At 38.3% G+C, this 57,671-nt stretch carries 40 protein-coding genes and 1 pseudogene (1 of these 41 running past the window's edge); 29 read left to right on the top strand and 12 right to left on the bottom strand.

The window, feature by feature from the left end:
- A protein-coding gene (locus tag IE080_RS08700; protein WP_189580787.1) for an AI-2E family transporter crosses the window boundary here: on the bottom strand, window positions 1-324 show its 5' portion. The gene continues 753 nt to the left of window position 1, outside the view; 324 of the gene's 1,077 nt are visible here — the first part of the coding sequence; the start codon lies at window positions 322-324; its stop codon lies off the left edge, out of view.
- A gap of 114 nt (window positions 325-438) precedes the next feature.
- Between IE080_RS08700 and IE080_RS08695 the strand changes: the two genes are divergently transcribed.
- Both IE080_RS08695 and IE080_RS08690 read left to right on the top strand, forming a co-directional pair.
- Complete coding sequence (locus tag IE080_RS08695; protein ID WP_189580784.1) at window positions 439-1,431, top strand: cation diffusion facilitator family transporter; 993 nt, start codon at window positions 439-441, stop codon at window positions 1,429-1,431.
- A gap of 366 nt (window positions 1,432-1,797) precedes the next feature.
- Window positions 1,798-3,246 (top strand): amidohydrolase, encoded by a 1,449-nt coding sequence (locus tag IE080_RS08690; RefSeq protein WP_189580781.1) that lies wholly within the window; start codon window positions 1,798-1,800, stop codon window positions 3,244-3,246.
- Between the two features lie 98 nt (window positions 3,247-3,344).
- Here IE080_RS08690 and IE080_RS08685 read toward each other — a convergent pair whose 3' ends face one another.
- The 3 genes from IE080_RS08685 to IE080_RS08675 all read right to left on the bottom strand — a co-directional run bounded on the left by IE080_RS08685 (window position 3,345) and on the right by IE080_RS08675 (window position 8,094).
- Complete coding sequence (locus tag IE080_RS08685; protein WP_189580779.1) at window positions 3,345-5,372, bottom strand: M3 family metallopeptidase; 2,028 nt, start codon at window positions 5,370-5,372, stop codon at window positions 3,345-3,347.
- Window positions 5,373-5,496: 124 nt separating this feature from the next.
- On the bottom strand, window positions 5,497-7,368 hold the full coding sequence (locus IE080_RS08680; protein ID WP_229800561.1) for a CocE/NonD family hydrolase: 1,872 nt from the start codon (window positions 7,366-7,368) through the stop codon (window positions 5,497-5,499).
- 84 nt (window positions 7,369-7,452) lie between these two features.
- Entirely contained in the window at window positions 7,453-8,094 is a 642-nt protein-coding gene (locus IE080_RS08675; protein ID WP_189580774.1) for a sulfate ABC transporter permease, read from the bottom strand.
- A gap of 82 nt (window positions 8,095-8,176) precedes the next feature.
- Between IE080_RS08675 and IE080_RS08670 the strand changes: the two genes are divergently transcribed.
- The 5 genes from IE080_RS08670 (at window position 8,177) to IE080_RS08650 (ending at window position 13,548) form a co-directional block, all read left to right on the top strand.
- Window positions 8,177-9,370 carry a tetratricopeptide repeat protein gene (locus IE080_RS08670; RefSeq protein WP_189580771.1) on the top strand — a complete coding sequence of 398 codons (1,194 nt, stop codon included), beginning with the start codon at window positions 8,177-8,179 and terminating at the stop codon, window positions 9,368-9,370.
- A 210-nt stretch (window positions 9,371-9,580) separates the two neighbouring features.
- Complete coding sequence (locus IE080_RS08665; protein ID WP_189580768.1) at window positions 9,581-10,063, top strand: Lrp/AsnC family transcriptional regulator; 483 nt, start codon at window positions 9,581-9,583, stop codon at window positions 10,061-10,063.
- A gap of 53 nt (window positions 10,064-10,116) precedes the next feature.
- Complete coding sequence (locus IE080_RS08660; protein WP_189580766.1) at window positions 10,117-10,656, top strand: NUDIX domain-containing protein; 540 nt, start codon at window positions 10,117-10,119, stop codon at window positions 10,654-10,656.
- 17 nt (window positions 10,657-10,673) lie between these two features.
- Window positions 10,674-12,035, top strand: coding sequence for an MATE family efflux transporter (locus tag IE080_RS08655; RefSeq protein WP_189580765.1), 1,362 nt, complete (start codon window positions 10,674-10,676; stop codon window positions 12,033-12,035).
- A 157-nt stretch (window positions 12,036-12,192) separates the two neighbouring features.
- The gene (locus IE080_RS08650; protein ID WP_189580763.1) at window positions 12,193-13,548 is read left to right on the top strand and encodes a M24 family metallopeptidase; all 1,356 of its coding nucleotides are present in this window, start codon (window positions 12,193-12,195) and stop codon (window positions 13,546-13,548) included.
- 67 nt (window positions 13,549-13,615) lie between these two features.
- Here the strand turns inward: IE080_RS08650 and IE080_RS08645 are convergent, their stop codons facing one another.
- The 3 genes from IE080_RS08645 to IE080_RS08635 all read right to left on the bottom strand — a co-directional run bounded on the left by IE080_RS08645 (window position 13,616) and on the right by IE080_RS08635 (window position 16,553).
- The gene (locus IE080_RS08645; protein WP_189580761.1) at window positions 13,616-14,788 is read right to left on the bottom strand and encodes an MFS transporter; all 1,173 of its coding nucleotides are present in this window, start codon (window positions 14,786-14,788) and stop codon (window positions 13,616-13,618) included.
- 94 nt (window positions 14,789-14,882) lie between these two features.
- Window positions 14,883-15,990 (bottom strand): peptide chain release factor 2 gene (prfB, locus tag IE080_RS08640; protein ID WP_189580760.1). Its coding sequence is split into 2 segments (ribosomal slippage): window positions 14,883-15,929 and window positions 15,931-15,990, totalling 1,107 coding nucleotides; the frame shifts between segments, so codons are not numbered across the junction.
- Between the two features lie 62 nt (window positions 15,991-16,052).
- Window positions 16,053-16,553 (bottom strand): hypothetical protein, encoded by a 501-nt coding sequence (locus IE080_RS08635; protein ID WP_189580758.1) that lies wholly within the window; start codon window positions 16,551-16,553, stop codon window positions 16,053-16,055.
- Between the two features lie 942 nt (window positions 16,554-17,495).
- Here IE080_RS08635 and IE080_RS08630 point away from each other — a divergent pair.
- Window positions 17,496-17,696, top strand: a complete 201-nt coding sequence (locus IE080_RS08630; protein WP_189580756.1) for a hypothetical protein — start codon at window positions 17,496-17,498, stop codon at window positions 17,694-17,696.
- A 946-nt stretch (window positions 17,697-18,642) separates the two neighbouring features.
- On the opposite strand, the gene IE080_RS08625 is transcribed toward IE080_RS08630, so the two are convergent.
- On the bottom strand, window positions 18,643-20,052 hold the full coding sequence (locus IE080_RS08625; RefSeq protein WP_189580753.1) for a Gfo/Idh/MocA family protein: 1,410 nt from the start codon (window positions 20,050-20,052) through the stop codon (window positions 18,643-18,645).
- Between the two features lie 1,591 nt (window positions 20,053-21,643).
- Window positions 21,644-22,174 (bottom strand): hypothetical protein, encoded by a 531-nt coding sequence (locus IE080_RS08620; protein ID WP_189580750.1) that lies wholly within the window; start codon window positions 22,172-22,174, stop codon window positions 21,644-21,646.
- A gap of 1,282 nt (window positions 22,175-23,456) precedes the next feature.
- On the opposite strand from IE080_RS08620, the gene IE080_RS08615 reads away from it, so the two are divergent.
- The 21 genes and pseudogenes from IE080_RS08615 to IE080_RS08520 all read left to right on the top strand — a co-directional run bounded on the left by IE080_RS08615 (window position 23,457) and on the right by IE080_RS08520 (window position 54,706).
- The gene (locus IE080_RS08615; protein WP_189580747.1) at window positions 23,457-24,320 is read left to right on the top strand and encodes a DUF4846 domain-containing protein; all 864 of its coding nucleotides are present in this window, start codon (window positions 23,457-23,459) and stop codon (window positions 24,318-24,320) included.
- A gap of 180 nt (window positions 24,321-24,500) precedes the next feature.
- Complete coding sequence (locus tag IE080_RS08610) at window positions 24,501-27,581, top strand: virulence factor SrfB (protein WP_189580745.1); 3,081 nt, start codon at window positions 24,501-24,503, stop codon at window positions 27,579-27,581.
- 12 nt (window positions 27,582-27,593) lie between these two features.
- Window positions 27,594-30,434, top strand: a complete 2,841-nt coding sequence (locus IE080_RS08605; protein WP_189580743.1) for a virulence factor SrfC family protein — start codon at window positions 27,594-27,596, stop codon at window positions 30,432-30,434.
- Window positions 30,434-33,136, top strand: coding sequence for a S8 family peptidase (locus IE080_RS19675; RefSeq protein WP_189580741.1), 2,703 nt, complete (start codon window positions 30,434-30,436; stop codon window positions 33,134-33,136). Before IE080_RS08605 ends, IE080_RS19675 begins: the two co-directional genes overlap by 1 nt.
- Window positions 33,137-33,158: 22 nt before the next feature.
- The gene (locus IE080_RS08595) at window positions 33,159-34,091 is read left to right on the top strand and encodes a hypothetical protein (protein ID WP_189580739.1); all 933 of its coding nucleotides are present in this window, start codon (window positions 33,159-33,161) and stop codon (window positions 34,089-34,091) included.
- A 26-nt stretch (window positions 34,092-34,117) separates the two neighbouring features.
- On the top strand, window positions 34,118-35,437 hold the full coding sequence (locus IE080_RS08590) for a hypothetical protein (protein ID WP_189580737.1): 1,320 nt from the start codon (window positions 34,118-34,120) through the stop codon (window positions 35,435-35,437).
- Between the two features lie 5 nt (window positions 35,438-35,442).
- Complete coding sequence (locus IE080_RS08585) at window positions 35,443-38,034, top strand: hypothetical protein (RefSeq protein WP_189580735.1); 2,592 nt, start codon at window positions 35,443-35,445, stop codon at window positions 38,032-38,034.
- Complete coding sequence (locus tag IE080_RS08580; RefSeq protein ID WP_189580734.1) at window positions 38,031-38,948, top strand: hypothetical protein; 918 nt, start codon at window positions 38,031-38,033, stop codon at window positions 38,946-38,948. The genes IE080_RS08585 and IE080_RS08580 overlap by 4 nt, the downstream gene beginning before the upstream one ends.
- A 15-nt stretch (window positions 38,949-38,963) precedes the next feature.
- Entirely contained in the window at window positions 38,964-39,902 is a 939-nt protein-coding gene (locus IE080_RS08575; protein WP_189580731.1) for a rhoptry family protein, read from the top strand.
- 10 nt (window positions 39,903-39,912) lie between these two features.
- Window positions 39,913-41,394, top strand: a complete 1,482-nt coding sequence (locus tag IE080_RS08570) for a BACON domain-containing protein (protein ID WP_189580728.1) — start codon at window positions 39,913-39,915, stop codon at window positions 41,392-41,394.
- 39 nt (window positions 41,395-41,433) lie between these two features.
- Window positions 41,434-41,592 (top strand): annotated as a pseudogene (locus IE080_RS19730) (DUF6804 family protein); the annotation flags it as partial.
- Between the two features lie 372 nt (window positions 41,593-41,964).
- The gene (locus IE080_RS08565) at window positions 41,965-44,034 is read left to right on the top strand and encodes a type I restriction-modification system subunit M (RefSeq protein WP_189580725.1); all 2,070 of its coding nucleotides are present in this window, start codon (window positions 41,965-41,967) and stop codon (window positions 44,032-44,034) included.
- 129 nt (window positions 44,035-44,163) lie between these two features.
- Window positions 44,164-44,451 carry a GxxExxY protein gene (locus IE080_RS08560; RefSeq protein ID WP_308428159.1) on the top strand — a complete coding sequence of 96 codons (288 nt, stop codon included), beginning with the start codon at window positions 44,164-44,166 and terminating at the stop codon, window positions 44,449-44,451.
- 169 nt (window positions 44,452-44,620) lie between these two features.
- On the top strand, window positions 44,621-45,796 hold the full coding sequence (locus tag IE080_RS08555; RefSeq protein WP_189580722.1) for a restriction endonuclease subunit S: 1,176 nt from the start codon (window positions 44,621-44,623) through the stop codon (window positions 45,794-45,796).
- Between the two features lie 3 nt (window positions 45,797-45,799).
- Window positions 45,800-47,695 carry a DUF262 domain-containing protein gene (locus tag IE080_RS08550; protein ID WP_189580718.1) on the top strand — a complete coding sequence of 632 codons (1,896 nt, stop codon included), beginning with the start codon at window positions 45,800-45,802 and terminating at the stop codon, window positions 47,693-47,695.
- Entirely contained in the window at window positions 47,688-49,808 is a 2,121-nt protein-coding gene (locus IE080_RS08545; protein ID WP_189580715.1) for a DUF262 domain-containing protein, read from the top strand. Before IE080_RS08550 ends, IE080_RS08545 begins: the two co-directional genes overlap by 8 nt.
- Window positions 49,805-50,008, top strand: coding sequence for a hypothetical protein (locus tag IE080_RS08540; RefSeq protein ID WP_189580712.1), 204 nt, complete (start codon window positions 49,805-49,807; stop codon window positions 50,006-50,008). The genes IE080_RS08545 and IE080_RS08540 overlap by 4 nt, the downstream gene beginning before the upstream one ends.
- 84 nt (window positions 50,009-50,092) lie before the next feature.
- A complete protein-coding gene (locus IE080_RS08535) occupies window positions 50,093-50,611 on the top strand; it encodes a hypothetical protein (RefSeq protein WP_189580709.1) in 519 nt (172 codons plus the stop codon).
- Between the two features lie 12 nt (window positions 50,612-50,623).
- On the top strand, window positions 50,624-51,031 hold the full coding sequence (locus IE080_RS08530; protein ID WP_189580706.1) for a helix-turn-helix domain-containing protein: 408 nt from the start codon (window positions 50,624-50,626) through the stop codon (window positions 51,029-51,031).
- Window positions 51,021-51,485, top strand: a complete 465-nt coding sequence (locus tag IE080_RS08525; RefSeq protein WP_189580703.1) for a hypothetical protein — start codon at window positions 51,021-51,023, stop codon at window positions 51,483-51,485. The genes IE080_RS08530 and IE080_RS08525 overlap by 11 nt, the downstream gene beginning before the upstream one ends.
- Window positions 51,482-54,706: a type I restriction endonuclease subunit R gene (locus IE080_RS08520; protein ID WP_189580700.1), complete on the top strand. Its 3,225-nt coding sequence runs from the start codon at window positions 51,482-51,484 to the stop codon at window positions 54,704-54,706. Before IE080_RS08525 ends, IE080_RS08520 begins: the two co-directional genes overlap by 4 nt.
- A gap of 366 nt (window positions 54,707-55,072) precedes the next feature.
- On the opposite strand, the gene IE080_RS08515 is transcribed toward IE080_RS08520, so the two are convergent.
- The 3 genes from IE080_RS08515 to istA form a co-directional block, all read right to left on the bottom strand.
- Window positions 55,073-55,282 (bottom strand): hypothetical protein, encoded by a 210-nt coding sequence (locus tag IE080_RS08515; RefSeq protein WP_189580697.1) that lies wholly within the window; start codon window positions 55,280-55,282, stop codon window positions 55,073-55,075.
- Between the two features lie 115 nt (window positions 55,283-55,397).
- Window positions 55,398-56,099: an IS21-like element helper ATPase IstB gene (gene istB / locus IE080_RS08510; protein WP_262893054.1), complete on the bottom strand. Its 702-nt coding sequence runs from the start codon at window positions 56,097-56,099 to the stop codon at window positions 55,398-55,400.
- Window positions 56,100-56,173: 74 nt separating this feature from the next.
- The coding region (gene istA, locus IE080_RS08505; RefSeq protein WP_189580691.1) for an IS21 family transposase at window positions 56,174-57,671 on the bottom strand (1,498 nt) is incomplete at its 5' end.

The raw sequence follows: 57,671 nt of genomic DNA, 5'->3' as shown, positions 1-57,671 counted from the left end.
GTTATCAAGGTAGGAATTTAGTTTTTCACCTACATTTTCCAAGTCCTTACTAAAGCTTACCACTTGCATAACCGAAAACACCAAGAGAGTCAAGATGACTATAAGCCCACCCAGGACAGATAGAATTGTGCTGCTAGTCCTTCCTAGCCCCCACTTTTCCAAACGGTCACTAACAGGTGTGAGGATAATTGACAGTAAGCCAGCTAAAAAAAGTGGTATAAGTATGCTTTTCCCGATCACAAGGATAAAAACAATAGAGATTATCAATAACAAGATGGCTAAGCTCTTGAATAAAGTTGGTAATTTATCTTGTTCTACGTCCATGTCATTTTTTTTACAAAGTAATCAATACAGGCTTTAAGTTCTGCCAAATTCAATAGAATAGTTTGGGTACTATTAAAAAAATACTTCTATTTGTACCTCATTTAATTTAGTAAGGTGGAAGAAACACGTTCTCGTTGGGTTAAGATTTCATTGATAGTCAGTGTGTTGTTGCTAGTGGTTAAGTTTTATGCGTACTTGATTACTGGGTCAACAGCAATATTGACGGATGCATTGGAAAGTATCGTGAATGTAGTTGCTGCAGGCTTTGCATCTTATTCGATTTACCTGAGTTCTAGGCCCAAAGATGATAACCACCCCTATGGACATGGGAAGATTGAGTTTTTCAGTGCTGGTTTAGAAGGAGCACTTATAATTATAGCTGGTTTATTTATTATTTATCAATCAGTTTACAATCTGTTTTTTCCCCAAGAGTTAGATAATCTATTGGAGGGTATTTTGCTTATTGCTGGTAGTGGGGTTGTTAATGGGGCTTTAGGGTATACACTGAGAAAAAAAGGGGAAGAAACGAATAGTATTACCTTAATAGCAAATGGGAAGCATTTGTTGACAGATACATTTACATCTTTGCTGCTTGTTTTTGGGGTAGTTATATTGTTTGTCACTAAAATTCAGGCACTGGATTCCATTATTGCTATTGGGTTTTCTGCATATATCGTATATTCTGGTTATGGTTTGGTGAGAAAGTCAGTTGCAGGACTGATGGATGAAGCCGATCCTGAAGCCTTGGAAGCCACTGTTAAAGTGATTAACCAACATCGGAAAGATACTTGGATAGACGTACACAATATGCGTGTACAGCAGTATGGAGGAGATCGCCACATTGACCTTCATCTTACCTTACCGTATTATCTTGATTTAAAACAAGTCCATGACGAAGTGGAGGAGTTAGAAAATGTGTTGGAATTAGACTGGCCTGGAGTCGTTGAGGTTTTTGTACATGCAGACCCATGCATTCCAGAAAAGTGCTGTCATTATTGCCAAATAAAGAATTGTAGTGTTCGAAAATTTGAGATGAATACAAAAATCGACTGGACTTCTATCAATATGTCCAAAAATCAAAAGCACTATCATGATCAGGTAAAATAAGCTTTTAATTACTTTGCCCGAATTAAATTTTTAAATTACTTGATTTTAAGGATATTAGTTTTTATATTCAAAGAAAAAAATCTATGAACGAGGACAGACAATTCAGAATACTGTTGGCGATATCGTCAGCAGTATGGTTGATCCTTGTTGGGTTTCTCATTGTGATCTAACAGGATCCCAAGAGTGCAAAAGTTGTTTGATAAAAACAACTCTAGCTTTTCAAATGGATTAAGGATTTAAAAAAGAGATATGTTTTAACATATCTTTTTTTTGTGTCCGTATTTTTTTGTGGGTATCATCTTGGATACGGTATAATCTTCTGTTAATTTTGATTGATGTCCTATTGATGAAATATAAATTGTCCCAATGAAAAAATCTTTACTAAGTGTATGTGCAATCTTGCTCTCAGGGCTATTGTATGCACAAGAAGTCAATCATGATGCTTTTATTGTAAAAACGCTTGATGCCAAGACCGATCAGTTTTCTAAAGTGGCCCGTGAAATCTGGGAAAATCCAGAATTGGGGTATTTAGAGTTTACGAGCTCCAAACTCCTGATAGATGAACTGAAGGCTGCAGGCTTTGCTGTGGAGACAGGTGTAGCGGGAATGCCTACCTCTTTTGTTGCTACGTATGATAGAGGTGGACCTGTATTAGGTTTTCTGGCAGAGTATGATGCCTTGCCAGGACTGTCTCAAGATGCAGTTCCCTTTCGCTCTGTTTTGGTAGAGGGAGGGAATGGTCACGGTTGTGGTCATAATTTGTTTGGCACAGCTGTAGTAGCTTCAGGGGTTGCCTTGAAAGAATGGATTGATGCCAACAATATCAAAGCAACCATCAAAATCTTCGGAACACCTGCCGAAGAAGGAGGCGCAGGAAAAGTCTATATGGTGCGTGAAGGCTTATTCAAAAATGTAGATGCTGTCATCAACTGGCATCCAAGTGATAGGAATGCTGCCAATGCCTCTACTTGTACAGCCGTGATGCAAGGTTATTTCAAGTTTCATGGACAAACTGCTCATGCTGCTGGCGCTCCACAGCGTGGAAGATCGGCTTTGGATGGGGTAGAAGCCATGAATATGATGGTTAACATGATGCGTGAGCATATAGATCAGGAAAGTAGAATACATTATGTAATTACCAATGGAGGTCTGGCAGCCAATGTAGTGCCCGATTATGCGGTGGTAGAATACATGGTCCGTCATCCGGATGTGGTGGAAGTAAAGGATATGTGGGAGCGTGTCATCAATGCAGCAGAAGGTGCTGCTTTGGGTACAGGTACCCGTGTGGAAGTAGAAGTAGTTGCCGGTATTTATGGGCTATTGCCGAATGAAACATTGGCAAAAACCATGCATAAAAACTTAACTATTGTTGGTGGAGTCGAGTATGATGCGCAAGAGCGTGAGTTTGCAGAGAAAATCCAAGCTACTTTAAATTTGTCCAAACTTCCTTCCTTGACAGTGGCCAAAGAAGTTCAGCCGTATCAACTGACGCACTTTCCGGCATCTACAGATGTGGGAGACGTGAGCTATGTGGTGCCTACCGTAGGACTTGGTACAGCTACTTGGGTGCCAGGCACAGCTGCACATACCTGGCAGGCTGTAGCTGCTGATGGTATGAGTATTGGATACAAGGGTATGATGGTAGCAGCAAAGACCATGGCGCTTACAGGAAAAGATCTAATATTGAATCCATTATTGATCAAAGAAGCTAAGAAAGAGTTTGACGAGCGCTTGGGTGGTTTGCAATATGAGCCTTTGATTGGCGATATGGCTCCGCCTTTACATTTCAGAAAAGATCAAAATAAGGTCAGATAATTTTCACACTTTGGAAAAATAAAAAGAGGATGCTCATCAGGAGTCATCCTCTTTTTGGTTTTATCCCTTTCAGAAGGTGGAATAATGGATCTACTGGATTAAATCAATCCAGATCGTTTCAACAAAGCTTCCGGTTTAGGGTCTCTGCCTCGGAATCTTCTGTAAAGAATGGATGGATGCTCACTTCCCCCTGCCGACAAAATATTTTTCTTGAAAGAGCTAGCCGTTTCTTTGTCGAATACGCCCTTCTCCAAAAACAATTCAAAGGCATCTGCATCCAAGACTTCCGCCCATTTATAGCTATAATAGCCTGCAGCGTAACCACCTTGGAAAATATGTGAAAAGGATGTGCTCATCAAAGTGCCTTCTACCGCTGCTAGCAAACTTGTTTCCTTCATGATGTCTTTTTCAAAAGCCACTACATCGGTGATGCTTGCAGGGTCTGTACTATGGTAGGCCATATCCAATAAGCCAAAGCTAATTTGTCTCAAGGTTTGAGTCCCTTGTTGGAAATTGGCAGCAGCTTTGATTTTTTCCAGCAATTCTTGAGGAATAGCTTCTCCTGTTTCATAATGCTTGGCAAATAGGTCCAAACAGTCTTTCTCATAACACCAGTTTTCGAAAATCTGGGAAGGAAGCTCTACAAAGTCCCAAAATACGGAAGTGCCGGATAAGGATTCATAGGTTCCATCCGCCAACATTCCGTGCAAGGCATGACCAAATTCATGGAATAAAGTGGTAACCTCATTGAACGTAAGCAAGGAAGGTTTGGATTTCGTTGGTTTGGTGAAGTTGCAGACAATGGAAACATGCGGACGCTTATTGCTGCCATGGAGTTTGCTTTGTCCGCGATAGCTCGTCATCCAAGCCCCGTTTCGTTTGCCCGCTCTTGGAAAGAAGTCGGCATAAAATACCCCCACATGATTTCCCTGAAGGTCTTGGACCTCGTACGTGATCACATCCGGATGGTATTTAGGAATGTCAGTGTTTTCTTTGAATTGGATGTCAAACAACCTGGAAGCTGTATGGAACACGCCATCAATGACATTTTCTAACTTGAAATATGGACGTAAGAGCTCATCATCTACCGCATACTTTTCCTTTTTGAGTTTTTCTCCATAATAGGCTGTATCCCATTTTTCAAGTTGACCCAAACCATCTAGTTTTTCTGCAAATGCTTGTAGTTCTGCCAATTCTTCGATGGCTTTAGGCTTAGATTTATCCAGAAGGTTCCGAAGAAAATCCTGCACATTATCCGCAGATTTGGCCATGCGCTCTTCTAAAACAAAATCTGCATACGTTTTATAGCCAAGTAGCTGGGAACGCTGATGTTTGAGTGTCAGCATGCGTTGGATGTGCTCCTTATTGTCTAATTCATCCCCTTTACAGCCTTTGGTGTTGTAGGCGAGGAATAGTTTTTTCCGTAATTCCCAATTCTCTGCATAGGTCATAAAAGGGATATAGCTTGGGAAAGCAAGTGTAAATGCCCATTTCCCGGCATGCCCTTTTTCTTCTGCCGTTTGAGCAGCCGCCTCTTTGATAGCATCGGGTAATCCGGACAAATCTTCTTCCTGATCCACTAGCATTACAAACTTATTGGTTTCCGCCAGTACATTTTCCCCAAACTTTAAGCTCAATTGTGATAATTCCTGATCGATTGCCCGCAATTGCTCTTTTTCTGCGTCATTGAGTAAGGCTCCATTGCGAACAAAGCCCTTGTAGGTTTTTTCCAAAAGCGTCAACTGCTCGGGAGTAAGGTTCAAGTTTGCCCTATTTTTAAAGATTGGTTCAATCTTCTGAAAAAGCTCAGCATCTAATAAGATGTCATTACTATGGGCCGTCAATAAGGGAGAAATTTCTCTAGCCAATGCCTGAATTTCATCATTGGTTTCTGCTGAATTGAGGTTGTAGAATATACCTGCGATAATACCCAAACGCTCACCTGCCTTGTCTAAGGCTTCAATCGTATTCGAAAAATCCGGCGAACTGATGGATTTAATTGCATTGATTTCCGCTTTTGCCTGTTGGATGGCCTCCGTGATGGCAGGTAGAAAATGCTCGTTTTTTACAAGATGAAAAGGGGCCGTCTCAAATGGCGTCTCAAATTTTTCCAATAATGGGTTCATATACTTCTTTTTTTCTCAGGTCAATGATAAAGTTTTTGAAGGGAAAGGGCAACAAAAAAGCTACTTCCCTCTTGCCTCCCTGAGGTAACAAAAGGAAAGTAGCGATTTGTTCAGCAGCTTGGGTTTATTTCAATACCTGAACGCTGATTTCTGTTGGCTTATCCGAGTGATGATACACGCGGTGCGCCGCCTTGATAAAATCTGCATCATCCGCTTTGAAAATGTTTTCAACGTATTTCTGAGGATTTCTATCGATCAAAGGAAACCAAGTGCTCTGGATTTGAATTTGTATTTTATGACCTTTTTTGAACGTGTGCAATACATCCTGTAATTGTAGCGGCACTTCCGTTACCTGGTTTGGGGTAAATGGTTTTGGATCTGGAAAACTCTCCCGATATCTTCCGCGGATTACCTCCGAGCGTACCATCATGTGGTAGTTGCTCAAATGAGTACCCTGTTGAACGAATTCATTGTCAGGGGTGTCATGAGGGAACACATCCACTAACTTGACAATCCAATCAGCGTCCGTTTCAGAGGTAGAAACTTGGAGCTTGGCAAAAATCTCACCAGCTAAAGTAATATCTTCGGTTAAGACATCTGTTTCAAATACCAGCACATCAGGTCTTCTGGCAGCAAATCGCTGATCATCGGCCATATATTTGCGCGGAGTAAAGTTAAATTTGATATCAGGGCTATGGGGAACAGGTTTCGCTGGGTCAGAAATAAATTCTGATACTTCATATCCTGTAGGTTTTTGCGTAGAAAGCACTCCATTTGCATGTGGGAAATAAGGAGTGGTTACCGCTTCCTTAGGAGGCCAAGTATCAAACTTTTTCCATTCTTTGGTTCCTGTATCGAACAGGTAAGCTTCCGGTAAGCCTGTTTTTCCGTCTCCAGAGCCTTTTAGGAAATGGTCGAAAAAGACTGCCTCCACTTCATTTTGATACCAAAGATTAATATCATCACCGAAATAAATATTGGATACTTTCTGTGCACCACTGACCCGCGCCCAATCTCCATGAGACCAAGGACCCATGACTAGCGTATTGTATGCGTTAGGTGTGTTTTTCTCGATGGTTTTGTAGATATTCAAAGGACCATAGAGATCTTCAGCATCAAACCAGCCCCCTACAGTCATGACAGCGGGCTTGGTGTCTTTGAGATGAGGAAGTAAGTTTCTTTTTTGCCAAAACTCATTGTAATCAGGGTTTTCTTTCAACTCAGTCCAGAAAAAGTTGTCTTCCCCATAATATTTGTCGGCATTTTTCAAGGAACCCATATCCAGAAAAAACTGATAGGCATCTTTTGTACCGGTGTTGACCATTTGATACCATGGCTTGTCAGTAGGGCCGTCATGCTGGTAACCAAATACTGCGGTAGCTACCCAATAACTCAAGAAATAAGCTCCATTATGGTGGAAATCATCGAAGTAGAAATCTGCAATGGGAGCTTGTGGAGATACTGCTTTCAAAGCCGGATGCGCAAATGGAAGGGCTGCGGCAGAGTAAAAGCCCGGGTAGGAAATGCCCCACATACCCACTTTATTATTACTATTGGATAGATTTTTAAGGAGCCATTCGATGGTATCAAAGGTGTCGGTACTTTCGTCAATCTCCTTGCTGTTTTTCTTGCGTTCGGGAAGAGTTGGGCGCATATTGTCATAGGTGCCTTCGGACATCCATCTTCCTCTCACATCTTGATAGACAAAAATATAGCCATCTTTCATGAGTTTTTCCGAAGGGCCTAAGCTCCTCTTCATACTTCCTTCTCCGTATGGGCCGGAATTGTAGGGTGTTCTACTCATTAGGATGGGGTATTTTTGAGAGGCATCTTTAGGGCTATATACCACCGTATGCAACTTAACCCCATCGCGCATAGGAATTTGAAATTCCTGCTTGGTGTAATTTTCTTCTACGTAAGTGGATTGCTGTGCCTGAACTGTCCATTGGGACAATCCAATAAAGCAAATGATTAAAAGGGACTTCAATAGTTTCATAAGCATCAATTTGGATACTCGAATCTATTATTTATCTCAATATCTACCATCATGAAATCTAGGAGCGGTCGTTTCCTATGGCGATTAGCGGTAAGCGAGGATGTAAAATACCAACCAGCCCAGAAAAAGCAGTACATAGCCTGTTCCCACGATAAGGAATGCTGGCTTCCAACCTTTTTTCAAAATTGCAGCAATCCCTGTTGCCAGGCTGAAGATGTACATCAATTCAAATAGGTTTAGTGCTTGCAAGGGATAAATGTATGCTTTTGGCACTTGCTCATAATCTATCAGGCTCAAGATGGATAGGGGGTAGAGGTCCCGCATTTCCGCAATTGTCCAATGCTCAGGGAATAGAATCAAAGCAAACAGTTTGAGTATTTCCGGTATGACAAAAATCACTTCTGCTAACATTACCAAACTCCAAATTCTACCAAAGGATATTTTATAGCCCCAGGCAAAAGAGCCCATCCACAAGAGGAAGGTAGTCAGTAGAAATTTCCAAAGAAGAGAAAATGGAGTCCATAAGTAATTCAGGGTATTGAAGATATGGAAGTAGGTTAAGGTACCGTCTTGCTCTAAAGATTCATAGCCGGGTATGTTTTGTAAAATCAAATCATTGGTCACGAAGCGTATGACCACATAAAAAATTGCCAAAACGAAAAAAAATAGCTTGCGATTGAAATCTAATTGCTCGTCTATTCGTTGGAGGATTGGTGAGGGTTTCATTGGGTGTAGAGAAATTAAATCTTGTTAAAACTAAATTAAAATTTGGATTACCCACTAATTTTGCGTCAAATTTAAAATAAGTATGCAGTACAGCAGGATTTTGCTAACGATTCTTTTTATAGGCTTTCTCGGCTTGGTGTCAGCCCAAAATGCGCCATTGGATGACGTGGGTGAGCCAGAATCTACCTATTTACTGCTGGATAAGGGTTTGCAATTCCGGATTACGGAGAATGTAAATGCTCTTTATAATTATGAGTTCGAAAAAGCGGAAAGAGGCTTTGCTGTCATGCAATACCAATACCCGAATCACCCGCTTCCGTATTTTTTACAAGGTTTGGCGACTTGGTGGAAAATCGCTCCCGATATAGAGAATAAATCTTTTGATAACCGATTCCTGAAACAGATGGATACGGTTATTGATAAAGCTAAAAAAATGTTGGATGAAGACCCTGATAATAAGGAAGCGGCTTTCTTTTTGGCAGGAGCTTACGGGTTTCAGGGCAGATTACTTTCGGAGCGGAAAAGCTGGACTAAGGCAACCTTTGCAGGAAAGAATGCTTTGAAATATCTAAATATGAGTAAAGGGGAGGAGGAGTTAAATCCTGAGTTACTCTTGGGGGATGCTCTTTTTAATTATTTCTCTGTTTGGATACCTGAAAATTACCCTATCCTAAAGCCTGTGGTTGCTTTATTTCCTAAAGGGAACAAAGAATTGGGATTAAAGCAATTGGAAGATGTGGCTCAAAATGCCTTCTATGCGCGGGTGGAGGCACAGTATTTCTTATTTAGACTGTATGGATCTGAGGAAAAGCAACCTTACAAAGCCTTGGCGATCACGGATTATTTGCACGAGAAATTTCCGAATAATCCATACTTCCATCGCTCCTATGCCCGACATCTGTACACAGTGGGAAGGATTACAGAAGCTAAAGATCAGTCTTTGGAGATATTGAAAAGGATTGATGATAAATGGACGGGGTATGAATCAAATAGTGGTCGGTATGCGGCTTTTTATATTGCACAGTTTTATGACCGTGTCAATGATAAACCGAATGCCAAGAAATATTACCTAAAAACCTTGTCCTATGGAGAGGAGTCGGAGAGTCAGGAAAGTGGCTACTACTTATATGCCCTGATTGCTTTGGGGAAGATGGAAAATGAGGCCAAAAATAAGGCTAAAGCGAAAGAATATTTTAATAAAGTCAAGAAATACGCCAAGCGCAAACACCCTGCACATAAAGAAGCGCGAGAATATATCAAAAAGAATAAACTTTGATTCAAAGTTTACGTATAGGGTAGGATGAATTCAGGAGATTATTTGATAAATACCGTTCATTGAGTGGTTACATTCAAAATTCTTTCATGAATCAGATGAATTGACTAAGAATATTTCGTTAGGTACGGCGTTTTTTATGTTCCTACGTTTTAAAATAAATTAAAATTATATTAACTTTGCACAACATAAAATTTTGAAAAATCTGAAATTATGGATAACAGTGTTCGAGTGAAATTTGACAAAATTGATAGGGCTATCCTTGAAATACTTCAGGCTAATGCCAAAATAACCAACGCCCAATTATCAAAAGACATTGGTCTTTCCCCAGCCCCAACGTTGGAGCGTGTGAAGAAACTAGAGCAATCTGGAATCATCAAAAGTTATCATGCTACACTTGACCCTGAGAAAATTGGACTTGGCGTAAGTACATTCGTATTAGTTTCTTTGATCGGTCACAACAAAGGAAACATCGATGCTTTCATGAAGGAAATCAATGAAATCCCAGAAGTAATTGAGTGTCACCATATCACAGGCACAGGTGATTTTATTTTGAAAATCATCGCTAAAGATATCACCGCCTATCAGAAATTGATGTTGGAGAAAGTTTCTGAAATCAAAGAAGTGGATTCTATGCAGTCTATGGTTATCCTATCTACGTTCAAGGATTCCAAAGTATTGCCAATTCCAATGTAATTCTAATATTCAAATCAATTGAAGGGTGGCTAGTTCCACCCTTTTTTGTTCCTATGAAAAACCCTTGGACTACACTTTCCAAACGCCCCATTTACAAAAATGCTTGGATTGATGTTTCCGAACATCAGGTAATCAACCCGTCTGGCAAGCCAGGTATTTATGGCAAAGTTTCTTTTTTGAATAAAGCCATTGGAATCATTCCCGTTGACCAAGATCTCCATACTTGGTTGGTAGGTCAGTATCGATATACCTTGGATGAATATAGCTGGGAAATCCCTATGGGTGGTGGTTTATTAGAAGAAGATATTTTGGAAAATGCCAAAAGGGAACTGAAAGAGGAAACTGGATTGATGGCTGCTCGCTGGACAGAAATTATGCGGATTCATACTTCTAATTCCGTAACGGATGAAGAAGGTTTTGTGTTTTTGGCGGAAGATCTTACGCTTGGTGCTACTGATTTTGATGAAACCGAACAGCTAGAAGTGTGGAAGTTACCTTTGAGGGAAGCCATACAATTGGTTATGGATGGTAAAATTACCGATGCAATTTCCATTGCCGGCCTGCTTAAAGTCGGTAAACTTTTGGATATTTGAGCTTTCATTGAAAGCGTATGTTTGGCGGAAATTTTAAAAACCATTTTCAGAGTACCTTCACCTTAGCGTATCCTGTCATGCTTAGTCAATTAGGACAGGTATTGGTTGGGGTGGCTGATAGTATGATGGTGGGAAGGCTGGGTGCAGTGCCTTTGGCGGCAGCATCCTTAGCCAATAGTATATTTTTTGTAGTGCTAATGTTTGGCATTGGGGTGTCCATGGCCATTACGCCTCTGGTGGCGATGGCAGATGGAAGCAAGTGTTCCAAGCGGATGGCACGCTTATTCAATCATGGTTTTTTGCTAAACATGGGTGTGGGGTTGATGCTGTTTTTGTTGATTGTACTGGCATCTCCTATGCTGAAATACATGAATCAACCAGAAGAGGTGGTGGAGTTGGCTATTCCTTACTTGGCGATAATTACGCTATCGCTGATTCCCTTTATGTTTTTTCAGACCTTCAAGCAGTTTGCAGAGGGCTTATCCCAGACCAAGCAGGCTATGTACATTACCATTGTCTGCAATGGGATCAATGTCTTTCTCAACTGGGTACTGATTTTTGGGAATTTGGGTTTCCCGGCCATGGGACTGAATGGAGCAGGGATCGCAACCTTGATTTCTCGTGTACTGATGGGACTTGTAATGGCTTACTACGTCATGAAATCCAAGCGCTATCAAAACTTCAATTTATCCTTCCGCATTAAAAATCTTAGTTTCCCCATGCTTTCCAAAATGTTGAAAATAGGGGTGCCAACTGGATTTCAGTTTATTTTCGAGGTAGGGGCTTTTAGTACGGCAGCTATCATGATGGGATGGATAGGAGTCAATGCGCTCGCCGCCCATCAGATTGCTATTAATCTAGCGTCTATCAGTTACATGATGGCTTCAGGATTATCTGCTGCGGCTATGGTGAAAGTAGGTAATCAGTTAGGTAAAAAGGATATTAAATCCCTTAGGGAAGCTGGTTTTACAGTTTTTGCCATGGTGGCCATGTTTATGAGTATATCTGCAGTAATTTTTATTATAGGAAAAAACTTCCTGCCTTCCTTGTATATAGATGATGCCGCCGTCATTCAATTGAGCGCCAGTTTATTGATCGTAGCTGCTTTTTTCCAATTATCGGATGGTATTCAGGTAGTGGGTTTGGGTGCTTTGCGAGGGATGGCAGATGTGAAAGTTCCTACGATTGTAACCCTGATTGCCTATTGGGTGATAGGATTGCCGGTTGGCTATGTATTAGCCTTCTATGCTGGCTTGAATGAGTTGGGGATTTGGTATGGCTTGCTGATAGGATTGACTGTGACGGGCATAATGTTGCTATATAGATTCCATGCCCTCAGTGCCAAGTTGCTCAAAGGGAAAGTGCTGCAAGCTAATTGATGGAAAGCTGATTTTTTAATTGAACAAAAATCTATATTTTCAAAGGAAAATCATCAACCCAAGAATGGTGGCCATTCAATCGTAAAGAAAGCAGATTCAATCAAGCTTTTTTGAGTGATGGAAAGCTTTGCCGTTCTTATAAGCTAATCGTATTTACATGAAAAAACTAATCGTATTCTTTTTGGCTGCTATGTGTTGGCAGTCTGTATCAATAGCACAGCAGCTGCATGTATTGAGTCAGCGGGAACAGGCAGCGGTCATTGACCAATGGCTGGAAGAACGCATTCAGACGGTGTTGCCGGCTGTGATGGATCGAGCGGGAATTGATATGTGGGTCATCATCTCCCGAGAGTATAATGAAGATCCTGTGATCCGTACCTTTTTACCTGCTACCTGGCATGCTGCTCGAAGAAGAACCATGCTGTTGATGTACAAGCCCAAAGGGTCTGATCAGGTGGAGGCCTTAGCTGTAGCCCGATACGATGTGGGGAAGTCATTTAAAAAAGCTTGGGATCCAGATACACAGGCAGATCAGTATCAGCGCTTGGTTGATCTGATCGCTGAACGAAATCCTGAGAAAATCGGCATCAATATGGCCAAGGATTATGGGCATGCGGATGGGATCAATTTGACAGAGTACAATTCTTTGATGCAGTATTTACCAGAGCAATTGAAATCTAGGGTCGTTTCTGCACAGAATCTGGCGGTGGGTTGGTTAGAAACCCGTACCCCCTCAGAGATGGCCACCTATAGACATATTCAGGCCATTGCCAATCAGATTATTGCGGAAGGATTATCAGAGCATGTGATTACCCCAGGTGTGACTACGACAGAAGATGTACAGTGGTGGTACCGTGACCGGATTAAGGAATTGAAATTGGATACCTGGTTTCATCCAACCGTGGATATTCAGCGAGCAGACCCTTCCTCCCAGGAGCATATGCGTAATTTTGCGGTGAAGCCTGATGCCGAAGTCATCATGCCTGGTGATATGCTGCATATTGATTTTGGTATTACCTATTTACGATTAAATACAGATACACAGCAATTGGCCTATGTCTTGAAACCGGGAGAGGATGAGGTGCCTCAATACCTTAAAGATGCCTTGAAAGTAGGCAATCGCTTACAGGATATTTTGACTTCCAATTTCAAAACAGGCAGAACAGGAAATGAGATCCTTCGTGAAACACGCAAGCAAATGGATAAAGAGGGAATCAAAGGAAGTATTTATTCTCACCCGCTTGGTTACCATGGGCATGCATCCGGACCTACTATCGGAATGTGGGACAATCAAGGTGATACACCGGGAGCGGGAGATTATCCTTTGTACCCAAACACTGTTTACGCTATTGAGCTCAATGCGGTGGTTTTCTTGAAAGAATGGAATAAAGAATACCGTGTCATGTTGGAAGAAGGGGCGTTCTTCGATGGGGAAAAGGTGATTTACCTCAATGGTAGACAGAAAGAAATTATGCCTATTCCTAGAAAAAGTAATCACTTGAGAAATCATTGATTTATTAATCAATCTTAACTTTTTTCAAGAAAAATACTTTCTAATATGTAGTCACTTAAAAGGCATTCTAAAGATTAGGGTGCTTTTTTTCTTTATAACCTATGAGCAAAAGAAATGCAACAAAAGCAGCAGCCGCACTGATAAGGAAAACGATGGGGAAATTTTCTACTTTATTATTGAATAAAAATCCTGAAACCACTGCCCCAATTCCAATTCCAGCTTCTAAGGCTATATACATAGTGGCCAATGCTCTTCCTCGATAATTGTCCAAGGATAAATCGATGGTCCAAGCTGAGATTGTAGGGGAATTCATGCCTACTGAAGCCCCAAAAATCACTCCTCCCAATAATAGTATCGCTTTGGAACTAGCAAAAGCAATAATGACCATTGCCACTACCATAGAGAACGAAGCTACTTTCATTACAGGAACCCTTCCGTATTTGTCAGAGGTTTTGCCCGCTATTATTCGAATCCCCAAAGAGGCAATCGTAAAAACAGCAAAGAACAATCCCTTATTTTGGATCCCTAAGTGTTCGGAATAATCAGGGATAATGGTCAGTACAGTTCCAAAAGACATCACCGTCAAGAAGAGTATCAAAGAGGGAAATAGCACCCTTTTTTCAATGATTTCATCTCTTTTGAGCTTAATCAAATTGAATTGGAAAGGCTCTTTCTCTTCCACGGTTTCTTTCAGTCTCAATACCACCAACATGGATAAGACCGCTGTAAAGGAAGCAGTGTAAAAAAGAGGATTGATTCCATAAGCACTCCCAATATAACCTCCCAAGGCAGGACCTGCAGCCATTCCCAAGGAACCGAACAAGGATTGTATGCCCATGGCTTCCCCTCTTTTGTTGAAAGGAACGATGTCTGCTACGTATGCGGAAACTCCCGTGGGAGTAAAACCTGTAGAAAATCCATGGACAAATCTCAGCAAAAGAAAGCCAGCTACGCTTGTAATGATCGGGTATAATAAACTTACGATAAAACAGACGACCAATCCAAAAATCATCACAGGAATCCTCCCGATTTTGTCAGCTAACTTTCCTGAAAAAGGTCGGGATAGTCCAGCTGTTAAGGTAAATAGGGAAATAATCAAACCCTTGTAGTCCTCTCCTCCTAGGGAAGTGATATACGCTGGGAGTTCAGGAATAATCATATTGAAGCTCGCAAAAAATAAAAATGAGCTGAGGCAAAGCAACAGGAAATTGAGCGTAAAAAAAGAAGGGATAAATTTCATAGGAGGAGAATGTAACAAGGCTGTCTTTCCGATTCAGAAAATGGATGATTTTCAAAATCTTCAGTCAGCCTTGCCATAGGATTATACATACGTATTAGTTGGACTCATTTGCCGTTTCTTCCTCACTTTGGGCAAGCAAGTAAGCTTTGATGAATTCGCTCAATCCGCCATCTAACACATGTTGGGTATCGGATGTTTCATATCCTGTACGGGCATCTTTGACCAGCTTGTAAGGATGCAAGACGTAGTTACGGATTTGAGAGCCAAAGTCGATTCGCAGCTTGGACGATTCTATTTTTGCACGCGCTGCATTTCTTTTTTCCATCTCCAACTGATAGAGTCTGGATTTCAACATTTGCATGGCACGTTCACGGTTGGCTAACTGAGAACGCTCAATCTGACAGACCACCACGATACCGGTAGGTTTATGTGTCAACTGTACTTTTGTCTCTACCTTGTTTACGTTCTGTCCACCGGCACCACCTGAGCGTGATGTATGCAATTCCACATCAGATGGATTGATATCAATCTCAATGGAATCATCTACTACAGGATACACATAGACAGATGCAAAGGATGTATGTCTTCTTCCGTTAGAGTCAAATGGAGAAACACGTACCAATCTGTGAACACCTGTTTCGGACTTCAAGAAGCCATAAGCTAAGGGGCCATCAAACTGAAGGGTTACAGATTTAATGCCGGCAACTTCCCCTTCTTGTAGGTCCACTTCGGTAACTTTGTAGCCATTTTTCTCTCCCCACATGATATACATACGCATAAGGATAGAGGCCCAATCGTTACTTTCTGTACCTCCCGCCCCCGGGTTGATTTCCAACATGGCAGAAAGCTGGTCTTCCTCGTTGCTCAACATTTTCTTGAGTTCGAGTTCTTCTACCGCTACAAGTACTTTTTTGTATTCAGCCTTGATCTCCTCTTCCGGAACTTCGTCCATGGAGTAAAAATCATACAATACCTCCAAGTCCTGTAGACTGGTATCCAAGGCTTCAAAGGATGTGGTCCAGCCTTTTCTGATCTGGATTTGTTTCATGGTTTTTTCAGCATCCTCCGGATTGTTCCAGAAGTCCGGCTGCGAGGAAACCGCCTCTAAATCTTCTATTTCTGCTTTCTTACGATCGTAGTCAAAGATACCTCCTCAAAGCCGAAACGCGGGCTTTCAAGTCTTTCAACTGGTCTGATGTCATAACTGATTTGATTAATTGAGGTGCAAAATTCGGAAATATTATGCGCTTAACCTAATCCAAGTTTATTCTTCGTAGAGAATCACCAATTGTATTTTGTTGCGCCCTCGGTGCTTGAATGTTTTATACTTAAACTGCCTAATCAGCAAACCCGCTCCCACCAATCCGAGTGAAAGCCCAAGAGAGTTTCCGGCATTTGAAAGATCTCCTTCCTGATAGAGGCTATTGATGCTCGTTGCCAGTAAAAGCATAGCACCTCCTCCTATTCCCAGGTAGGAGAGGTTGTTGATGGTATAATTGCGAGGATCTTTGTTGCGGATATCCACTGCAACGATTTGATTTGGTTGCACCACATTGTCTGTTAGGATAATGGCTTCATGAGTGATTTCCCTGATCACTTCTGTGATAAAAAAGTCGTATTGATCTGTTTTGTAGACAAATTCTTCCCCCACTTCAAATTTTAGGCGGGTCTTTTGGTTATCACCCTTTTGAAGTAAGATGAATTTTTGAGCACTTGCTGCATGCAAAGTCAGGAAAAGTAAACAAAATAAAAGGATACGCTTCATGGTCAGTAATTCTGACCTAAAGATACGAGGATTTGTTAGTGTGCCAATGGATAGAGACGAGAGAGTTGATTGAAATAAAGTTGAAATATGCTTCGCGAAATAAGGTTGAAATATACTTCGTGAAATAAGGTGGAAATAAAATTGAAACAATTATTCCAGACGAAAAAAAGGCGTAGCCCTGCGATCTTCGTAGTATTGGTTTAGGTTGGCCTAGGAGAGGGGCGTGAGCCCTGATATCTTAAACGGAGGGTTTTTGAATAGCGATTGGAGGATGTTTTCTTGTCCACAGATGGCTCAGATTTCACGGAGGGGGGGCTTTGATTTTTTTTGGAAGCTAACATGAACGGATGGATAGATTTATAAAATTTGGTCGCAGGCTCCGGGATTGGGAAGGATTGGTTGGGTTTGGTGCGAAATTTTTGGAGCAGTTGAATGAAATAAGGTTGAAATAAGGTGGAAATAAAATTGAAATAATTGGTTTGGACTCAAAAGGGGCGTTAGCCCTGCGGTCTTCGTAGTTCTGAAGTATACAAGTCGAGGCAGAGGGGCGTTAGCCCTGAGATCTTAATCGGAGGGGTATTTGGATAGTGATTGGAGGATGTTTTTTTGTCCACAGATGACACAGATTTCACGGAGGTAGTGTTTTGGAGGGTGTTTATGTAGCGGATATTCTTGGATGGATAGATTTATAAAATTTGGTCGCAAGCTCCGGGATTGGGAAGGATTGATTGGGTTTGGTGTAAAATTTTGGGAGTAGGGAAATGAAATAAGGTGGAAATAAAATTGAAATAATTGGTTTGGACTCAATAGGGGCGTTAGCCCTGCGGTCTTCGTAGTAATTGATGTATTTCGGGGAATAAGAGGCGCATAGCGCTGAGGTCTTGTTCAGCCAGATGATTAATAGACACAGATTGATAATTTGATCTTCACAGATTGACACAGATGGATTTGCTGCTGCAAATTGGGGCTCTCGCAAAAAGCGCAGAATACAGAGAAAACACTGAAATCGATATTGTAGCCCTGACCCGTGAGGGTCAGCAGAATAGTATCCATCGGTTTTCCAATCCATGGATTAGTAGATCACCTCTCAACTGCCCTGTAGGGGCAGTACTATTTGGGGAGGCTGTCCACGAATGGCACTAATTACACGAAGGAAGGGGAGTACTCGCAAAAATCACTGAAATCACGGAAAAATTTATGTGAAATTTCGTTGGATGGCTCAAGGATTTCCATGACTAAAAAGGGTCTTATTGATTTAAGGGTTTTTACAGTTTTTTTGGCTGTCGCCAATTGATTTTTTTGTAATTGTAGCATTATGCCAGTGATCGATTTTGATCAAATAGAACCAACATTTGCTGTCCTAGATTTGTAATCCTCTAGGGTGATCGTTCTTCAAAACTTAGGAATTATTTGGCCTGATAAGACAGTATACCCAAGGAGATTGCAAATCTCCATTTATCTGTTTTCCGAATTTGCAAATTTCGAGAAGCAGGATATCCAGAAGCAAACCTAACTCCGATAGGAGTTCAATCCCTCAGGTTATTAGCCCCGAGGAGCAACTCGGGGTGAAAAGAGGATGTCCCATCCACCATTCCCGACTCCGGTAGGAGTCGAATTAGGAGGGAGTAATGGTAGTTAAAAGACCTATTGCCTAAAAACAACGGTGCACCTCCCATATCCGTGTCTATCTGTGCAAATCCCTTAAAATCTGTGTCTGAAAAAATATCATCCCCAATAATCCAACTCCTGCCGGAGTTGGGGCCATCAAAATAAATCTATTCACATAAACCCCGCGTTGTGACTCGGGGCTAATAACCTTCGGTAGTTGACTCCTGTCGGAGTTTTTCATCTTACAGAATTTTGCACTGTTCACTGCATCTCCAAAGCCGGGGATTAAAATCCACGGCTATTGATTGGTGTATTCCTTAAGAAATTACTTGAATTTCATTCCAAACTACTACTCTTAATCATGGGTTAAAACCCAAAATCGATAATTTTAACACTGCACAGCTCACTCTTTCATCCTTCATCCTTCACCCTTCATCCTTCATCCTTCATCTTTCATCCTTCATTCCCCAAAGTTCACCATTTAAACAATCACCTTCGTATTGCCACCTCCGTTGAGCGTGATATCTACGGGTTTATTGGTTTTCCAGGCACCTCCTGTAAAGTCAGGGATGTCAATGGAGTTGGAACGGTTGGCGACCGACCATTCACTGAGAGGAGATATCGCAGACCATAGGGCAGCATCGTACACATCTTGGTCCAATGGCAAGCCATTGCGCAAGCAATCAATCAATCGCCAATCCATCATAAAATCCATGCCCCCATGCCCTCCAATCTGTTTGGCTAGTTCACCTACTTTTTTGACAATTTCCGGGGTGTACTGGGCTTCCAAGGCTTTCATTTCTTCTTCCTTCATCCAGGAATGACCTTTGGCAACTTTCGGATTTGGGTACTTCTGAGCATATCCCTCTGTGCCGCTAATCGTATGCAATCTAGAGTAAGGACGAGGAGAAGTGACATCGTGTTGAATGAGGATGGAACGTCCTTTTTTAGTTTTGACTATCGTCGTATTCATATTTCCTCCGTAGCGTTTTTCTGCGAAAGAACCGAAGAAGTTATCCTGCTCGGCCAATTCTCGGGCTTTGGCTGCCATGTGGAAATCTGCGGAAGAAAGCGAGGTTAGGTAATCCATCTGATCCCCACGGTTGATGTCCATGATTTGGGCGATAGGCCCCAGTCCATGGGTAGCATACAGGTTGCCATCCCGGTAGTTTTCCTTCAATCGCCACATGTCCTGATAACCTCCATCTTCTTCCTTCATGAAATTCAGCCATAAAAGATCATGGATATAGGCTCCTTCGGTATGGACGATTTCCCCAAAAAATCCTGCTCTCTTCATGGACAGGGTCATCAATTCGAAGAAATCATAGCAGCAGTTTTCCAGCATCATGCAATGCATTTTGGTTTTCTCGGAAACTTCCACCAATTGCCAGCATTCTTCCAGCGTTTTGGCCGCAGGAACTTCTATGGCCGTGTGTTTACCATTTTCCATGGCATAAACGGCCATAGGCGCATGCCAGTCCCAAGGGGTGGCGATATATACCAAGTCCAATTGTTCCTGATCGATCATTTTTTTCCAAGCATAGACCGAACCGCTGTAGGAAGTAGGAGAGTGGGCTGTTCCTTGGAGAGAGGCTTTGACTTTGTCCACACGCTCGGGAATCAAGTCGCAAAGTGCGGTGATTTGCACCCCTTCAATTTTGCTCAGTCGATCCACTGCTCCAGGACCACGCATCCCCAAACCAATGACTCCAACTTTCACCACAGGAATTTTCGGTGCGGCATATCCACACATATTGAAGGCCTGTATGTGTTGCTTGGAACTCAGTTTGTGAACACTTTGGGATGTTTCTCCATTGGAAAGTAGGGGGATGCTAGCTCCCGCCAATCCTAATCCTGCGATTTTCAAAAAGTCTCTTCTGTGCTGACTCATGGTATTTGGGTTGATGATTTTTACGAAGATGTGAGATTCTTAAAGAATAAGCAAGTGAGGGGCTCGGAGATAGTGTAGGATATTTACTTGATGATATTGATTGATATTAGCGTTGCGATCTTGGAAGATATTTTTTTGGAGTAATGAAATGAAATAAGGTAGAAATAAGGTGGAAATAAGTAGAAATAAAGCTGACGCGAAATAATTTGGGATAGATATTGATTGATATTAGCGGTGCGATATAGGATGGATATACTCTTGGGTGTAGTGAAATGAAATAAGGTGGAAATAAGTAGAAATAATGCTTCGCGAAATAAAATTAAAATAATTGGTTTGGATTGAAAAGGGGCGTTAGTCCTGTTAGCTTCGTAGTATTAATCTACGTTAGTCCAAGGAGAGGGGCGTCAGCCCTGATATCTTAAACGGAGGAGTATTTGGATAGAAATTGCAGAATATTTTCTTGTCCACAGATGGCACAGATTTTACGGAGGGATGATTTCGAAGATTTCCTTAGTAGCTGACATTGAAGGATGGATAGATTTATGAAATTTGGTTTCAGGCTCCGGGATAGGGAAGGATTGATTGGGTTTGGTGTGAAATTTTGGGAGCAGGGAAATGAAATAAGGTTGAAATATGCTGTCGCGAAATAATTTAGAAATAAAATTGAAATAATTGATTTGGATTGAAAAGGGGCGTTAGCCCTGTTNTTTTTGTCCACAGATGGCACAGATTTTACGGAGGGATGATTTAGAAGATTTCCTTGGTAGCTGACATTAATGGATGGATGGATTTATAAAATTTGGTCGCAAGCTCCGGGATTGGGGATGATTGATTTGTTGGGTTTGATGTAATTTTTTTGGGTAGCTCATCGAAATATGATTGTCAATTACGACCTCGAAGAGGTCACATGTTTATAGCAAAAAGCAATTACCAGAGTTACCGGCCGACCCAGAATTGGGTCGAATTGGATGTTGAGAGGGTGTTTTTGTTTGAACGCTGTCCGAGATTTGTAATCTTGGTTGGTAGATAATTGAGGGTTTGTAATTTTCTAGGCCAATCTTTCTAAAACTTAGGAGTTATTTGGCTTGATAAGACGGCCTACCTAAGAAGGTTGCAAATCTCCATTTATCTGTTTCCCGAAATTGCAAATTTCGAGAAGCGGGTATGCAGCCCCAACTCCGATAGGAGTTTAATCCCGCAGGGTATTAGCCCCGAGTGGCAACTCGGGGTGAAAAGAAGATGCCCCATTCACCATTCCCGACTCCGGTAGGAGTCGAATTAGGAGGGTTATAGGCAAAGAAAGGGGAGGCAGCAATCCAGCCTTTCACTTTTATTACCAGCCTCGTCAGTATACAGGGATAGCCAAAACTTCATTATTATTCATTCGACGTTCATCATTGGACATTCAATTTTCCATGACTGCTCCATACCTACTTTTATTCCTATTCTTCTATCTGCCTTTTCATTAACTTGCCGTCAAAATAGACGCTATATTCCTTTAATTATTCTGAAAATATGGGACATTTCTCTGGATATTTTTCTGCGCTTTTTGTGTATTCCGTGAGAGCCCTCATTCTTCATTTCAATTCCCCTAGTCCTTTCTTTGGATCACCGAATGAGGGAATATGGATTGAATACCATTAGTATTTTGGAACACCCCATAGCTATTGGGATTCATAGGTTGGATGCTTTTACTGGGGGTAATGGCTTGTATGCCGTTGGTATTTTGGAATACATCGATGCCACCACGATTGTTGGGTTGGATGGTTTGGCTGGGAACGATGTTGGGAATACCTGATTGGGTTTGGAATATTTGTGAACCCCCATTGGGCATGGGTTTGATTACCTGCACGGGTGTGATTTCCTGGATTCCATTTCGGGTGTTGAATACTTGCTTGGTGCCGTTTGGGTGCACTTGAATTACTTGGGAAGGTGCAATGTTACGGATTCCATTGGTGTGCTCGTACACATGGAAGGTATTGGCTCTATTCGGGGCAGGAGTGACGGATTGGGTAGGGAATGGGGAACTGATGCCATTCTGGGTTGGAAAGGTATGAAAGGTCTGTGCCCGGAGCGTGAAGCAGCATGCAAAAGCGAGAATTGTTAAGAATGTGGTTTTCATGGTAGTAGTGGTAATAGTTGGTTGTGGAAGATACTATCAGATACAAAAACCGCCACAAGGAGTTGGAGAGGCGGTACCGGTTGCCTTGTAGGAATACATACGTATAAGAGGATGGGTTGTTGTAATGAGGATCTAGTACAAAGAACCATGTACGAAGTACCAAGTATAGGGTACAGAAAGCTACGCGAATTGATTGGGAAATAGATATTGATTGATATTAGCTTAGCGATATTGATTGATATTTTTAGGAGGTAGTGAAATGAAATAAGGTATGGGATAGATATTGATTGATATAAGCTTCGCGATATTAGATGATAATTTTAGAGGGTAGTGAAATGGATTAAGGGTGAAATATACTTCGTGAAATAAGGTTGAAATAACTGTTCCAGACGAAAAAGGGGCGTAAGCCCTGCGATCTTCGTAGTATTGATTTACGCTGGCTCAGGAGAGGGGCGTTAGCCCTGAGATCTTAAACGGAGAGGTGTTTGGATAGCGATTGCAGAATGTTTTCTTGTCCACAGATTTCACGGATGGAGAGTGTTTAGGAGATTAAGGGAAAATCTTTAGCTTTATCAAGGATATCCGCTAGAAGTATCTACTTTGCCAGTCCTATCATTAGCACAAGACGCAGCGGGGAGGAAGTCAGAAAACCGGGCCGGCGGTGGCCTTGTGGGCAGAAGGATTTTTCTGACTAGACTTTTTGGTTACTTTTGGGGCGATGCCAAAAGTAACGAACATGATTTTTAAAAGTTTGGATGGTCGTTATTTCAAGTAATGATTTTAAATATCCGATTAGGGCTATTTGGGGAATTGTAGTCCTACGCTGTCCGAGATTTGTTATCACGGTCTGAAGATGAATGAGGATTTGTAATCTTCGAGGGCAATCTTTTTAAACTTAGTGATTATTTGGCTTGATAAGACGACTACCCAAGGAGATTGCAAATCTCCATTTATCTGTTTCCCGAAATTGCAAATTTCGAGAAGCGGGTTTTTATCTACTTAGTCTAACTCCGCAAGGAGTTCAATCCCGCAGGGTATTAGCCCCGAGTCGCAACTCGGGGTAGAAAAAGGACAGGCCATACATAATTCCCGACTCCGGTAGGAGTCGAATTGGATGCTTGACGAATGCTAGCTACAAACTATTTTTACTTCTTGTATCGTTATGGATTAAAATTTTAGGCTTAAGAATCAGTCGCTTATTTTTTGCGTGGAGATTTTTTGATTTTCGGATATACTACATAGTTCGTTTTTTGATATTTTGGCAACGTTATTTGATTAAACTATGATAAATCAATGGAGGCTGGGTTCGGCCTTGTTACTGTTTATTCTTTTTCCGGGTTTGTTGGTGTTGGCTGCGTGTAAAGATAGATATTCGGATACTTTTGATACAGCTGAGCTAGCGGAAAATAATTCCGCTAGGACGATCTACGAGCGTTTCCCTGCTCCCAAGGGCTATCAAAAAACTAAGGCACCATCGGGAAGCTGGGAGGCTTATTTGCAGGACTTTCCCTTACTACCGCCTGGCTCGCCTGTGCTGGATTATACCGGCAAACCCATTTCTGATCAAAGAAGCCATGTGGCGGTATTGGATATAGATGTGGGCAAGAAAGACTTGCAGCAATGTGCGGATGCCATTATCCGCTTGCGGGCGGAGTACCTATGGAACAAGAATCAAGAAGACCAAATCGCTTTCAACTTTACATCAGGCCATACCTATGCTTGGTCAGCCTATGCTTCGGGTATGCGTCCGGAGGTGAAGGGGAATCAGGTGAGTTTCAAGCAAACGGCTGCTGCTGACAATTCCTATGAGGCTTTCCGACGCTATTTGGATTTTGTCTTTATGTATGCGGGGACCATTTCCTTGCATAGAGATATGAAACAAGTGAACCGCAAAAGCGAGTACCAAATTGGAGATGTCATCGTCCAACCTGGCAGTCCTGGCCATGCAGTGATTATTGTGGACAAAGCCAAAAATGCCAAAGGTGAATTCATCTACCTCCTTGCCCAAGGCTTTACCCCCGCCCAGTCGGTTCATATCGTCAAAAGTGGACATTCCGGGATCAGCCCTTGGTTCAAAATTCCCCAGTCCGGGATCTTCTGGCACAAGCGGTTTTGGTTGAGGGAAGTGGGGGTGAGGAGGTTTTAGGTTGAGCCAGAAATGAGTTTGGTTGATAGACCAAATCGCCGGTTTTCAGGAATGTGCTTTAACGCTTATTTGTAAAAATCGACACTTTTGGTCTGTTTTTCAACGAATACTAAATTGATGGTTTTTAAATATTTTTTTTACTTATATTGTTCACGCTAACAAAATAGATTTTCAGCCACCATGAATTTAATAGCTAATACTGGCATACAGCTTTTTCACGAAAAACTGCACATTGAGCCTAATGACAAATTCAAAATGTATTTTCACGAATGGTATGATACCAAAGATCAACAATTGAAGCTAGAGCTAGCACACTATTTTTCTGACGATGGTTTATGGGTGAAAAAGCAAAATCTTTCTTCTTTAGGATATGTAAAAAATGGTGTGGTTACAGATAACTGGGAGACAATTAAGGATGATTTTGAAAGTGACAACTTTAAAATTATTTCCATCGATGGAAGTAGCGAAGATAATGATGGTTGTTTTGATGTAGGGTTGAATAAAGTTAATTGGGCTAAGTTTGAAAATACGTGGCTCCCAATGCCATTTTTCTATTTAATTGGGAAAAAATCAGGATTTGGTCCAACTAATTGGTGTAGGTTTAAATTAATTCCTACAAATCAGGTAGGTGGTAAAAAGGAATTTGACATTCTTATTGCATTTGATACAAAAACATCGAATGAAGAAGAAGGATTTGAAGATGACGAGTTATTTGAAACCCCTGTTTTTTCTAGTGACTTTGAAAAAACAAGGAGTTTTGCTTTGTGCAATGATGAGTATAAATTATTAGGATATTTATCTGATAGTAATAACTGTGAATGGATTGATAAATATTTATTAAGGAAGTTTCATGAAGTCGAAAATATTGCTGACCTAAAAGGTCAGAAACCTAAATTAACGTATTTGGCTCAATATATATTGATTATTAATTATATTCAGAAAAAGGGCATATTACCAGAAATTACCTTGTTTAATAATTTCAATGTAGCATATGGGAACGTAGATTTAGTTGTTGATATTGGTAATTCAAGGACATGTGCGGTTCTTTTTGATGACGGAGACTTTACCAAAATGAGTCCAGTTGAACTCCAAGATTTTTCTAACCCAGTTCAAGATGGTAAATTAAAAAAGTATAAAGAATCATTTGACATGAGGCTTGCTTTTAGGAAGGCAGATTTTGGTGGGGCATTTGGGTTAGCGAATAGTAATCAATTTATCTTTCCAAGTAAGCTTCGCCTAGGTAAAGAAGCAAATAATTTAATCCACCAAGCAGTCAATCTCAATACTGGTACAGAGAAAACAAGTACCTTTTCAAGTCCAAAAAGGTTTCTTTGGGATGAAAGGCAAAGTAAGCAAGAATGGGAATTTATAAAATTGGAAGGCGAATCATCCGAGCCATTTTTTATCCGAGGGATTTCTGAACAGCTGAATTTGGATGGTTCACTAAATTTATCTGGTGAGGGAGGAGTACTGATGCAATATTCTAGGAGAGCCTTAATGACCTTGGCTTTTCTCGAAATTCTGGCTCAAGCAAATATGCAAATCAATAGCTATGAACAAAGAAAGCATTGGGGCAATGAATCACTTCCGAGGCAAATAAAAAAAATTATTGTAACCTGTCCAACAGCAATGTCAAGAGTAGAACAACGTTCCCTTAGGAAATGCGCAGAAGATGCAGCAGTTATTCTAAATAGATATTTTAAAAAAAGTCACAATAAACCACAAGATGAAAAAGAGATAAAAAATATTATTCAAGTCATTCCTTCCATCAAAAAATCTTCCACTGATACTCCTGAAGACTGGATTTATGATGAAGCTACTGCCGCTCAATTTGTCTATCTATATGCTGAAATTGGTCAGCGTTACATGAATAATGTAAAGGAGTATTTTGACTTTTACGGGAAAGTAAGGGCTGACTTATCTGGCTATCATGAGAAATCTCTAACAATAGGGTCAGTTGATATTGGTGCAGGAACTACTGATGTAATGATTGCTGCTTACAAGTATGATAGTAGTGAAAGATGTACCTTAACACCAGTACCACTCTATTGGGAAAGTTTCTACAAAGCTGGGGATGATCTGATGAAAGAGCTAATTCATCAATTAATAATTGAAGGGAAATATTCTCCAATTGAAAAAAAACTTCTCAGTCTTGGAAAAAAGCCAGTTGAATACCTACATCCCTTTTTGGGGACAAATGTTGGGGTTTCTTTCAGAAACAGAAAATTAAGAAGTGACTTTAACATTCAGGTCTCCGTACCAATTGTTTCATACTTTTTGGAATTATTAAAAGAAGATATTGTAGAAAGCAAAATAATCAACTTTAGTGAACTTTTTGAAAGGAATCCCCCTTCTCAGAATGTTCTAAATCACTTCACTTCGCATTTTGGATTTAGCCTAGAATCAATTCAGTGGCATTATGAAAAGCAGGTGATTTCATCCATAGTAGAGAAAACTTTTGATTCTCTTACGGGGAAAATATCGTCTCTACTATCATTCTATAAATGTGATATCGTTCTTCTATCAGGTAGACCCACATCTTTAAGACCATTAACAGAATTATTTTTAAAACACTATGCCATTTCCCCAAATCGCCTAAAAACCGTGAATGATTATAGAGTAGGCAGGTGGTATCCAGAAGACAAACGATATAAATTCATTGATGGAAATGGTAAATTTTTAAATCCAAAGTCTATCATTACTACTGGTGCTTTGATAGGGAACAAAGCAGAAAATGGTGGATTGAATGGATTTAAGCTAAACCTTGATGATTTGAAGGAGAAGCTAACTCCCACAACAAATTATTTTGGGATTTTGAATGAAAAACTAAATTATTCAGAAACTTTTATAACTCCGGAGGTAAACCATGTGACCATTAGTGTGCCAACACTACCTTTACGAATAGGAGTACGTCAACTAGATATTTCATCCTACCCTTCAAGACCATTTTATACCTTCAACTTCGACGACTTTAAAATAGAGGATCGAGTAAAAGGGAGACTTGACGATGAATGTGATGACCATGCCGTACAGATTGGAATAGAAGAGGAAAAAAGTAAAATAAGGAAAAAGACACCTCTTAAAATTACACTTTCTCGAGATGTACAAGAAGATGTTGAAATGCTTAAGATTGAGGAAATAGTTGATAAAGAAGGTAATGTGCTTTCTAAAAATCTTTTTACCCTTAATGTTCAAAGTATGAGTGAGTTGGATGACTTCTGGTTGGACTCAGGGATTTTTTCTTTAAATGTCAATAATTAATTAGTAGGCCACGTGAGAAATTATATTCAAAATCAATTAGATATAGTAGAAGATTCTTTAACATGGATTTCAACGTCTCTTGATGGGGAAAAACAAAAACAATCCTACAGGAAACTAGTAAACTTTCGAAGAAAATTAAACAGGAAAAAATTTGCCGTTGAGAGTAACCCAGCAGTGGCGATTTATGGAGAAAGTCAAGTAGGTAAATCCTATTTGGTCAACAATCTCTTATCATCTCCTGAAAAGGCTTTTGGAATAAAAGATGAATCTGGTAATCACTTTAACTTTCTAGAAGAAATAAACCCTTTTGGAGGAGGGAGTGAATCAACTAGTCTAGTGTCTAGGTTTTCGATAAAGGCTAAACCAATTAATTTAAAATACCCAATTCAAGCCAATCTATTAAGTCCTGCTGACATAATTTTAGTTCTGTGCGATAGTTATTACAACGATATTAAAGCAGATATTGGCACAGTGTTAGGTACTGAAGAAGTTAATTCTGCTATAAAGAACTTAAAAAATGAATTAAGGAACATCAATTATCATCAATCATTTTTAAATGAAGATGATATTTTAGATATTCAAGAATACTTCAAAGAGCACTTTTCAAACAAAGCATCAAATATTTTAACATCGAATTTTTTTGAAGAAGTGTCTTTCTTTATTGCTAAAACGAGACCTAACGAGTGGAAGAATATTTTTTCCTATTTATGGAATCATAACCCAATTTTCACGATGCTTTTTCGTGATTTGATTTCAGAATATGATAGAATGAATTTTACTCCATCAGTGTATCTTCCAATAGAAGCTGTTTTACGAAAGCATGGAACATTATTAGACGTTGAAAGAATAAAAGAAATATATTCCTCTACTGATAAAAAAATTGAAGTTGATTATAGGGAGGATACGCCAGCTATATGGATGGAAGGCATTTTAGAGAAAAATATGATAATAAAGAAATCATTTTTGTGTGCGCTATCGTCAGAATTAATATTTCCACAAGATAAGTCGCTACTTGAAACTAAGCCATTTTTAAGAGAAACTGATTTATTGGATTTCCCAGGTGCACGTGGAAGGTTAACGCTTGGAGAAGCTGATATAAAAAATGAAAATGTGTGGGAATTATTGCTTCGTGGAAAAGTTGCTTATCTTTTTAATAAATACTCTGAGGCTGAAAAGATAAATGTTTTTATGCTATGTGCAAAGCATGATCAACCTGGTGCTAGATCAATTCCAGAAATGCTTAATTCATGGATAAAAAAATTTATAGGTGACACTCCTGAGAAAAGGGAAAGATTTATAGAAAATTCAAAGATTTCACCTCTGTTTATAGTCGGTACGTTCTTCAATATCAATTTGGAGTATAATAATATACATGATTCATCTCAAGATTTAACATCATTAAATTACAGATGGCAACAACGGTTTGAAAAAACCCTATCTGTACAGATTTTGAATAGTGAGACGTATGGTTGGTTCAATAACTGGACTAAGACACATCAAAATTTTAATAATATCTATTTATTGAGGGATTTTAATTATTCAAAAAATATTTTCAATGACTATCAGAAATTGAAAAGGGAAACTACGGAGATAAAACCAGCAGGATTTCCTGATTTTAGAGAAAGACTTAAAGAATCATTTCTAAACTACCCATTTGTAAAAAAACATTTTCCCGATCCGAATCAATCATGGGATGAAGCAGCTACTGTCAATAAAGATGGGACTGATTTAATTATTAAAAACTTGACAATAGCGAGTGAAAATATAAACGAAGCTAGAAAAGCACGAATACAGGTAGAGCTCCAAGAGATTTTAAATGCCTTGAATACTGAGTTATTCAAATATTATCATAGCAATGATAAAGATGAACAGTTACAAAAAGCCAAATCCAAAGCTGGAAGTATTCAATTACTATTGGACACAGCTTTTAGTGCTGACGGAATCAAAAACTTTGGTAGGTTGATCAAAGATTTCATGATTAATGAAGGACTTGTTCTTGAATTATTTAAAAAGAAAATTGATGATATCGAGCATAGGGATGTGGTCAATTTAGACATATATAGTACCTACAGAATGCAAGTCCCCGTACTTCCTGGTGATACTAAGGGAACGTACTTTGAGAGATTATGTGCCCACTATGAAAGAAATACTGAAGAGGAAAAAAATAATTTTGAGCAAGAGTTGGCATTAAAAAATATTGATTTGGATGAGTTGTTGGTCGGAAATATCAATAGAATAAAAAACAGTGCACAACAGCTTTCCGAGGAATTACTGGAATACTGGTTTGTATACATAGCCCTTCATGAAAAAAAATATATACAAACTATTTTAGGCGGAGATAATTCAAGCGCTTTTCATGATTTAATAGAAATGTACCAGCAACTATTTGAAAAAATTAAACTTTCTAAAATAATTGCAGAGAGAATAAGAAGTCATGTGGACGGTGTTTTCAAAACCGAAATACCGTTTGAAATTATTGCTGATATTAGTTCAGAAATATTAAATAATGCAATATTGAGCGTTGGTTTAGAGTATTTTGATAGTTCTCAATTGTCCGATTTAGTCCAAGCCAACGAAAAAAGCAAGTTAGGTTTAAATTTTTCACAATCAGATGATTCAACTCATACTTCTATAGAGGAGCTTTTTGAAAGAGTGGAAAACTGGACTGATATCATTCAGCAAAATCCAAGTGAAATGAAGTTTATGCCACACTACCAAAATTACTTGACTTGGTACAATAAATTAAAAATTGGATTTGTGTCCGTATGCGATATTCCAAATTACAATGTGCAAGCCAATAATGAGCTTGCTAAAATTATTGATAAAGCAAAAGCATTAAATGCTGACCAATAATGTCGAAGGTTATAAATAAAATACCTCTTTGTAGGATAGAAATAAAATACTTCAAAAGCACTCAGGGAGTTGAAGGGAAAGTGCTTTTTGAACGCTTTGATGCTTTAGATAATATTATTGGTAATAATATTGATGAGGAGTTTCGCTCCTTTATCTCCCATCCTGTAACTGAGGAAAATCTATCAGTTACATTTCATGGAAAAAAAAGCAAGGACCAACCAAAAATTCTTTCTGAGCTTACTGGAATTGAAGGAGATAAGTATAAGGAAATTTTAAATAAAACGCTCCAACATTATAAACAAGTTATCGATGGGCTTAACAAAGGGAATGAGAAATTAAAAGCCGATTTTTTATCAAAGACAATCAAGTTTATAGATAATAGGTTTGTCTATTGTTATGATGAAAAAGTTGTTTTAGGTGTTTGGGGACTACAGCTAAAAGAGAATTTAAGGGAGGATATCAGTGAAATACGGAAAAACCTTATAGTTCCAACAAAAAATGACATCCCTGTAGATAGTGTAGAACCTATTGAGCCAGATGAGCCTGCCGAACCTCCAATACCATCAGGTATTAGAGAGGACAAACCTGAAGTTATTGATAATCCTACTCCCGAAGTACCAATAGAGCTAGAGAAGCCCAAAAAAAGGCCATGGCACCTTAGATTTATTGAGTGGTTAAAAGGGTTATTCTTTGGTAGAGGGTGTTTAAGAAGTCTACTCTGGCTATTATTACTGTTGCTTCTTTTGTTTTTACTATTTAGCCTATTACGAGGATGTGATTCGAATAGAACCTTTAATGGAGGAGGGGCTTTAAGTGAAAATGACCAAGGTTGGTTGGCAGATGATCCAAATGTAGGGAAAGATGGTGGTAAATATGATCCAAACAATCCCTATACGCCCAAACCTTCTCCTCCCGGATTTGAAGGTGTTTTGCCTCCAAATGAGGGAGTTCTTGCACCATTGCCAGAGAATCCAGAGATAATTCCTGGAAATCCAAACATCATTGGGAATAGACTCAATATTCTGATGGAAAATGACGACAAATCAATTATGGATTTGGCAAAAGCATTCAAAGAGAAATACCCTGATAGTAAGTATCAAGTTGTTTACTATGATAATGTAGTCAAGAGAATGCAGATTGAAATTCCAACTGAGGAAAGAGAAAAGATTAAGGAAGAAATTCCAACTATTTTCGCTCCAGATTTTGATTTATTTGTTTTTGATGAGTCGTTATTTGAAGGGGCCTCTATCCCCAATGATCCAGCTATAAGCGATGCCTCTAAATCATGGTATTTGAAAGCAGTAAATGCATTTGAAGCATGGGAAATCACCAAAGGTTCTAGTAAGATTTCGATTGCAATTGTAGATAATGGTTTCAATCTCCAGCATCCTGAGCTTAAGCAAAAAGTAGTTGCTCCTTACAATGTTTGGTCACATTCGTCAAATGTGTTTGCCCAGAAAGAAGACCACGGAACACATGTGGCAGGAATAGCTCTCGCTACGGCTGACAATGGACAGGGTATCTCGGGAATAGCTCCTGAATCCAGATTCATGCCAATTCAAGTCGCAAACGAACATGGACTGATGACTACTACTTCTGTATTGGATGGAATTCTTTATGCTCTCTATCAAGGTGCAGATGTAGTGAATGTTTCATTGGGTTCTCAGTTTAATGGAATTTCAAGAATTCCTGAGGATGCTCAGAAAGAACTTATTCAAAATCGCTTTAAAGAAGAAGAGCGCCTTTGGAGAAGGGTGATGAGAATTGCTGCCAATCATAACTCAACATTGGTTATCGCTGCAGGAAATGATAACGTTTTGACGGGTATTGATGCTTTACAGCGGCCAGAACTTTTCATCACAGTTTCAGCTATAGACCAAGATGGAAATAATCCATCAAAAGCTGCTTTCAGTAATTATGGAAGTCGGTCCACCGTTTCAGCACCAGGGGTAAATATATACAGTACAGTAGGTAAAAATGGATATACTTCAATGGATGGTACTAGCATGGCTGCCCCTATAGTATCTGGTGCTGTAGCCCTGATGAAAAGCTTAAATGATTCCTTGACCTCCAAACAGATTATTTGTATCCTTCAAACTACAGGAAAATATACGAGAGGTCAGATAGGTAAATTAATACAGGTAGACAAAGCGTTGGATTTTGTCCAGTCAGGAGCAGAGCCAGACTGTGCTCCAAAACCATCTACAGGTGATGTCCAGATTTTACTTAGTTGGAATAATTATAATGACCTAGATCTCATATGTACAGATCCAACTGGACAAACCATTTCTTATAAGAACAGATCCGTTTCCAGTGGTGGACAATTAGAAATCGACATGAATGTGGAATTTCCAGACAGTCAAAGCCCCATTGAAAACATATTCTGGCGACCAGGAACAGCCCCAGATGGTACTTACAATGTTTACCTGCAATATTTTAAAAACCACGAGCCAACTATTGATGAAACACCATATACCATCACGATTAAGTATGATGGTAATGTGGAAGAATTGGCAGGAGTAATTAAATCAGCAGACAGGGCAAAGTTTGTGAAGTCATTTACAGTTGGAAATAGGGCAGGAAAAAATGAATCTCAAGGAGGTGATGACAAGAGAAGTCAGCTTGAAAAAGAGCGTGCAAGACTTCAAGCAGAACTTGACAGAGTAGAAAGGGAATTAAAAAAGTTATCGGCAAATTATTAATTGGAATTTTACAAATAGATTTATGAAACGATCAAGATTTTCATTAGCAGATGTCTTAACATTAATTGGAGGTATTATCTTCGGCATTATCTGCTTTCTTGGGCTAAATTTTTACACATTAGGGGATTTTAATAATAGCTTCACCGTATCAGGTATTATTGCTCTAACATTAATTGCTACTGCCCATTTAGCCAAAAGGTTTAAGAGTGCCAAAGGTAATTTCAAAACAAATTTTATTTTTGAAATGATGATGCTCATTGTTTTCACTTTGCTGTTTGCTTTTTTCTCCATACAACATCTGCCACACTATTTTACAGTATCGGAAAATAAAGAACTCATTCAACAACGAATGATTTCTTCGATTGAGCAGGCTGAAAACATGTTTTCGAAATACGAGGAATATGCCAAAAATAGAAAAACTATTTATGAAAGCACTCTCGAGACGGTGGTGAGAAGCAAAGGAATAAATCCTCAGGAATACAACAGCTTTGGATTCGTGACAGGAAGTGTGACCGACCAAGTCCAAATACGAAGTAAAATGTTTGCCGCAAATGCAGATTTATTTCCTACCAATTATTCTGATTCAGTTTCAAACAATGGAATTAAAGAGATTGCTATCAAATGGTTACGTGACGCCAAATCAACAACTAAAGACTGGAAGCCTCTTGGGATTGTAACTATCGTGAATGAAGTGGAAGAAAAATCTGAATTCTGGTTGAATGAGCTAAAAAGGTATTCTTCGAATGTACAACTAGGAGAATCCGCAGAAACATTTGGTTATGCGCTGACATTCCAAGATGTGAAAGAATACTTTCAAGCTGAAAGTAGCCCTACTCCTGTAACTATGGGAATTGCGTTTTTAATATACATTTTGATGCTATTATCTTATTTTCTAACTAAACGAGACAGTAAAGTGAGTTTTGGGAGATTGGCTCCTTACGAAATAGAACTATAATAACCAAAGAACTTAATTTTATAAAAATGAATAAAGAGGAGATACTTCAGAGAATAGAGGATTTTAGATCAGAACAGCTTTTTGAATTTATTAATACTGGATTAGTTACACTTGAGGAACTAAGAAGTACAGGTGATTTGCCTGCAAGTAAGAGAAACGCTATAATTAAGCTAACTGAAGCAAAGTCCAAAGAAGAAAAAGATTTTTGGAATCAACATCAAAATACTGAAGATGGCTGTAATGAATATATTAAGGCATATCCATACGGACAATTTATCCAAAAGGCGAAGTCCAATATAGAAGTGTTTCGAAATAAAATCGCTGAAGAGGAAAGAACAAAGAAAGAAACATTAGAGCTTCTTAAAAAAAACTTAAATAATTACACTCCCAATGAAATTTTAGGATTATTACAAAAAGGCACCATTTTGCGGGAGGATTTATTAAAAATAGGTATTCCTAATGAAGTCATTGAAAGTCTTGGTAATATTGAAACCCCTCGTTTAAATTTAGGTAAAACTCCTGATTCTATACCCGAAGGATATACAGAAGTTTATTTTTGGGGTATTCCAGGCTCAGGTAAAACGTGTGTTTTGTCTGCTTTATTAAGTACAGCACATAAAAATAACTCCTTAGAAATTGCGGTTGGTCCAGGATATGATTATACAAATAGGCTAAGGAATATTTTCATCAATCCCATTTCATTTTTGCCCGCAGGAACAACAACTGACAGTACTCAATATTTGCCATTTACAATTCGGAAAGGGGATGAGGATCCTCGGTCTGTTTCTTTAATCGAGCTTAGCGGCGAGATTTTTAAATGCTTTTATTCAATAAATGCAAATTTAGAATTGGACCCAGATTATCAAAAAACTTTAAATTCATTATTGAATTTTTTAAATAGCGACAATAGAAAAATCCATTTTTTTTTCATAGACTTTGAAAACAAAAACAGACAAGACGGTAAGGGATATACTCAAGCCAATTATTTAGAAGCTGCCGCAACGTATTTTCAAAACAATGATATTTTCAGAAAACATACAGATGCAATCTACATTATTATCACTAAGAGTGATTTAATGGCATGCGATAAAGCTGAAAGAAAGAATCATTTGAAGGAGTATTTGCAAAATGCAAATTTTAATTCATTTGTTAGTTCTTTAAGAAACCGCTGTAGAGAGCATAGTATAAATTCCGGGAAAATCCTAGGTACGCACTTCTCTCTTGGAACTGTTTATTTTAATGAAATTTGTTCATTTGACCCAGAAACATCTGAAAATTTAATAGATATATTATTACGCAGAATTAAACCGAATAAAAAAAGCATTTTAGACATTTTTAACAAATAAGCATTATGGATGTTGTTGTTCATGGTACAAAAGACGGATGGAATAAGTTGTTTAAAACGAATAATCCATCTTATATTTCTATTGATATTCGTAATAATTCAAATAATGATCGTTGTCTTGGGAGGGCAGGTTACTCAATTGCCTTCGCTGAAACTGGTTGTATTTTTTCAAAATTCACAATTGTAAGAGACTCCTTAAGAAATAAAGCTATCGGCCATATTTCATTTGATCTTTTTATTTCAGACAATGAAAAATTGGCCAATGGTGGAAAAGATATTAAATTAATTCTGGATCAATTATCTGATGAATATATTAAAAAATACGTCTTTGATTGCAAAGTTAATCAAGGTATAAATGATCGGGTAATTAGAGAAGATTGGTCCTATGTGGATGATATTTTAAAAAAATTTCAAACTACATTAGTAAAAAACAAATATCCCCGATTTGTTTCGGGTGAAAAGGAGGCTGCATATATTTTACTTGCTAGTGAGTCTGATGTAGAGAAGTATTTTGATAAACCTTATCAAGAAGAATATTTATCATTTAAACAAGTTTACTTTTTAAATGTAAAGGATGAGTCAGATTTAACAAACTTTTTGGAGGTAATAAGAAATTCAGGTATACAATTAAAAGATATCGACCTTCATAACGATTACTATTACTTAAGTGGTTTAGAGCACTCAAAACCATGTAAACTTTTTGCAAATGATCGTTTACTTTCAAACGATAAGTATCAACATGTAATCAGGGCAAAAGATGACCTACTGTTAATATGCGATAAAGAGTTTTTTTCTTTTAAACCCGTATCAGGTAAGTTAAGTGATACAAATTCTGATATTCATAAATTCCTAAAGTTAGAAGGTAACAAAGTATCATTGGCCTATGAGGTAATAGAGAGAGAGGAATACCTAGTGCCTGAAAAAAAAGAAATACCTGTTCGCTTTTCAACAAGGAAGGACAAGAATGTTAGGGATGTGTCCATTTTATGTAAGTCATCAAGGGATAAAAATAAAGATCTTAAATCAAACCAAATCTTAGTATTTAAAGGCGAAGAAATTGGTGAATCATGGGCTATTTCAGCAGAAAAAGGAAAGAATTATTCTTCTGAAGAAAGAAGTTTTTATCCAAAAAATATTTACGAATTAGAAATTTATTTAGATGAAAGTAAAATAGTAAATTTTTTAGGCCAAATTGAAGGTGAAAAAAGTCCAATTCCCGCTAAGGATCTATTTATAAAAATAGAACAGACTAACAAATCCTCACAAGATGGGGAAATAGAATTTTTTGAAAATGAAATTGATAATAATTATATCGTAATAGCCAGATATAAAAATAAGAATGGTGAATTTTCCGGGACAATAAAATTCTGTCCAAGAGATTTAGATAAGGTCCAAATCCCATTAAAAAAGCAAAATAAACCACGATACAAAATAAGTGCAGGGGATTTTGGAGTAAAGGTAGAGGGCTGTCCTGATTTTACCTATGACAAAGATGGAAGTGATGTAACTCGATTTATCAAACCGCATAAGGGATACAAGTTTAAAGGATTTAGCCTAAGACCTTGGCAGAATAATAGTGAATATGCTGGTCAGCTTGTGGCAAAGTATGAAAAAAGGTCATGGCTTAGTAAACCCAAAATTATAGCTTCTATTGTTGTTGGAGCTATCCTGTTGTTGACAAGTGGAATTGGTGGATGGTATTACTATGCAAGTAATAAAAAGCAATCACCTACAAAAAACCAAATAACTCAATATTTAGAGGGAGATGAATTTATTTTAAGCAAACTTAAAGAGTATGAAAGTGAGTGGATACTGCAATATCCTAAAGCAAAAAAGTTAAGCTTTTTTGATAACTTATTTTCAAAATCCCAAAATCTAGGTATTGATTCGGTAGAGTTAAGTAACTGGAGCATCTTAAAAGAAAGAATTGACTCTGCAATCATGATTCGAGAAAAAATAGATAACGTAGAATTTTTGGATTTAAAAGGATTTAACTTTTCTCGAAATCAAATGGAATTCAAAAATCTCATAGATGAATTGGACAGTACTAACCTGATAAATATCAATAATGAATTAACTAATAGGCGAAATATAAACTCTCTGCTACTACATGAAATAACTGAAATCATCAATGAGACCCAAAAATCAACTGAAATACAGATTGATTCACTCGATTTAAATAATGAGACAACAATTTCAACAAATCTTATAACTCCCAATGAAAGTACCAATAAAGAACAAAGTCGAAATAGAAAAACACAAGAAAAACAAAATACAACGCCTAACGATGCTATAACCATTCAGTTAAAAGGTGATGAATTAAGTTTCAATAAATTAGAAAATTTAAAAGCAAATGGTGTACACTTAAATAGTATTGAAATATATCAAAATTTTTGGAAACTAATCCAAGACCAAAAAAGAGAGACACAGGATTATAGAAAAATATTAGACAGTGTTAATAAGGACCCTGTATTAAAGGATAGTGAACTTAAAAAGTATTTGTCACAAATAACTAAAGATGAAGATGCTTTTAACAAATATTTGGAAATCCCAAAGCCAAATTCCGAAGAGCTTACCATAAAAGAACTCAAAAGATGAAAAATATTAAAATAGGTTTACTTGTAATTTTAGGGCTTGCTATAGTCTTTGGTTTTTTCTATTGGAGTAATGAAATCACACCTCCTCCTCCTGTAGAAGAATCAGATAATCAGTTTATCCAGAATGTTAATGGTAAAATCAAAGAATTATCAGGGGTACCTGAAAGCAGGTTTAGTCAGTCTTTATATGCTGAAATTGAATATTTGATTAATGATTATTATACAAATGACAGGTTAGGAAGTAATCCAACAGAAAATGAGCAAGTAAAATTAAATTTAACAAAATCACTTTACTCCACTTATGTTGAAAAATTTGTAACTCAAGCCTATTACGTATTCAATAATCTAACATGGGATCCAGCAGATTTACGTTTTATTAAAAATGAAAGTCTTTCCTTGAGACGCTCCCCTTTGTTAGCTGCACAAAGTCAAGTAGAAAGGCAGCTGAGCGAAATTCAAAGGATTATCAGTCAGTATGAAGAAATAGAATCCTTTATCCGTATCTGTAAAAGCTTTAGTTATCTTGAAACAGGATTGTCAGATAGGTTTCCAATAGATATTGTTACAGAAAAAATTAATAGCTCTCTGGAAATCAATCAATCTAGATTTGGAAATCGCTATCTTTTTAATTGTGTGAGATTAAATGAAGATTTGGGGAATATTCCCGAGATTTTATTTACTGCCCATGTAAAGTATCTTGATAATAAAATCAACAATTGGTCTGGGGCTTATATAAATTTTAACTCTCAGCGTACTTATGCAGATAATGTATTCATTCCAATCTCCAAAGAAATTGAAACTATAGACAACGATATTTACAATAGTTCTAGATTCAATCAAGAATATCTTTCCTTAAAAAGGAAATGGGATAGCGATGCTCAAAAAGCATATAATCACTTTAACCGTCCACAATAGAACTTTAAAGCAATTATGAAAAAATTAATTTTTATAGGGCTATTCTTTTTTGTCATAGGTTTTATTAATGCACAAACCGACCCAATTCAGGAAATTAAATCTAAGGCTATTCAAATTGACAGTTTAAAAAGACAAATTATACTTGAGCAAAATAATTCAAAAGGAATTCAAAGTAGCTTACTACAATTAAGAGAACGATACAGAGTCAGGGGGGATTCTTTAAACCTTCTAAATGGTCGTTTACAAGAGTTTGAAAAAACCAAGAATAGTCAAAGAAGTATAGAGACACAACTCAAACTGAAAAGCGATTCAATTGGTCTTTTAAAGAGTGAGTTAAGAACAGCAAAAAACGAGATTATTTCAGAAAAAAATAAGGGAATAACTCTTGCCAAACAGGAAAAAGAAGCAGGGAAAATTGAATTATTAGATAAGATCTCTCAAAAGTATGCTAATACTTCTTTTGACGACTTGATTAGGATTACAACAAAGTATTCGGTCGAAAAAGACTTTCAAATTGTAAGTAAAACCTCAGAAGTTGCGGGGCAATTGGAAAAGCTCATTATTTATCACAAGGCTGAAAATCTTCTTCATGAAAAATTTGATAAGAGCAAAGTGAATCTGGAACTTAAGAACCTAGATGTTATTTCTGAAGAATCACAACTAACTAATCAATTGCGTAAAAAAATCCAAGATTATGAAATAGTTAATCAAGGTTTGAAAAACGCTCTTGCCAAAATCAACCAAATAGACCAAAGTGAATTGGTTAGAGGTATGCCGACAGAAATACAAAACACCAAACTTGGTAAAATTCTAACAGAGTTATCCTCCTTCACTTTTAATTACGATTTAAAGGAAAATAATTATCCCTATTTAATTGAGATAACTCTTGAAGTAATGCGGAGAAAGCATCCTAATCCAGATGCCGATATAACAGACTTATTACTTAAACTTTAAAAATACATTTATGCTACGTTTTCTTTTTTTCATTTTTATCATTGGATATTCGGAGTATGCATTTTCCCAAGCATCATCACTCTCGAGAGCAAATGAATGTTTTAATTTAGGTGATTATTCTTGTGCCATTCGAAACTTTGAAGCTGCACTTAGGAATGCAACTGGTAGAGATCGGCAATTAATTGAGATAAATATCCTTAGAGCAAAAAGTTGCTTAGAATGGACAACTGAAGCTAATTATTTTTTTGAAAAAAGGGATTTTGAAAATGCAGCTACTCTTTACGAAAATGTACTTAAAGAAAACCCTAATGATGAATTAGCTAGGATTCAATTAGAAAAATGTAGAGCTGAACTAATTTCCCTTAAACTATCAAAAAATTCTTTGAGCTTTAGTGCAAAGGGGGGATCAGTTGATGTTTTAGTAACGACCAATGCAAGTTCATACAGTATTATATCTACACCATCTTGGTGCAAGGCATCAATAAATAATTATGGAGTTTTAATTGTTTGTGAGGATAACTCTGCTCTGACACAAAGAGAAGGTCAGGTAATCATACAAGCCGAAGGGAAGAAAGAACAGATAAATATTTTACAGGAAGGGAAAGTTCCTGATATTGAGATTTCTTTGTCAAAGACAGGTTTTATCTTTGAGGGAGAAAAAGAAACAAAAGAAGTTATCAGAGTACTTACTAATGCTTCTTCATACTCGATAGTTAATTTGCCTTCTTGGATAAAAATAGAGCGAAAGGTGGCTGATTCATTTATAATTGTATGCCTTGAGAATAATACAACTGCACAGAGACGTGGTTCATTTCAAATAATAGCGGGAGATAAAGAAGTAAATGTTCAGGTTCTTCAAAATGAAGGGAAGAAGCCAGTTTTTGAAAATGTTGCACCCAAAACAACAACAGCAACTACAACAAAAACTAATACCCAAAAGCCACAGCCTAGAGAAAACTGTTTCAATTGTCCACTTACCAATGAAATTCTGGGTTTTTCTCTCGGCTATAATCGATTAGTCTTTGATCCAATCAACAATAGAAGTTTGAATTCTGCATCTCAATTAGAAGGGCTAAATATAGGTTTTTTTGTAAATCCTCTTTTGAAATACGGGTTTGGAATACAAGTAGGTTTTTTTGTCGATTTTTATACGGACAACATAGGGAATTCTCTTTTTGGTGATTCTTCGTTTGATTATTATTCAGTCAAACTACCTCTTCATTTACAGTACAGATTGAATTTTTCAGAATCGTTTAATCTTTTTGTTTTTGGAGGACCAAATCTTACATTTTTTGAAAGCAGTAACACCAATGATGCTGCTTATCCTTTAATATTTGAATATGGGGTTGGCATGAGAGTTGAAAGACTACAATTTACTTTTGGGAAAAGTTCAAGAAGCTTTTATACTAAAGGAGCTGAAGGTTTTTTCTATATAGGTACACCAGATTACACCTATCAAAACTTAATGTTAAATGTAGCATATATGTTTTAAAATATTAGATTTGTAGTTTTCGGATAATTCGCATTTCAAGCGAATAAAGAAAGGAAGGAAAGTGAAATGTTTGTCTATGGGGCTTTGGCCTTACTATTTCAACCTCTCTTTAAGATACCGCTAGGTAGGGAACTCTGGAATATTGTAGATGTGATAGTTGGGGTGGGCCTGTTGATTTCTCTAAGGAAGAAAAATTAGGTTCTTTCCAACAAACCATTTCTTGCCAAAATTCTTTAAATTGGCTTTTAGTAATTATTGAAAGATGTAAATCAATAATAATTAGGGCTCTAGTAGGCCCTTCACTTTTGAATTCTACTGCGTACTATGACTCCTAAACCCAACCAAAACCCTGAGCAAATCGCAAGAGACTTGATTGACTAACAATTGTTGCAGGCGGGTTGGTTGGTACAATCTAAACAGGAAGTCAATCTATCTGTAGATAAGAATGTAACTCTGAAGGAATATCTCAGGGTATAGCGCCGGAAGGATGTGTCGAATAACCAATAGTTTTATTAATTTGTAAATAGGTAAATCATAATTTACCCAGGATTAAGTTTAAAAAACACGTAAATGCAAGCAAAACAACTCCGTCAACTGGAAGCCGAATTATGGAAAGCTGCGGATCAGCTCAGAGCCAATAGTAAATTGACGGCTTCTGAATACTCCATGCCCGTATTGGGGCTTATTTTTTTGAGACATGCCTACAACCGTTTCCTAAAAGCCAAGGAGGAAGTGGAAGCGAGCCTGCCCTTTCATCCTGTTCGGGGAAGACGGCCTGTCAATAAAAAAGACTTTGAGGAAAAAAATGCCATGTTCCTCCCCGAACAAGCACAGTTCGAATACTTGGTAAGCCTTCCGGAAAGCGCTGAAATAGGAGAAGCTATTGACCATGCGATGAAGCTGATTGAGGATGAATACGACAACCTCAAAGGGGTGTTGCCCAAAAACTTCTCCATTTTCAGTAAAGACTTGTTGCGGGAACTGCTCCGTATTTTCAATAAAGAAGTATTGCAGAAAGCCGAAGGCGATTTATTCGGGAAGATTTACGAATACTTTCTCAACAAATTTGCCATGACCGGTGCACAGGAAGGGGGAGAATTTTTTACGCCTATGAGTTTGGTGCAGACGATTGTGAATGTGATTGAACCCGATCACGGTATTGTGTTTGACCCTGCTTGCGGATCTGCGGGTATGTTTGTACAAACAGGCTATTTCATAGAAAGTGAAGGACTGAAACCTGCCGAGAAGGTTACTTTTTACGGACAAGAAAAAGCCGAACTCAATACCAAACTCGCCAAGATGAACCTTGCCGTGCACGGACTGGAAGGAAATATTCAGGAAGGCAATACTTTTTACGAAGACAAGCATGACCTCTTGGGCAATGCAGATTTTGTTATGGCCAATCCACCTTTCAATGTGGACGGGGTGGATAAGGGAAAAGATGCTGTCAAAAAAGATCCACGCCTGATTCTGGATGGCAAGGTCAACTTGCCCAAAAATGACAATGCCAACTACTTGTGGATACAGTATTTTTACAATTACCTGACTCCTACCGGAAGAGCTGGTTTTGTTATGGCTTCCTCGGCCAGTGATGCTGGACATAGCGAAAAAGACATACGGGAAAAGCTGGTAAAAACAGGTGCCGTTGATGTGATGATGGCGATTGGTAACAACTTTTTCTATACCCGTTCATTGCCATGTACGCTCTGGTTTTACGATCGGGCCAAGGAAAAGGACGAAGTACGCAAGGATCAGGTATTGATGCTCGATGCACGGAAGATTTTCCGCAAAGTCACTTCCAAAATCAATGATTTCAGTCCAGAACAACTGAAAAACATCATCTGCATAGTAAATCTATACCGGGGAAATACACGAAAGTTTGAAGAAACTATAAAGGACTATTTGGAAACGTCTGCTTCGCTGGCCAAAGAAACAGCTCAGGCTGTCAAGGGCTTGCAGGAACAGTTTAGAAAAGTACATCAATCAGTAGTGGATTTTGCTGTAAAACTCGCGGAGCAGGATAAAAGTACCCAAGCTTATGCGGAATCATTGGTCTTGGATGGCTGGGATGCGGTCGAGCAGCAGCAAGAAGACCTAATAGCCCTTGCAGCGCAGGCAAGCGCTGAAGAAGTTACTTTGGAAGCCGTAGCCCATGGATGCAAACAGCTGCGTAAACAACAGGATAAGTTGATCAAGCAATTGCTGGATGCCATTGGTAATGGTCAGAAGGAGTTCCAACTCATGAAAAACAAAGACTGGAAAGAACTTGGACTGAAAGATCAGCTCGACCTACTGAAAGCCCTGCAACAGCAACTGAGCGGCAACCCCAATGAAGAAGAACCCGGCTTGTTGCACGAAACCGAATATTTCTACAAGCAAGCCCATTGGCTGACGAGCCGTTTCCCCGAAGGCGTTTATACCGATGTGGAAGGGCTGTGTAAAGTAGTAACCCAAGCAGAAATAGAAGCCAAAGACTGGAGCCTAAGCCCAGGCAGATATGTAGGCGTGGACACCGCTACTGATGATGATTTTGACTACGAAGAACGCCTGAACGAAATACACATTGAGTTGGACGGACTGAACGAGGAGGCTGTTCGATTAGCGGATATGATTTCAGAAAACTACAAGCAAATCGTCTGAATCACGGATTAAAAGGATTTTAGGATTACACAGATTATGAATACGGAATTAAAATATAAGGACATAACAGGAAAAATAATCGGGGCTTCTTTTGAGGTGCATAAATTCCTGGGAAATGGATTCTAGGAAGTGATTTATCAACGGGCATTGGCCTACGAAATGCGAAAAGCGGGATTGGAGTTTGCAAGAGAAATTGAGCAGGATATATTTTACAAAGAACTTGAAGAACCCATAGGAACCCGAAGAGCCGATTTTGTAGTAGAAGGAAAAGTATTGGTAGAGTTGAAGGCCATTTTACAATTGGAAGATATGCATTGGGCACAGGCTCTCAACTACCTGAAAGCATATAAACTGGATGTGGGGCTGCTTATTAATTTCGGCAGCAAGAGTTTAACCTTTAAAAGACTGGTATTATGAAAGTGAATAACTATCTGCATCACAAACACTGTCAGAATCACGGATTAGAGGGATTAAAGAATTTGACGGATTTGAAATCTGTGAAATCAAAAAATCCGTGCCATCTGAGAAATCCGAGAAAATCCGTGATTCTGACAACCATTTCTGAAAACTATAAAGAGTTGGCTATATGATGGCAAGGCTTGGAGATATAGCAGAATTTATCAACGGAGGAGCTTGGAGTGATAAGGAATACACTAATACAGGCATCCCAGTAGTTAAGGTTACGAACCTGAAAAACGGTACTGTTGACTTAAACGAAGTAAATTATATCCCAGAATCAAGTTTGGATAAATATGGGAGACATATGCTACGCAAAGGAGATTTAGTAATTGCTACAGTTGGTTCCCATCCAAACTTAGTAGCTTCTGCAGCGGGTAGAGCTACTATTATTCCCTCAATTGCCGAAGGTGCATTATTAAATCAAAATGCTTTATGTATAAGAGCCAATAGCGAAATATTGTATCAAGGCTATTTAGGCTACTTGGGTAAATCTGATTTATTTCAGGGGTATGTAAAATCGGTTGGAAGAGGAGCTGCAAATCAGGTGCGAATTGCACTGGGTTTAATAAAAGAATTTTCATTTGAGCTTCCCCCACTCCCCATCCAACGCAAAATCGCCTCCATTTTATCGGCTTATGATGATTTGATAGAGAATAATTTGAAGCGGATAAAGTTGCTGGAGGAGAAAGCGTTTTTGAGGTATAAGGGGATTGTGAAGGAAGAGAAATTGGAAAAGCATATTCTGTCTGATTTTGGAGATATAATTACAGGTAAAACACCTTCAACCACTATCGGTGATTATTTTGGTGATGATGTGCCATTCATTAAAACTCCAGATATGCACAATCAAATTTTTATTGAGCAAACAGACCAAATGTTAAGTGAGCTTGGAGCAAAATCACAAGGAAAAAAATTCCTTCCACCATTAAGCCTTTGTGTAAGTTGCATTGGAACAGCGGGAGTAGTCGGGATTACTTCTAAACCAAGTCAAACCAATCAACAAATCAATTCAATTGTTTTTGATGAGCCGAAAAATGTCTATTTCTTTTATGCGTTAATGTCGCAAATGAAAGAGCAACTTGATGCTTTAGGAAGCAATGGTTCGACTTTCACGAATGTTAATAAAAGCAAGTTTGAGAATATGGAAGTCTTTGTTCCAAATCAAGAAATATTAAATGAGTTTGCAGAAGAATTTGAAGCTCCATTCAGCCTTATTCTTACACTGCAAAAACAAAACAGCAAACTCCGTGAGGCACGGGATATTTTATTACCAAAATTGATGAATGGACAAATAGAAGTGTAGATTATGGCTGATTTAATATATAGTGTCAAAAGTGTATTTCAGGACTATGTGAATAATGGTCAATTGTATAATATTCCTGGATACCAACGTGGCTATAAATGGACAGAACAGCAAGTTGAACAATTGCTAAAGGATATTCACGAATTTGAAACAGGTGGGGATGATGACCTATTTTATTGTTTGCAAAACATTACACTTGTAGAGAAAGATGGGAATTTTAATGTCGTTGACGGACAGCAACGATTGACCACACTTACTCTACTTCTTTCTTATTTTGATGAAAAAGCACTTGTAAAAAACAAAATACATTATGCTGTAAGAGAACCGTCCAATATTTTTCTTCAAAAAGTAATATCCAATGAGGATGATTTCATTGAAAATATTATTGAAAGTCAATCTTTTGAGAAATTTATAAAAGAAAGGAACTTCGACTTTCAAGATATTTATTTCATGTATACCGCAATTAGATGCATGAATAGTTGGTTTGGCAGAGAAGATAAAATAGATAAGAACGCTTTCAAGAATAAGTTGCTTAATAATGTCAAATTGATAGTAAATCGTATTTCAGGTATTGAAGAGCAGGAATTATTTATGAATCTTAATGCAGGCAGGGTTCATTTAGATGGTTCAGATCTCATTCGTGCTATCTTGATTACAAGAGTTGCTAAACAAGAAATGGAAGAGTATGATTCATCAGAAGTTAAAACCGTTGTAAGATTAAATGAACGAAGGGTACGAATAGGTTGGGAATTAGACGAAATCAATACATGGTGGAGTAAAGACGAAGTAAAGGCTTATTTCAAATCCTTTACGAATATTGAAACAGGAGAAAAAGAAACTATAAAATTTAACCAGGAAAAACACCCTATAAACTGCCTTTATAAGCTTTGGGCAGAGAAAAAGAAAGAAAAGAGTATTCGCCTTACGATATTCGAGCCTAAAAAAACAGATTCGGATACTAAGAAAAACGATGCATTGTCATTGTACGTTTCTATTATTGGGCTTCATAGAACACTAAAAGATTGGTATGAGGATAGGGAGATTTATCATTTTCTTGGATTCTTGTTTTCACTCAGAGTAATTGCTTTTTCTAAAGTTTGGGAGAAGTGGAACAGTGAAAATATAACCCGATTAAATTTTATAGACTTTTTAAAAGGAGAAATCCAAAAAGCAGTATTTGGACCTGAACCAAAAGAGGGAGACGAAGAAAATTCAGGTATCACATTTTTGTTGCATAAAATTAAAGATTATAATAGCAATACACCTACTTACTGGAAAGGGATACCTGAACTTCAAAAAATATTGCTTCTTTTAGATATTATCGAGCATTCAAAGGAAAAAGACAAGGGAGTACCACTTCCGTTCTTAAAACCTCTATATTTCAAAAACTATAAAGAAGATGAAGAACATATTTACCCGTCAACACCTTTGGATATAACAGAAAAAAAATTCAAGGATTTGAAAGATCCAATGAAAAGTATAGAGGATTACCTTAACAAACTAAATGTTGGATCTGAATATGATAAATTGATAAAATGGGAAATTAAAAACGATGAATGGCAAGATTTTACTGCGGAAGAAAAAAATGGAAAATTGATCTCTTTAAAGAATGAAATCCATCAAAAAAGACCCATCAATTCAATTGGTAATCTTGTATTGCTACATCTGAGTATCAACAGAGGATTTGGAAATGATTACTATGCAAATAAACGAATTTGTGTGATTAACAATACTGAAAATGGGCATTATGTAAGACAGCATACGCTAAAAGTATTTGTAAAGCAAACCGAAAGTTCAGATTTAAATGATTGGACGATGCAGGATATAACCTCTAATGCCGATAAAATTTATAATGTTTTATCAGATTTTTTTACCGTAAAAGAGACTAACAATGGCTAAAAAAGCATCTGCATACTTAAAGGAGGAGAACCTGTTGACGTTATTGTCTCAGAACAATTTTATTGTTCCCGAAATACAACGAGAGTATGTATGGGGAGAAAATGAAGGAGTCATCACAAAATTTTTATCCGATTTAAAAAATAAAATTGGATTATGTTGTAATGAATGTAATCTACCTTCTTCAGAAAATAAAATTAACATTGGATTTTTGTATTCATACAAACCGGATTATGTAAAAATAGAACATGACCGATTTTTAGATGAAAACCTAATTGATGGTCAGCAAAGATTTACCACCTTATTTCTTTTGCTTTTTTATTGCGCCTTGAAGGAAACCAGATCAGATGGTAAGAACCGCAAAGAAGAATTTCTGACACTGATTCGTTTTGAAGAAAAAATACGCATGTGTTTTGATTTCAGGGTGAGAGATTTAACAAAGAGATTTATGCTTGAATTAATTGAAAAAGTTGATTCAATTGAGCAAATACAAAATATTGACAAACAAACCTGGTTTCTTAAAGATTACAAGAATGATGTTAGTATAAAATCTATTCGCAATGCTTTAGGGTTTATTCAAAACATTTTTTCTGATAATACAAGGTATTTCAATCACATTATTAACTATGTGGTTTTCTGGCATTTTAAAACAGAAGCCACATCACAAGGCGAAGAACTTTATATCACCATGAATGCGCGTGGTGAGGAATTGGCAGACAATGAAGTTACCAAAGCGGCTTTGATGGTGGGTGGTTCTGAAATTTATGAGTGGGGAAAAAAATGGGAAGAATGGCAACAATTTTTTTGGGAAAACAGAGATAAAACCAACCCTAACCCAAGCGCTGATAAAGGATTCAATGGATTTCTATCCTGCATTGCCGGATTAGAATCGTACTTAAACTATGACAACTGGGATAATGCAGAAAAGGATATTCAAAAGCTACTTACTCTTGAAAAAGTTGAAAAATACATAACTGCTTTTAAACTACTTATCGACAAAAGAAGCGAATTCGAAAAACATTATTCCTATTCAGACTGGATACAAAAGTGCTTTGATAAAATCTGGGAAATAATTAATAAAAATGAAACTGACTGGATGGTTGATTACAAAGATAAAAACAAGTCAACTGAAAGGAACAGGATGGTATTTATTTGGTCTTGGTTGTACTATTTAATAGAATTAAAGAGCGAGTCAAAAGAAATTAATATAAATGAACTTTATCGTGTTTTGAGATTTTTCTTCATCAGATATAGCAATAACAATAGATCAGTTTTAACATTAAAGATGACAGTAAATGGAATTATACACAATGGAATTTTCATGTCATTATATCAAGCGATTGATACAGCTGAGATTAGTCCTGAGGAGGAAACCGATACGAAGCTAAGAACAATTGAAGAGTCAGTTAAGTACATTTTTCTGAGTAGTATAAAAGAAGATATTGACTTTATACAAAAGGAAGAATTAATCTGGCAAATCGAAGACCATCCTTTAAATCTTGATGGAAGTGATGTCGGAAATATAAACATAACCCATTTAATTGATTTAAATGATTCAACAACAATTAAGAAACTTACTGACGTGAGAGACACGTTTTTTGAACTATTTCCAAATGGCACAAAGTCTGGCTCTCCGTTACTAAAAACGATACTCTTACACTATGGAGATTTTTGGAAAGACACTTCTTACTATCACAAACGCTATGATTTTTCTGATTGGAAACGAAATATAAGAAAGGTTGAATTTAAAACATTTATAGACAGTCTAATTGGAAAAACATTAGAATTACGCTTAAATGATTTACAAAATGAATTCTTGACAAAACATAAAACAGATATTAAAAATTCAGTAATCGCATTATCTGCTGGTTATTCATTGCGTGAAAAGCTAATTTTTTATTCATTCTTTATTTCTTCAGAAGAACTATGGTCACAAGGAGAGAGAGTAATAATATGTGATGAGATTGAATATTCAAGGCTATTTATAGATGAGAATCAAATAATCTATAATTCTAAGGGAAACTTTAAAGGAGATTGGGGAAATCTAGATCTATGGGAAAAGGTTAAAGAGCAAGTAGTAAACCCTCTAGATGAACTTAAAAGAAAAATAGCATGACTTGGGAATATTCAGAAGATAATTTAATAAAACAAACAGCGATTGATTATTTTTTCAATCAGTTGGGTTGGGATACGCTATTGGCTTACAATAAAGAAGGCTTTGGCGAAGGCAGCACTATAAAAATCAAAAAAACCGAACTCTTGGAGGAACGGGAAATTTTATTACTTAAACCAATGAACGGACAAATAGAAGTGTAAATGCTTGATGGAGTAGGAAATAATCGTTTAATTTGCAACAATTAACTTAAAAGTGAAACAAAAACTTGCATAATTCAGTTATAAGTGAATACATTTGCACTCGAAATATTTGACGACCAAGGGCAAGTTTGCACCTTTTACACCGTAAGGTGGGAGGACGCTGCCCTTTCGGAAACCGATAAGTTTTTCGTGAAATATGAAAACGACAGCACCTTTCAACGGCCAATGCAGGAATTGGCAAAGTTTATCTCTAACAAGATTGGAGATGAAATGGGTGCGTTGGAAGATTTCTTCAGATTTGAAAATGCAGCTCAAGCACTTCCCCCATCTGGCACATACAAAGTGGAAGACCTTTACATCAATTTTGGCAATTTTCCCCTTCGCCTGTATTGTTTGCGGATTTCAGAAACGTTGGTGGTGCTGTTTAACGGAGGTGAGAAAACATCCGAAACAGCACAAGGAGGAAAAACAAGTATGGCATTTCAGGAAGCCAACATTTTTGCCAAACGCATTTTGGATGCATTAAGAGAAAAAGATATTTACATTACAGCTGACCAAAGAGCATTCCGTTATTATGATGGCAGCGATGACATAATAATCTAAAAGACAAAAAATATGAGAAGCAAGGTTTTTCAAAGAATATTAGACAACACCCCAAAGGATGTTGACATCTTTGTGGATTGGTATGCCGACCTGGTGGTTCGCATCAATCAGCTATTGCGTGAAAACAATATCAGCAAAAAGGAACTCGCAGAAAAGATGGACAAGAAACCATCTGAAATTTCCAAATGGCTGAACGGTGAGCATAATTTCACCTTGCGTTCACTGGCAAAATTGTCGGCTGAATTAGGCGAACCTTTAATGGAAGTGCCGAAGCGAAAACCACACGCTACTTTTATTAGTGGCTATAGTCGAAGTGTCCACACATTTGTCGTCTATAAAAAAAATGAACCTGCCAAACCATCAAAAGTTATTGAATGGCAGAAGGCAAATGAATTAAATCCATTAAGTAATGTCGGATAACAACAACATATTTGACCCTGAGAAAATCAGCATCGTAGAATTTAAGATGGTGAAAGGCCAGGTAGATGTGCCCGAAGAATTTGAAACTGCAAATATTGAGGGACATCATCTAGACAATTCATTGCAATTAGGTTTTAACCTTGACGAAAAACTCGTAAAAGCGCACTTTACGATTGAAATAAAAACGGAGAGCAAAGGTCAAAATGCCAAAGAAGCCAGCGGAAATTTTCACTTAGTTTTTATCTATCACGTAGAAAACCTGAATGACTTAGCAAAACCTGATGACAAGAATTTAATTGAATTGCATCCCGGATTAGCCAATGCACTTTCATCTGTAACCTATTCCACATCAAGAGGCATTCTTTTAACCCGTTTACAAGGTACGGCATTGCAAAACTTTGTCTTGCCCATTATTAACCCGAACAAGCTGCTTCACAATAAGAAAAATGGATGACTTGGGAATACTCTGAAGATAATTTAATAGAACAAACAGCGATTGATTTATTTTTCAATCAGTTGGGCTGGGATACGCTATTAGCTTACAACAAAGAAGGCTTTGGCGAAGGCAGCACTCTGGGCAGACTGAACAAAAAAGAAGTGGTGCTCAAAAAGATTTTCCTGGAGAAAATCAAACAGTTTAATCCCGGATTGCCTCCTAAAGCGTATGAAGAAGCCTATGAAAAACTGATGGAGGAAAGCATCACCAAGTCATTGGCTGAAATCAATTACGAAAAACACCAGATGCTCCGCAATGGTATTCCAGTTGACTTTGTCAATGAAAAGGGCGAGCAGGTTAAGAACAAGACCATCAAGATTTTTGATTTTGATAATCCGGAGGAAAATAACTTTTTGGCTGTGCGTCAGCTTTGGATTCAGGGTAAAAGCAACCGGGAAAGGAGACCGGATATTATCGGTTTTGTCAATGGTGTTCCCTTGTTGTTCATTGAGCTAAAGGCAGCCCACCGTAAATTGGAAAATGCCTATACCGACAACTTCACAGATTATAAAGATGTCATCCCCAGACTTTTTTACTACAATGCATTTGTACTGTTAAGCAATGGTATTGAAAGTCGCATTGGAAGCATCACGGGTAAGTATCAACACTTTCATGAGTGGAAAAGGATTACAGAGGAAGATGAAGGTATTGTTGCTTTGGACAGGATCATCGTCGGTGTTTGTGAGAAGAAGCGCTTTCTGGATTTGTTTGAGAATTTTATCTTATTTGATAATTCCCTGGGCAAAGTAGTAAAACTCATCGCCCGTAACCATCAGTTTATCGGGGTCAACAAGGCCATTGAGAATATACAGCAAAAAGAAGGGCTCTATAAGCAGGGTAAAATCATTTTGGAAGAGAAGCAAAAACTCGGTGTATTTTGGCATACCCAGGGAAGTGGAAAATCCTACTCCATGGTATTCTTCTGCCAAAAAATCCATCATAAGTTTACAGGAAGTTATACTTTTTTAATTGTTACCGATAGAACAGAGTTGGGCAATCAGATATATGGTACCTTTAGCGGAGTTGGGGCTGTACCTACTGTTAAAACAGGTAATAAAACTTCTCTTAAAGCTTCCAGTGGCAAAAATCTGCAAGAATTGTTAGGTTCTGAAAACAGATATCTCTTTACACTTATCCATAATTTCAATTTTAAAGAAGAGGTCACCAAGCGGGATAATATCATTGTCATTTCAGATGAAGCACACCGTACACAAGGTGGAACTTTGGCGATGAATCTACGGAATGCATTGCCCAATGCCTCATTTATTGGATTTACCGGAACTCCGCTTTTCAAAGATGATGAAATTATTAAGCGTATTTTTGGTGATTATGTTTCCCGGTACGATTTCAAGCGAAGTGTGGATGATGGTGCCACCGTTCCGCTTTACTACGAAAACAGAGGAGAGTATTTGGGATTGAAAAATCCCGTTATCAACGAGCAAATAAGGTCTGTAATCGATGCGGAAAGCGAGGATTTGGACAGCGACCAACGTAGCAGGGTAGAACAACTTTTCTCCCGTGAATATCCAATACTTACTGCAAAAAAGAGATTGGATGCCATTGCCAAGGATGCCGTTTGGCATTTTTGCAATCGGGGTTATAAAGGTAAAGGGATGTTTGTCGCATTGGATAAACTCACTGCCGTAAAAATGTATGACCTGATTACAACGCATTGGCATGCTTATGCGGCGCAACTGGAAAAAGAAATTTCCAGAGGGAAATATGGTGATCAGGAAGTGTTGGAAAAAAGCCGTGAACTGCAGTGGATAAAGGAAACGGAGATTTGTGTGGTGGTAAGCTCTGAGCAGAACGAAATCCAAAAGTTTCAGAAATGGGATTTGGACATTGAGCCACATAGAGAGAAAATGAACACCCAGGATCTTGAAACACGGTTTAAAGATGAAAATGACCCTTTCCGCTTTGTAATTGTCTGTGCCATGTGGATTACAGGCTTTGATGTGCCCACCCTTTCTACCTTGTATTTGGATAAGCCTTTGAAGTCGCATACGTTGATGCAGGCCATTGCAAGGGCCAACCGCATCAGTGAAGGCAAAAACAACGGTTTGATTGTGGATTATATAGAAACATACTCCGCCTTATTGGATGCTTTGGCCATCTATGGATCAGGAGGAGAAGAACCTAGTGGTGGGGGTGAAAAACCTGAACCCCCTGTGAAACCCAAAGAAGAACTTATTCAGCAATTGGAAGAGGCCCTAAAGGCAACGGAAACCTTTTTACAGGACGAAGTAAGTTTTGATCTTCAAGAACTTATCCAGGCGGATGGTCTGCACAAACTCGCAGCCATGGAAAAAGCTGTAAACGCTGTTTATACCAATGACGAAACCAAGAGGAAGTTTCAGGTTTTGGGAAGGGAGGTTTTCAAGAAGTACAAGGCATTGCAACCTGACAAAGTATTGAATCACTATGCACCACGGAAAAACGCCATCGATGTTATTTACACTGCGATTGATGACAATATTGAAAGTGCAGATGTAACCGATATTATGCGTAAGATTCAGGAGGTAGTAGATCAATCCATTGAGAACATGGTTGCTGAACCTGGGCACAATGAAGAAAAAATCATTGACCTCAGTGGATTGAATTTTGAGCTGTTGGAACAGTACTTTTCACAAACCAAAAATAAAAATGCTGCTGTTCAGTCATTGAAAGAAAAGGTAGAGAAGCAGCTCAAACAAATGGTAGAACGCAATCCATTGACCGTCGATTATTACAAACGCTATCAGGAAATCATAGAAGCATACAATAGAGGAAAAGACGAAGTCGTCATCAAAGAGACATTTAGGAAATTGATTGAACTTGTCAATTCTTATTCCGCTGAAGAAGCGGATACCAAGCGAGAAGGCTTGACTGAGGAACAAAAAGCCATCTTTGATATACTAAAATCAGGAAAAGAACTGACCAAAGCGGAAAAGGAGGACGTTAAGCGGGTCGCGATTGAGTTATTGGAGGACCTTAAGAAAGACAAACTCCAAATAGATTTATGGGCTGAAAAGTCAGGTACTGCTGCTTCCGTCTTTAACTTAGTTAACAATACACTTTTCAATCAAATGCCCTATTCTTATCAAACAGAGGAATTGGATTATAAAACCCAATTGGTGTATGATCATTTGAAGAGTCAGTATTATGGAGGTGGAAGAAGTTTGTATGGGGCTTATTAAGGACTTAATATAGTAAGACATGCTCACCGGCTCCACCTAGGTATTTCATTGTCCTGACTGTCAGCAGGTACTCTTAAGTCAGACCATTGTGTCTATGAATGGCCTGCGGGCGAAGTATTATTCGGATGGGAGGATAGAAGGGCCGTATTATTGTGAGCAAAGTTGTATCACAGAATGCCCCTGATTGTGGCTGTATTTTTTGGTTAGACCCCAGGCATCAAGCAGATGCATCAGCGGGTTGTGGTCGATGATCGGTGGGTATTTCGGCTTCAGTTGGGGACGGGGATTTGGTTTTTGGAAAGGGAGTGAGATTGCTGGAAGTTTAGTAATCAAAGGCGTTTTTTGACTTCTAGAGCCTTTTTCCCCTCAAGACTGATTGTTTTCTTTAATCATAGCATCTACCGCATCTTCAATTTCAGTATATACATAAACATTATCTGAAGGAGGTGATTGATCATTTCTGTAAAAACCAAATTTTCCTAAGTGTCTATTAAAATCAAGAAAAATAGTTTCATACCTGAATTTGAAACTGATTTTTGGATTTGAATTTTCTCCTTTTCCATAGATATATTCCATATTCAGATTTATGTGTCTATTCCGGCGATACTGGGCCACTGATTCCGGAGTATAGTGGGCCACTTTTTACGGGAATCATTGGGCCACTTTCCTACTGCAATTAATGTTAATTAAATCAAACGTCCAATTTCTTTTTTTTTCTCATTGAATCTCCCTCGAGTTCTATTCTATGTGAGGAGTAAACGAGCCTATCGAGTACGGCGTCTGCGATACTGTTATCACCAATGGTTTCATGCCATTTTTCCACAGGGATCTGTGAGGCGATGATAGTTGAGTTCTTTTCATAACGGTCCTCCATGATGTCCATTAATGCGTGCCTGGCCTGATTATCCATTGGTGCAAGACCAAAATCATCTAATATCAGTAAGGGGGTTCTTTCCAGTTTTTTAATCAGACTGTGATAAGTTCCTTCTAGTTTGGCAAGCCTTACGGCGTCGAACAGGCGGGCGGTATTATAGTAAAGGGTCCTTTGCCTAAACTGGCAAGCTTTGATGCCAAGGCACTGTGCCAGATAACTTTTCCCACATCCGGTAGCTCCTGTGATGATAATGTTTTCCCTGTTCTTGATAAAACCGAGTCCAAGCAGTTTTTCAAAAACCGACCTGTCCAGTTTCCGTGGGGAATGATAATCAATGTCGGTGGGTGAGACACTCTGTCTGAAGTTTGCCTGTCGGATCAGGTTGTCAATGGTCTTGTTGTTTCTGGACTCCCACTCGCTGTCAACCAGAAAGGTCAGCAGTTCATCAGAAGAATATTCCCTATAAAGATTTTCAGTCAGGCTTCTGTTGTAAAGGTCAGCCATGGTTGACATACGCATCTGTCTCATTTTTTCGATTGTACTGTAATGGTTCATATATCTTGTAATTAAGTGGTTGAGTAATCTTGGGGGCATCATTTGTATGAGCCCCTGATATTTCTATGGTCCGGTGTTACATGGTCTTGTCCGGAAAACAGGTCTGTTATATCCATTTTGTTTTTCAATATCTTTTCAATGGTATGATAGCTGGATTTTTCAAACCCCAATGCCCTTTTGCAGGCATTTTCAATCCGTTCAGAGGTGTAGCTTTTTGTCAGACCAAGTATGCCCTGGGCCTGCTTGTATCCGATTTCAGGGTAGTCATACTGACTGATAAGCCGACTTATGTAATTTTTGGTATCAGGTCCTATTTTTTCTGCTCTTTTTTCAAAGTATTCCGGGTTCCAGTTGTTGTAGTACTGGTGGCTGCTTGGCATGTGTTCCCCGACAGTTGTATACGTCCCGGCCTTGTAACTTCTCTTATGAAAGGCGATCCTTTCATTGCGGTAGAATATTTCCACGGTATCCTGGTTATACTGTATCTCCACCGAAAGCCCTATAAAGCGGTATGGGCAGCTGTAATAGTTCTTATCCTCACTCATGTAAACATGGGATGTTTTTTGGACAGTACCCCTTTTATAATTCCTGATACTGTATATCCCCTGAGGCAGAGGTTGAAGGAAAGCTTTTTCGGTATCTATAAAATGACTTCTGCGGCTGCCGTTTCCATGACTGAACAGATAATCATTGTATTCCACAAGCCTGTCCGCAATAGCATCATTGAGCTGGGCAAGACTGAAAAATGTATGCTGCTGAATGGGATAAAATATGCGTTGGTACACAAGGGTGACGGCACGTTCTACAAGAGCCTTATCCTGCGGTCTGTAAGGCCTGGTCGGATCCAGGGAGCATCCGTAAAACAGACCAAAATCAGCAAAAGTTTTGTTAAGGACAGGGGCATACTTAGACACCTTACTTACAGCTGACTTGAGATTATCCGGAACAATGGCGTACGGAACCCCTCCGAGCCATCCGAGACAATAAACCAGGCAGCTTATAAAGTCCTCACGCTTTTGGCTCGGAACGGCCCTCACGTACGTATATTGGCTGCAGGGAAGGACGGTAACAAAGACCTCTACGGCTATCTGTTCCCCTGTACTGCGGTCAACATAATGAAGTTTTTTGCCGCAGAAGTCAACAAAAAGCTTTTCTCCTGCCAGATGTTCGAGCTTGCCGCTTACATTGTTGCGTCTACTCCATTGCCTGTAATGCCAGGTAAACTGGCTGTATTTATACCCGTCAGGATTTTTTTCAATATATCCCCTCCATAGAATCTGAAGGGTACACCCAGGTTTGCGGAGCTCTTGCTGGATAAAGGAAAACATCCCTGAAAGCTGTTCATATCTCTGCTTTTCGGTCTGACCGTTTTTACTGAAAACATCTTCCAGATCGCTGTTTTCAAGCAATAAAAGTTCGGAATAACCAAGAGATAGTTCCTTGAACCTACCTACATAACTGTCAACCGTTTTTCGGTTGATCCCCATAAGTTCGGCAACCTTGCGGTTGCTCAGACCTTTTTGTTTAAATAAAATT

This window comes from Mongoliitalea lutea, from assembly GCF_014652135.1.
Classification (GTDB): Bacteria; Bacteroidota; Bacteroidia; order Cytophagales; family Cyclobacteriaceae; genus Mongoliitalea; species Mongoliitalea lutea.
Note: the sequence above shows the minus strand (reverse complement) of the source record. Positions and strands in the feature narration are given on the sequence as shown.

What these genes read in the sequence shown, in the direction of transcription:
- IE080_RS08690 (WP_189580781.1), top strand. Translation starts at nt 1,798, where the DNA reads ATGAAAAAATCTTTACTAAGTGTATGTGCAATCTTGCTCTCAGGGCTA.
- IE080_RS08685 (WP_189580779.1), bottom strand. Translation starts at nt 5,372, where the DNA reads ATGAACCCATTATTGGAAAAATTTGAGACGCCATTTGAGACGGCCCCT.
- IE080_RS08680 (WP_229800561.1), bottom strand. Translation starts at nt 7,368, where the DNA reads ATGAAACTATTGAAGTCCCTTTTAATCATTTGCTTTATTGGATTGTCC.
- IE080_RS08675 (WP_189580774.1), bottom strand. Translation starts at nt 8,094, where the DNA reads ATGAAACCCTCACCAATCCTCCAACGAATAGACGAGCAATTAGATTTC.
- IE080_RS08670 (WP_189580771.1), top strand. Translation starts at nt 8,177, where the DNA reads ATGCAGTACAGCAGGATTTTGCTAACGATTCTTTTTATAGGCTTTCTC.
- IE080_RS08665 (WP_189580768.1), top strand. Translation starts at nt 9,581, where the DNA reads ATGGATAACAGTGTTCGAGTGAAATTTGACAAAATTGATAGGGCTATC.
- IE080_RS08660 (WP_189580766.1), top strand. Translation starts at nt 10,117, where the DNA reads ATGAAAAACCCTTGGACTACACTTTCCAAACGCCCCATTTACAAAAAT.
- IE080_RS08655 (WP_189580765.1), top strand. Translation starts at nt 10,674, where the DNA reads ATGTTTGGCGGAAATTTTAAAAACCATTTTCAGAGTACCTTCACCTTA.
- IE080_RS08650 (WP_189580763.1), top strand. Translation starts at nt 12,193, where the DNA reads ATGAAAAAACTAATCGTATTCTTTTTGGCTGCTATGTGTTGGCAGTCT.
- IE080_RS08645 (WP_189580761.1), bottom strand. Translation starts at nt 14,788, where the DNA reads ATGAAATTTATCCCTTCTTTTTTTACGCTCAATTTCCTGTTGCTTTGC.
- IE080_RS08635 (WP_189580758.1), bottom strand. Translation starts at nt 16,553, where the DNA reads ATGAAGCGTATCCTTTTATTTTGTTTACTTTTCCTGACTTTGCATGCA.
- IE080_RS08630 (WP_189580756.1), top strand. Translation starts at nt 17,496, where the DNA reads ATGGATTTGCTGCTGCAAATTGGGGCTCTCGCAAAAAGCGCAGAATAC.
- IE080_RS08625 (WP_189580753.1), bottom strand. Translation starts at nt 20,052, where the DNA reads ATGAGTCAGCACAGAAGAGACTTTTTGAAAATCGCAGGATTAGGATTG.
- IE080_RS08620 (WP_189580750.1), bottom strand. Translation starts at nt 22,174, where the DNA reads ATGAAAACCACATTCTTAACAATTCTCGCTTTTGCATGCTGCTTCACG.
- IE080_RS08615 (WP_189580747.1), top strand. Translation starts at nt 23,457, where the DNA reads ATGATAAATCAATGGAGGCTGGGTTCGGCCTTGTTACTGTTTATTCTT.
- IE080_RS08610 (WP_189580745.1), top strand. Translation starts at nt 24,501, where the DNA reads ATGAATTTAATAGCTAATACTGGCATACAGCTTTTTCACGAAAAACTG.
- IE080_RS19675 (WP_189580741.1), top strand. Translation starts at nt 30,434, where the DNA reads ATGTCGAAGGTTATAAATAAAATACCTCTTTGTAGGATAGAAATAAAA.
- IE080_RS08595 (WP_189580739.1), top strand. Translation starts at nt 33,159, where the DNA reads ATGAAACGATCAAGATTTTCATTAGCAGATGTCTTAACATTAATTGGA.
- IE080_RS08590 (WP_189580737.1), top strand. Translation starts at nt 34,118, where the DNA reads ATGAATAAAGAGGAGATACTTCAGAGAATAGAGGATTTTAGATCAGAA.
- IE080_RS08585 (WP_189580735.1), top strand. Translation starts at nt 35,443, where the DNA reads ATGGATGTTGTTGTTCATGGTACAAAAGACGGATGGAATAAGTTGTTT.
- IE080_RS08580 (WP_189580734.1), top strand. Translation starts at nt 38,031, where the DNA reads ATGAAAAATATTAAAATAGGTTTACTTGTAATTTTAGGGCTTGCTATA.
- IE080_RS08575 (WP_189580731.1), top strand. Translation starts at nt 38,964, where the DNA reads ATGAAAAAATTAATTTTTATAGGGCTATTCTTTTTTGTCATAGGTTTT.
- IE080_RS08570 (WP_189580728.1), top strand. Translation starts at nt 39,913, where the DNA reads ATGCTACGTTTTCTTTTTTTCATTTTTATCATTGGATATTCGGAGTAT.
- IE080_RS08565 (WP_189580725.1), top strand. Translation starts at nt 41,965, where the DNA reads ATGCAAGCAAAACAACTCCGTCAACTGGAAGCCGAATTATGGAAAGCT.
- IE080_RS08555 (WP_189580722.1), top strand. Translation starts at nt 44,621, where the DNA reads ATGATGGCAAGGCTTGGAGATATAGCAGAATTTATCAACGGAGGAGCT.
- IE080_RS08550 (WP_189580718.1), top strand. Translation starts at nt 45,800, where the DNA reads ATGGCTGATTTAATATATAGTGTCAAAAGTGTATTTCAGGACTATGTG.
- IE080_RS08545 (WP_189580715.1), top strand. Translation starts at nt 47,688, where the DNA reads ATGGCTAAAAAAGCATCTGCATACTTAAAGGAGGAGAACCTGTTGACG.
- IE080_RS08540 (WP_189580712.1), top strand. Translation starts at nt 49,805, where the DNA reads ATGACTTGGGAATATTCAGAAGATAATTTAATAAAACAAACAGCGATT.
- IE080_RS08530 (WP_189580706.1), top strand. Translation starts at nt 50,624, where the DNA reads ATGAGAAGCAAGGTTTTTCAAAGAATATTAGACAACACCCCAAAGGAT.
- IE080_RS08525 (WP_189580703.1), top strand. Translation starts at nt 51,021, where the DNA reads ATGTCGGATAACAACAACATATTTGACCCTGAGAAAATCAGCATCGTA.
- IE080_RS08520 (WP_189580700.1), top strand. Translation starts at nt 51,482, where the DNA reads ATGACTTGGGAATACTCTGAAGATAATTTAATAGAACAAACAGCGATT.
- IE080_RS08515 (WP_189580697.1), bottom strand. Translation starts at nt 55,282, where the DNA reads ATGGAATATATCTATGGAAAAGGAGAAAATTCAAATCCAAAAATCAGT.
- istB (WP_262893054.1), bottom strand. Translation starts at nt 56,099, where the DNA reads ATGCGTATGTCAACCATGGCTGACCTTTACAACAGAAGCCTGACTGAA.